Raw genomic sequence first — 49,387 nt, forward strand, 5'->3', positions numbered from 1 at the left:
CCATGGGGAGGGGACCCCCGTATCACTGATGAGGCGGGGTGGGCGGGCGTCGCCCGTGTCCCGCATACGGGCCGCTCAGAGACCCTCGGCGGGCCGCCCCCACGCGTCAGATCGCTACGCGCTCCCGTCGGCACGGCGTCCGACGACCGTCCGGGGCCGATCCCTGCACGAAATGTCGATCAGAGCCCCTTTCGGGACCGGTGAGCGCGTCAGATCGCTACGCGCTCCTCCCGGCTTGGCGTCCGGCGGCCGTCTGGGGCCGCTACCTGCACCAAACGTTGATCAGGGAGAGGCGGGAAGCCGACAGGCGCGTCAGATCGCTACGCGCTCCTCTGATCTCGGCGGCTGTCGGCCCTCCTGGGCTGGTCGTGGGCGGGTTCGACGTTGGCGACGGCGGTGGTGAACTCGCGGCCGGAGGCACCTCGGATGTAGGCCAGCTCCATCCAGCGCTCGATGCCGGTGTCGGAGACGTTCTCGTTGATCACGGCCATGAGCACGCCTTCAAAGCCCGAGGCGATGTCGCGGACGCGCTGGCGGAGGAGGCGGTGGGGGACGTACTCGTAGCACTCACTCATCCCCGTCCTCCTCCATCGAATCGACGAAGCGCTCCCAACCGGTGCGGGCCCGGGCGAGAAGGGCCGAGCTGGGTGCGGAAACGCCCTTCGGCTCCGACCAGTGGTCACCGAGGCGATTGCCGTGCGGAGGTTCTCCGCCGGTTGTGCTCTTCTCTGCCGCATTCAAGGCGGCCTCCATGTCGCTACGCTGAGTGGTCTGTTTGTCGCTGTGCACACGAGCGTAGGCACGTCTCCCTGCCGGTCGAAGTGACTGTCGGTACGGGTATTCCGCGAAGAATCCGAGGGTAGGGAGGTGCTGTGGTCGGCAAGGGATGCTCCACCCTGACCACGGGTCCGCGAGGCCGACGGCCGGGCCGCCCGGGAACGGTTTCCGGGTACGTCTTCCGGGTCATCCGGGAGCAGCTCGGCCACACGCAGGGCAGCCTCGCGGAGGCCTTTCGTCTGTCGACGGACGCCATCGCGGGATGGGAATCCGGCAGGCGGCCGCTCACGGCTCTCTCGGTCGGCCAGATGCTCGGACACCGCCATCGACTCATGCGCATGGGGACTCCGGCAGTCCTACTCGCCGCCTTGGAGAAGGCAATGGAGGCCAGTACCTGCGCGCGACAGCCGAAGAGGCCCGAGCCGCTGATCAGTTCTTGCTGCGCCGGCAAGCCCTCTATCTCGCGGGCTACGACCAGGCAACGGATACCGTCGACTGGCTGATGCACCAGCAGAAGGCAGAGCGGCCCGACGACTGGCTCACCCGTTGGCTCAAAGCCCGTTCCGTGGCCACTGTGGCGGCCCGTCGAGGTGACCGAGAGCGCATGGCGTACTTCATCTCCACCACGCTCGAAGGCGACGACTTGGGCGAAACCGCCAACCTCAACTACTGGGCGTACTGGATCGGAGAGGCAGCGCACATCCAGCTGTGCGACGACTTCATCGTGGAAACCGATGCCGTCTCTTGGCAAGGACACAAGCTCTTCCAGCACTTGGGGAAGGGACTCAGACCACAGCACGGCTACTTCGACCTGAACGTCCATACCCTCTGGGCACTCCTGGCTGCCCGTCCCAGCCTCCTGAAGACGGCCACTTCCACCGTCCGAGACCTGCGGGCCCGGATGCCCGTGCTGTTGGATGGCACCGAGCCCTCGACCAGAGCGCGTCGCGAGCTCGAAGGCATTCGGTACGCGATCCGCCTCGCTGGGGCGTGAGAAGGAGACAGACGTGGCTGACGACCTGTCCACGGTGGCCCACTTCCTCTATGAAACCGGCACGCTCAAGAACGCACGCCGTACGGGCTGGTGGATGGCCGGTGTCAACAATCCCGAGAGCGTGGCCGAGCACTCCTGGCGCACATCCTTGATCGCTTCCGTCATCGCGAAGCTGGAGGGAGCCGACCCAGCCCGCGCGGCCTTTCTCGCCGTGTGGCACGACACACAGGAATCCCGCAGCGGGGATGTGAACCACCTGGGCAAGAAGTACTCCCCGTCCGCCGATCCCACGGAGATCACAGCGGACCAGACGGCAGGCATGCCCGACCTCCTCGCCGCGACCATCCAGGATCTCGTCGCGGAATACGAGGCCAAAGAGACACCCGAATCGATCTGCGCCCGCGACGCGGACAAGCTTGAGTGCATGCTCCAGGGCATCGAGTACAAAGCCCAGGGCTACGCCAACGCACAACGCTGGATCGACAACAGCCGCAGTCGGCTGACCACCGAAACCGCCCAGCGCCTCGCCGACGAACTCCTCGCCCAAGGCGCCCTGGACTGGCTCCGCGCAGCCATGGGGGAACAGCCCTGACCCTCGCCAAGGCCCACATCAGGCCCGGACGGCCGGCAGCCGCCGAGATCAGAGGAGCGCGTAGCGATCTGACGCGCCTGTCGGCTTCCCGCCTCTCCCTGATCAACGTTTGGTGCAGGTAGCGGCCCCAGGCGGCCGCCGGACGCCAAGCCGGGAGGAGCGCGTAGCGATCTGGTGCGCTTTACCGGTCCCGAAAGGGGCTCTGCTCGTCATTTCGTGCAGGGATCGGCCCCGGACGGTCGTCGGACGCCGTGCCGGCGGGAGCGCGTAGCGATCTGACGCGTGGGGGTGGCCCGCCGAGGGTCTCTGAGCGGCCCGTATGCGGGACACGGGCGACGCCCGCCCACCCCGCCTCATCAGTGATACGGGGGTCCCCTCCCCATGGACCGTCCCGTTCCTTTGGGGGGTTCCCGGCAGTCCTTGTCTTTCCGGGGCGGGACGGTCGGTCAAGGGTCGCCGGAGGCGATCACGCAGTGACGCGACGAAGGAGCGCCCTTGACGGGCCGGCCCGACACGGAAGGACGATGGGACTGACGGGAAACCCCCAAACCAGCCCTGATGCCGCCCCGCCAAGACCCCGCCCCCGAAACCCCGCCCCCGCCCCCCGCCCCCTCAGAACGCCGGGCGTTCCGGGTCCAGGGTCGCGCGGCCCTGCGTCGGGGACGAGGGTTCGGCGAAGCGGCGTTGGGGGATGCGGCCCGCGCGGTGGGCCAGGCGGCCCGCCGAGACGGCGTCGCGCATCGCCGCCGCCATCAGGACCGGCTGCTGCGCACGCGTCACCGCCGAGGCGAGCATCACCCCCGCGCAGCCCAGCTCCATCGCCAGGGCCGCGTCGGAGGCGGTTCCCGCGCCCGCGTCGAGGATCACCGGGACCCCGGCGCGCTCGACGATCAGCTCGAAGTTGTGCGGGTTGCGGATGCCCATGCCCGAGCCGATCGGGGAGCCCAGCGGCATGATCGCCGCGCAGCCCGCGTCCTCCAGCTTCCGTGCCAGGACCGGGTCGTCGTTGGTGTACGGGAGGACCGTGAAGCCCTCGTCGACCAGGACCTCGGCGGCGTCCAGCAGCTCGATGCCGTCGGGCAGCAGGGTGCGCTCGTCCGCGACGACCTCCAGCTTGATCCAGTCCGTGCCCAGCGCCTCCCGCGCCAGCCTGGCCGTGAGCACGGCCTCGCCGGCGGTGAAGCAGCCCGCCGTGTTGGGCAGGACGGCGATGCCGAGCCGGTTCAGCACGGAGAGCACCGAGCCCTGCACGGTGGGGTCGAGGCGGCGCATGGCCACCGTGGTCAGCTCGGTGCCGGAGGCGGCCAGGGCGCGTTCCAGGACGTCCAGGCTCGGGGCCCCGCCCGTGCCCATGATCAGCCGGGAGGAGAAGGTCCGGCCGCCCAGGGTGAAGACGTCGTCAGCCATGGTGGTCAGCCTCCCTGGACCGCGGTGAGGATCTCGATCCGGTCGCCCTCGCCCACCGGCGTCGCCGGCCACTGCCCGCGCGGGACGACGGTCTCGTTGAGCGCGGCGGCCACGCCCGAGGGGGCGGTGGTGAGGGTGGCGACCACCGCGTCGAGGGTGGTGCCGGCCGCGACCTCGCGCGGCTCGCCGTTGACGGAGATGGTCATACGAGGGACTCCTGACGCGTGGAGGAGAAGCGGCGCGGGCTGAAGGGGCGGGCGATCTCCGGCACGGAGCCGGTGGTCAGCAGTTCCTCCATCACGTCGCCGGTCATCGGGGTCAGCAGCACCCCGTTCCGGTAGTGCCCGGTGGCCAGGTGCAGGCCGGGCAGCTCGGTCGGGCCGAGCAGCGGCGCGTTGTCCGGGGAGCCGGGGCGCAGCCCCGCCCGGGTCTCGACGAGCGGGAGCTCGGTGATGCCGGGCACCAGCTCGTGGGCGTCGCGCAGCAGCTCGTACACCCCGCCCGCGGTCACCGTGGTGTCCCAGCCGAGTTCCTCGCTGGTGGCCCCGATGACGAGTTCCCCGTTCTCGCGCGGCACGAGGTAGACGTGGCTGCCACGTACGACGGCCCGTACCGTCCGGGACAGGAACGGCGCGTACGCGGGCGGCACGGCCAGCCGCAGCACCTGCCCCTTGACCGGCCGTACGGGCGGGCACACCTCCGCCGGTACGCCGGCCAGCCGCCCGCTGAGCGAGCCCGCGGCCAGTACCACCTGGCCGGCGCGCAGCTCCGTACCGTCGTCGAGCAGTGCCCCGGCGGCCCGGTCGGCGGTGACGAGCAGCCGTTCCGCGCGGGCCCGGTGGACGGCGACGCCGGCCCGCTCGCAGGCGGCGAGCAGGGCGGCGGCGAGCCGGCGCGGGTCGACCTGGTGGTCCCCGTCGACGCGCAGGCCGCCGCGTACGCCGGGGGCGAGCATCGGTTCCAGGCGGCGGCACTCGCGGCCGGTGAGCCACTCCGGCTCCAGGCCGCAGCGGCGCTGGAGGGCGTGCAGTTCCCGCAGGTGGAGGCGGTCGTCGGCGTCGAGGGCCACGGCGAGGGTGCCGCAGGCGCGGTAGCCGAGGTCCATGCCGCCGCTGGCCTCGGTGAGCTCGGCGGCGAACCGCGGGTAGCGGGCGGCGGAGGCGAGGTTGAGCCCGAGCAGGGTCTCCTCGCCGTAGTGCAGCTCGGTGACGGCGGCCAGCATGCCGGCGGCGACCCGGGCGGCGCCGCCGCCAGGGTCCGGGTCGGCCAGTGCGGTGCGCAGTCCGCGCCGGGCCGCCCGCCAGGCCGTGACCAGGCCGATGATGCCGCCCCCGATGACGAGGACGTCGGATCCTGCGGCGGATCCCTTCCGAGATGAATGCATGGGCGTCCAGCCCCTCCCTTCGCCGGCATGACCCGGATCAGGTTCGTACGGTCGGAGGCCGGCCAGCCTCCCTCTCAGCCCGGTGCGCCCGGACTCCCGCGATAGGTACGGTGGCCAGACTAAACCCCGCGGCCGGAGCCGGGTAAGGCTGCCTCCCCGGCGTCCGCCCGCCGGGCCGCCTCCCCCTGTTCCTGATGGCCCGTCAGTTCACTAGGCTGGGCCGCGTGAGTGAGCAGACGGAACAGACGAACCCCGGCGTCGTGATCGTGGGTGCCGGAATGGCCGGCGTGCAGACCGCCGTGGCCCTGCGCGAACAGGGCTACGAGGGCCCCGTGACCCTGCTGGGCGCCGAGCCCCACCAGCCCTACGACCGCCCCCCGCTCTCCAAGGCGGTGCTCCTCGGCAAGGCCGAGGACTCCGCGTTCGAGGTCGACTTCGAGGACCTGCGCATCGGCCTGCGCCTCGGCACGGAGGTCACCGGGCTGCGGGCGGAGGCCCGCGAGGTCGACACCGAGGCCGGCCCGGTCCCGTACGGGGTCCTCGTGCTGGCCTGCGGCGCCCGCCCGCTGACCCTGCCCGGCACCGAGGGCGTCCCCGGCGTCCACCTGCTGCGCACCCTCGACGACGCCGCCCGGCTGCGCCCGGTGCTGGCCGCGGCCCCCGCGACCGTGGTGGTCGGGGCGGGCTGGATCGGCGCCGAGTTCGCCACCGCGGCCCGCGAGGCCGGCTGCGCCGTCACGGTGGTCGAGGCCGCCGGCCGGGTGCTGGCGGGGGCCCTGCCCGCCGAGGTCGCCGAGCCGATGGGCCGCTGGTACGCCGAGGCCGGTGCCGCCCTGATCACCGGCGCGAAGGTCGCGGGGATCGAGGAGGGCCGGGTCGTGCTGGCCGACGGCCGCGAGTTGCCCGCCGGAGCGGTGGTCGTCGGCATCGGTGCCCGCCCCGCCACCGACTGGCTCGCCGGCACCGGGATCGAGCTCGGCCCCGACGGATCCGTCACCGCGGACGCGTACCTGCGCACCTCCGTCCCCGGCGTGTACGCGGTCGGTGACTGCTCTTCCTTCCCGTCGGCCCGCTACGGGCGGCGGCTGCTGGTCCACCACTGGGACAACGCCCTCCAGGGCCCCCGGGCCGTCGCGGCGAACATCCTCGCCGCGGAGCCCGTCCAGGCCTACGACCCCGTGCCGTACTTCTGGTCCGAGCAGTTCGGCCGCTTCGTCCAGTACGCCGGACACCACGGCGACGCCGACACCCTGCTGTGGCGCGGCGACCCGGCCGGAGCGGCCTGGTCGGTGTGCTGGCTGCGCGCCGGCGCGCTGGTGGCCGTCCTGGCCGTGGGCCGGCCCCGGGACCTGGCGCAGGGCCGCAAGCTGATCGAGTCCGCCGCGCCCGTGGACCCGTCCAAAGTCGCGGACCCGGCCGTTCCGCTGAAATCGGCCCTGGTCTGACGGCTCCCGGGCCGCGCCGGGCCGCCCGCCGGCCCCCGGTCCGGCGGCCGCCCGGCCCCGGACGGACGGGGCCGGGTACCGGCGGCCCGTCCGAAGTGGCAGGCTTGTCCCCGTGACCGAGATTGACGCAAAGATCGATGCCCTCGTCCCCTCCTGGCTGTACCTCCCCGACATCGCGGAGATGCTCGACATCGAGGTGACCCGGGTCCGCCAGATGGTCAAGGAAGGGCAGCTGATCGCCGTACGCCGGGGCGAGAACCGCGCCCTGCAGGTTCCGGCGCAGTTCATCGACGGCGACAAGGTCGTCAAGGGCCTCGTCGGGCTGCTGACCGTACTGCGGGACGACCGCTTCTCCGACGAGGAGATGCTGGAGTGGCTCTTCACCGAGGATCCGACCCTGCCGGGCACCCCCGTACAGGCGCTGCGCGAGAATCGCGGCACGGAGGTCAAGCGCCGCGCCCAGGCGCTCGCCCTCTGACCGGCTGATCCACCGGTGTGCGGGCCGACCCGGTCGGCCCGCACACCTCACCACCACGGGGGAATCCCATGCAGCAGCTGTCCGACGCCCGGCTCTACCTGTGCACGGACGCGCGCAAGCGGCAGGGTGACCTCCCCGAGTTCCTCGACGCCGTCCTGGCCGGCGGCGTCGACGTCGTCCAGCTCCGCGACAAGGGCATGGAGGCGGGCGAGGAGCTCGAACACCTCCAGGTCTTCGCCGAGGCCGCCCGCCGCCACGGCAAGCTCCTCGCCGTCAACGACCGCGCCGACGTCGCGCACGCCATCGGCTCCGACGTCCTGCACCTGGGCCAGGGCGACATTCCCGTCCCCGCCGCCCGCGCCATCCTCGGCGACCGGGTCCTGATCGGCCGCTCCTGCCACGCCGTGTCCGAGGTGGACGCCGCCGTCGCCGAGCCCGGCGTGGACTACTTCTGCACCGGCCCCTGCTGGCCCACCCCCACCAAGCCCGGCCGCCACGCCCCCGGACTCGACCTCGTCCGGTACGCGGCCTCCCTCGCCCAGGACCGCCCCTGGTTCGCGATCGGCGGCATCGACGCCGGCAACCTGGACGAGGTCCTGGACGCCGGCGCCACCCGCGTCGTGGTCGTCCGGGCCCTCACCGAGGCCTCCGACCCCGGCGCCGCGGCCGCCGAACTCGCCAAGAGGGTTCGCGCCCGCCTCGGGTAGCGCTGGAGCGGCGTCCAAAAAGCTGTCCAGTTCGTGGACAGCGCTTCGGCGTCCGCCGGGCCCCGTCTAACCTGCCCGTATGGCCCTTGGTACCGCTTCCACCTGGTCGGACCGTGCACACACGGTCCGTGACCTCATCGCGTCCGGAGCCTCGTACTCCTTCGAGTTCTGGGCTCCCAAGACCGAGAAGGGCGAGCGCAACCTCTGGAACGCGCTCCGCCGGATCGAGGCGGTCTCCCCGAGCTTCGTCTCCGTCACGTACGGAGCCGGCGGCTCCACCCGCGGCGGCACCGTCCGCGCCACCCAGCAGATCGCCTCCGACACCACCCTGACGCCCGTCGCGCACCTGACCGCGGTGGACCACTCCGTCGCCGAGCTGCGCCACGTCATCGGCCAGTTCGCCGACGCCGGCATCCGCAACATGCTCGCCCTGCGCGGAGACCCGCCCGGCGACCCCATGGGCCCCTGGGTCAGGCACCCGGAGGGCGTGGACTACGCGGCCGACCTGGTGCGCCTCCTCAAGGAGTCCGGCGACTTCTGCGTCGGCGTCGCCGCCTTCCCCGAGATGCACCCGCGCTCCGAGGACTGGGACACGGACATCCGGCACTTCGTGGACAAGTGCCGTGCCGGTGCGGACTACGCCATCACCCAGATGTTCTTCGATCCGGAGAATTATCTGCGGCTGCGCGACAGCGTCGCCAAGGCGGGCTGCGAGACCCCGATCATCCCCGAGGTCATGCCCGTTGTCGGTATCAAGCAGCTCGACCGGCTGCCGCAGCTGAGCACCGCCGTCTTCCCCGACGCCGTGAAAGAGCGCATGCTCGCCGTCAAGGACGACCCGGCCGCTGTACGCTCCATTGGCATCGAGTTCGCCACGGAGTTCTGCGCGCGGCTGCTGTCCGAGGGTGTCCCGGGACTGCACTTCATCACGCTGAACAATTCCACGGCGACCCTCGAGATCTACGAGAACCTGGGCCTGCACCAGCGGGCCTGACCGGCCGTCTCCCTTCCCGCGCGGGCGGCCGTACCGAGAGGGGCCTTGCATGGGAATGACGGTCCTCTACATCGCGTTCGGCATCGTCGCGTTGTGGCTGCTTGCCGAGGTCCTGATGCAGTACAAGGCCCGGCTGCGCTGGCGCCTGCTGGCCTTCACCGGCTTCGCCGGAGTGGTGGCCGGAGTGGTACTGCCGTCGGTGCTCGTGATCGCCGTCGGCGCGACCGCCTTCGCGGTCGGCCAGACGCTGGTCACGCTCTCCTTCCGCAAGGGCTTCGTGGCCGGCTGGGCGCTGCGCCGGGGCGGGCGGCCCGCACCTGAGGCGGCGCCGGGCAGACGCCGCCGCTCCGGGAGCGGACCGCGGCCGGAGCCGGCACTGGAGGTCACCGGGCTGGAGTACGCCGGCCAGGGCCCGGGGCCGGGTGAGGACCCGGACGCCGAGGACGCGGTGTTCACCCCGCAGCCGGTGCCCGAGGAGACCGGCTCGTACGGGATACAGAGCTTCGTCCCCCAGCAGCCCCAGCAACCCGGCGCCGAGACCCCCTTCGCCTCGCCGTTCACCACGGCCGAGCAGGACGCGCACCAGTACGCGGCCTACTACGACCAGCAGCAGGGCCAGGGCGGCTACGACTACCCCGGCACCTACCCCCAGGGCGAGCAGCAGGTCTACGCCGCCTACTCGGACCCGTACATCGGCACCGGCGGCGAGGTCTCCCCGGCCCCGCCCTACGACGGCGCGGCCTACCCGCCCTACGGCGACCCCGCCCAGCAGCAGTACTCCATGGACACCCCGCCCGGCGGGGTCTGGGTCCCGCAGCAGCGCGGCACCGACGCCGCCCCGCAGCCCTACCCGGAGCAGGACCCGCAGCAGGAGTACCCGTACCCCGGCAACGGGGAGTACGGCCAGTACCGCCACTGACGGGGCCCCGGCCGGGCCCCGGCCCGGTCCCTGGCGGGCCGGGGCTCACTGCGAGCCCCGGAACCCGGCCCCCTCCACGATCAGCCCGGCCACCAGGGCCCCCGTCATCCCCGCGTGGGCGAGCCCGCCGCCGGGGTGCGCCCAGCCGCCCGCGAGGTACAGCCCGGGCAGCGCCGTCGTGTTGGCCGGGTACAGCAGCCGGCCCCCGTCCCCCGGAAGCGCGGGAGGCGGAACCGAGCCGCCGCGCGCGCCCGTGGCCGCCTCCACGTCCCGCGGGGTGCGCACCTCCTGCCACAGCAGCCGCTCGCGCAGCCCCGGCACGGCCCGGGCGGCGAGGTCCAGCAGCTGCTCCGGGTCCGGGACGGGCGCGCCGCCCGCAGGCCCGCATACGGCGCTCACGGTGACGGCCTCGTGGTCGGGGTCCGGCCGGGTGGCGGGGTCGTCCGGGCGCAGCACCGTGACCAGCCGTACGCCGGAGGAGCCCGGGGAGTGCACCAGGGTGCGGTGGACGGCGTCCGCCGGGCGGGCTCCCCGCAGCGCCAGCAGCAGGGTCAGCCGGCCGGGCACCTCCGCGCCCCGCGCCGGTACGCCGCCGGGCGGGCGGGGCACCGAGGCACTCGGCAGCTGTCTCGGGTCGATGCCGCAGACGACGTGGTCCGCGGCGGCCTCGGTGCCGTCGGCCAGTCCCACCCCGGCCGCCCGGCCGTCCCGGCTCAGCACGGAGCGGACGGCGGCGCCGAAGACGAACTCCACCTTCCGCTCCCGGCAGCGCTCGTAGACGGCGGTGGCCAGCTCGCGCATGCCGCCCCGGACGTACCAGCTGCCGAAGGTCTGCTCCATGTAGGGCAGCGCGGCCGCCGCGGCGGGCGCCGCGTCCGGGTCCAGCCCGTACGCCAGGACCCGGCCCGCCAGCAGCTCGCCGAGCGGGCCGCCCAGCTCGCGCCGCGCCACCTCGGCCAGCGTCGGCGGACGGCGGCGCAGCAGACCGCTGCGGCGCTGCGCCGGGTACGGGTCGCGGCCGAGCACCTCCCAGTCGGGGCGCAGCGGCTCCTCCAGCAGTGGGCGGCGGGTGGCGTCCCAGGTGTCGCGGGCCCGCCCCAGCAGGGCGTTCCAGCGCTCGCCCGCGCCCGCGCCGAAGGCGTCGTCGAGGGCGGCGGCGACCCCGCCCCGGGAGGCGCCGGGGAGGGTGACGGCGGTACCGTCCAGCACGTGCCGGACGGCGGGGTCCAGCTGCACCGTGCCGACGCGGTCCTCCAGGGGCCGCTTGCCGGTCTTCACGAACAGGTCGCGGTAGACGGCGGGCAGGTGCAGCAGCCCGGGGCCGGTGTCGAAGGCGAAGCCGTCGCGCTCGTACCGGCCGACGGAACCTCCGTAGGTGGACCCGCGCTCGTACACCGTCACCCGGTGCCCCGCCACGGCCAGCCGGGCCGCCGTCGCCATCGCGCCCATGCCGGCGCCGATCACCGCAATTCTCGCCATGACGCCGAGCCTATCGAGGCGGGCCCGCAGGTCAGCCGGGTGGTGCTCCGCCCGCGGCCCGGGCGGCGGCGGCCAGCCGCTTCTCCTCGCGGCGCTGGGCCCGCCGCCGTCGGAAGCGGCGGATCCGGCTCCAGAGGTAGACCAGCAGGACGAGGCCGGTGAGCAGCAGGACGGCGGCGATGACGGCCGCCGCCCGGGGGTTGAACATCGCGAAGGTGACGATGCCGCCCACGCCCAGGTCCTCGGCGGTGCTCAGCACGATGTTGCTGAACGGCTCGGGCGAGGTGTTGACCGCCATCCGGGTGCCGGCCTTGACGAAATGGCTGGCGAGGGCGGTGGAACCGCCGACGGCGCCGGCGGCGAGGTCGGAGAGCGAGCCGCTCTGTCCGGCCAGGAGGGCCCCGACGACCGCTCCGGAGACGGGCCGGATCACGGTGTGGACCGTGTCCCACAGGGAGTCCACGTACGGGATCTTGTCGGCCACGGCCTCGCACAGGAACAGCACGGCCGCGACGACGAGGACGTCGGTGCGCTGGAGCGAGGCGGGGATCTCGTCGGACAGGCCGGTCGCGCCGAAGACGCCGAGCAGGAGGACCACGGCGTAGGCGTTGATCCCGCTGGCCCAGCCGCTGGTGAAGACCAGGGGGAGCACACTCATCTGGTCAGCATGCCGCAGAGCGGCCGATCAGGGCGGGGGAAACGGCGAGGGGACGGCCGCGTGATCGCGGACGCCCCCTCACCGGCGGAGTCTGTGCGGGGCTACTGCCCCTGCTCGTCGCGGCGGCGCTGCCACCGCTCCTCGATACGGGTCATCATCGACCGACGCTGCCGGTTGCGGCCGTGGGCCGAACCGCCTGCAGTTCCGGAGACGGGCTGTTCGCCAGGCTTGGGGGCCTTGCGCCAACCGGTGACCACGAGGACCGTACAGGCCAGCATGACGAGGAATCCCACCACGCTGATCCAGAGCACTTCCTGCCAGATCACACCGGTCATGAGGAGCGCGATACCCACCACAATGCCTACGACTGCCTGGTAGACCCGTCGCCGGGTGTACGTGCGCAGTCCACTGCCCTCAAGCGCTGTCGCGAACTTGGGGTCTTCGGCGTACAGCGCTCGCTCCATCTGCTCGAGCATGCGCTGCTCGTGCTCCGAGAGCGGCACGGGAGTCCTCCTCATCCGTCGGTCGCGGGGGGTAGCGACCAGGGGTCCCCTTCAGGATAGGCGGGGAATCGCCCCCGTGATACCCGCCCTCTACGCCACATTCTGCAAACCACCGCCGGGCAGGTCCTCAGTGCCGGACCCGGAGCCGGACGGGTGCTTCGAACGTACCGGCGCCAAGGCAGGCGGCCATTGAGGCGCTTATTCCCCAATGGGCGGTCCGTCATGCCGACCGGTGCACCCGATCATACGGGGCGGCGGGCCGGTTGGGAGGGGATCCGCCGGAGCCCGCTCGAGCAAGCCCGCAGATCAGGCGGGCTTCTCGCCCAGGACGTGCAGCTGCGTGGCCACCGCGTGGAAGGCGGGCAGCTCGGCGGCGGCCTCCTCCAGACGCAGCAGCGCCTCGACCGCGCCGGGCTCGGTGTCCACGAGCACCCCGGGGACCAGGTCGGCGAAGATCCGGACGCCGTGGACCGCGCCGACCTCCAGACCGGCGTCGCCGACCAGCGCGCCGAGCTGTTCGGCGGTGAAGCGGCGCGGCACCGGGTCGCCGGAGCCCCAGCGCCCGGCCGGGTCGGTGAGGGCGGTGCGGGCCTCGGTGAAGTGCCCGGCCAGCGCCCGCGCCAGCACGGCCCCGCCGACGCCGGCACCGAGCAGGCTGAGGATGCCGCCGGGGCGCAGGGCGGCGACGGCGTTGGCCACGCCCTCGGCCGGGTCGTCCACGTACTCGAGCACGCCGTGGCAGAGCACCACGTCGTACGCGTCCCGCTCGACGACGTCCAGCAGGCCCTGGGCATCGCCCTGGACCCCGCGCACGAGATCGGCGACACCGGCCTCGGCGACCCGGCGCTCCAGCCCGAACAGCGCGTTCGGGCTGGGGTCGACCACGGTCACCCGGTGGCCCAGCCGGGCCACCGGCACGGCGAACTTGCCCGTACCGCCGCCGGTGTCCAGCACCTCGAGGACTTCCCGCCCGGTCGCCTTCACCCGGCGGTCGAGGGCCTCCTTGAGGACCTCCCACACCACGGCGGTGCGGAGGGAGGCACGGGGGCGGGAAGTGTCCGACACGGCTGATGACTCCTCGGCGCGTAAGGGTGGGGAGGTGCGTGCCCCACCCTATTGCCTCGGCCGACCGCGCAGCTCATCCGGCGTTCGGACGCTCCGGACGGGGCTGCGGCAGGGCCTGCGCCACGGGCCGCAGGGCGAGCATGCGCTCGACCAGCCGCAGGAACGTCCCCACCTCCCGTACGAGGTCGTCCGCGTCCCGGCCGCTGGCCGCGCCCCGTATCCCGGCCTCGGCCCGGGCCCGCCGGGCCGCGCCCGAGGCGAACAGCGCGCTCCACTCGGTCAGCTCCGGCGCTATCTCCGGCAGCACCTCCCACGCGCTGCGGATCCGCGGCCGCCGCCGGGCTCCGGCCGGCTCCGGCCGCCCGCGCGCGGCGAGGACGGCCGCGGCGGCGCGCAGCGCGGCCAGGTGCGCGGTGGCGTACCGCTCGTTGGGCCGGGGCAGCAGGGCCGCCTCGGCCAGGCCGTCACGGGCCTTGGCGAGCAGTTCGAGGGCGGCCGGCGGTGCGGACGCCCTGCGCGGGACGGGGTGGACAGGGGACGGGGACGGTGTGGCCATGACGAACCTCCTGTCGTTGCGTGGTGCTCAGCGGTGCTGCCTTGTTCCGTTCGTGGGTCCATCGTGACGGGCACCACTGACAATCGCCCTGACCTGCGCGTTCACCATGAAATCCGGACGGGGCGGGCATGGCGGGCCCTGTCGCGGGCACGACAGTGGGGAGGGTCGCGGGCGCGGGACGGACCGCCGGGTTCCCGCCAAAGGCCACACCCGCCGGGCCCCGGGGCCCGGCGCCTGCTAGCTTTTGAACTGACCGGTCAGTTCAAAAGGAGGGGGACGGGCGTGGACAGCCCGCACGGCGCCGCCGTCAAGGCCGAGGGCTTCGGACTCAAGGGCCCGCGCGGCTGGGTGTTCCGGGGCATGGGGATCGAAGCGGCCCCCGGATCGCTCGTCGCGCTCGAAGGACCCTCCGGCAGCGGCCGGACCTGCCTGCTCCTCGCCCTCACCGGACGGATGAAGGCCACCGAGGGTCACGCCGAGATCGGCCGCCACCGGCTCCCGAAGAAAATGGCCGCGGTCCGCCGGATCACCGCTCTCGGCCCCGTCCCCGGGGTCAACGACCTCGACCAGGCCCTCACCGTCGCCGAGCAGCTGCGCGAGGGGGCCATGCTCCAGCGGCGCTACGACGCCCCCCTGCGCTCCCTGCTGCGCCCGCGCGGCGACCGCCGGGCCTCCGCCAGGGCCCGGATCGACGAGGCCCTGACGGCCGTCGGGCTGGACCTCGCCGCCCTGCCGAAGGGCGAGCGGACCTCCGTACGCGACCTCGAGCGCCTGGAGGCGGTACGGCTGTCCCTGGCCATCGCCCTGCTGGGCGGCCCCCGGCTGCTGGCCCTCGACGACCTCGACCTCAAGCTCTCGGACGCCGAACGCACGCGGGCCTGGGCGCTGCTGCGCTCCCTCGCCGACCGCGGGACCACCGTCCTCGCGGTGTGCAGCGAGGCCCCCGAGGGCGTGACGGTGCTGCGCACGGGCGCGGAACCGGACGCGGCGGAGCCCCTCGGCGCGCGGCCGCGGGCGGGCGGGACCACCGGGAAGGCCGGGCCCGGTCCCGCGGGGGCGGCCGTGGCGCACGGCGACGGTCCGAAGATCACCTGGGGCCTGCCCGCCGGCACGGCCGCGGGCAACGACACGGACCCCGACGGGGACGGCGACGCCGAGGCCGACGCCCAGGAGCCCGGCACCAAGGCCGAGGCCGACCCGGAGTCCGAGGCCGAACCCGACGGGCCCGGCACCGAAGCCGACGGGCCCGGCACCGAGGCGGACACCGGCACCAGCACCGAAGCGGACACCGACACCCGCACCGACACCCGCACCGGCACCGACGAAGACACGAAGGGGGCGGACGATGCGCTCGCCGAAACTGGCCGCGCTTGAGCTGAAGCGGTTCGGGCGGGGGAAGCTGCCCCGGGCCGCCCTCGTCGCACTGCTCCTGCTGCCCCTGCTCTACGGGGCCCTGTACCTCTGGTCCTTCTGGGACCCGTACAGCCGGCTCGAGAGGGTGCCCGTCGCCCTCGTCAACGCCGACCAGGGCACCACCGTGGACGGCAAGCGCCTCGACGCCGGCGGCGAGATCACCCGCAAGCTGCGCGAGAGCAGGACCTTCGACTGGCGCGAGGTCAGCGCCGCCGAGGCGGCCGAGGGCCTGGAGGACGGGACGTACTACCTCTCCCTGACCATGCCCGCCGACTTCAGCAGGAAGATCGCCTCCAGCGGCGGCGACGACCCCACCACCGGGGCCCTCCAGGTCCGGACGAACGACGCGAACAACTACATCGTCGGCTCGATCTCGCGCACCGTCTTCGCCGAGGTCCGCTCGGCGGCGTCCACCAACGCCTCCCGCGGTTTCCTCGACAAGATCTTCATCTCGTTCTCCGACCTGCACGACAAGACCGCCGAGGCCGCCGACGGCGCCGACCAGCTCAAGGACGGCGCGGGCAAGGCCCAGCAGGGCGCGAAGGAACTCGCCGACGGCCTCGACACGGCCAAGGAGAAGTCCGGCGAGCTCACCGGCGGCCTGAAGAAGCTCAACGAGGCGGCCGGCAAGCTGGAGACCGGCTCCCGGCAGGTCGCGGACGGCACCCAGAAGGTCGCCGACGTGGTCAACGGCGCCGCCGACAAGGCCCGCCCCTTCGTCAAGGACCCCAAGAACCTGGCGGACACCGCCAAACTGGTCGCCGACAGCGCCAAGGTCGTCAACAACCACCTCGCCAAGGCCGTCGAGAAGGCGCCGGCCGCCGCCGCCCGGACCAAGGCGGTCGCCACCGGCCTGGACTCGTACTACACGAAGGTGTGCGCGACCCCCGGTGCCGCGCCCCTCGCGGCCTCCTGCGCGGAGCTGAAGCAGATCAAGGACAACGCGGCCGAGGCCGCCCTGCTCGCCGGTGACGTGAACACCGTCCTCGGGAACTCCGGCGGCGACATCACCAGGCTCCGCGCCCAGCTGACCGACCTGGAGAACAAGGCCCGCGAACTCGCCACCCGGGCCCCCGGCCTCGCGGGCGACCTCGACGCCGCCGTCACCAAGGCCAACGCCCTCAACGACGGCGCCCACAAGGTCGCCGCCGGCATGGTCGAGCTGCACAAGGGCATCGGCACCGCCGCGGGCGGCTCCGGCAAGCTGGGCGAAGGCGTCGGCAAGCTCGGCGACGGCGCCCACACCCTGGGCGGCGGCATGTTCAAGCTCGTCGACGGCAGCGGCCGGCTCGCCGACGGCCTGCACGAGGGCGTCGGCAAGATCCCGGACTACGACCAGCGGCAGCGCGACGCCCGCACGGAGGTCATGGCCGACCCGGTCCAGCTCGCCAACCAGGCCCTGCACAAGGCGCCCAACTACGGCACCGGCTTCGCCCCGTACTTCATCCCGCTGTCCCTGTGGGTCGGCGCGATGGTCGCCTACATGCTGATCGCGCCCATGAACAAGCGGGCCCTGGCCGCCGGCGCCTCGCCCTGGCGGATCGCCGTCGCGGGCTGGCTGCCCGTCGCTGGCCTCGGCGCCGCGCAGGTGGGCGCGCTGATGTCCGTACTGCACTGGGCCCCGGGCCTCGGGCTCAAGATGGCCCACCCGGCCCTGACCATCGGCTTCCTGGTCCTGGTCACCGCCTGCTTCGCGGCGATCATCCAGTGGCTCAACGCCAAGTTCGGCGCGGCCGGCCGCATCCTGGTCCTCGCCGTGCTGATGCTCCAGCTCACCTCGGCCGGCGGCACCTACCCCATCCAGACCAGCCCGGACTTCTTCAACGACGTCCACCCGTACCTGCCGATGTCGTACGTCGTCGAGGGCCTGCGCCGTCTCATCACCGGCGGCGACCTCACCCCGGTGTGGCAGGGCTGCGCGGTCCTGGCGGCCTTCACGGCCGGGGCGCTGGCCCTCACCGCGCTCGCCGCCCGCGGCAAGCAGGTGTGGACGATGGACCGGCTGCACCCCGAACTGAGCCTGTAAGGGGCTGTGACCTGTGAGAATCAGCGCCATGGAAAGCAGCAGCACCACCGCGGGCGGCGCCCGGCGGCAGGCCACGCGGCAGAAGTTGTACGAGGCGGCCGTCACGCTCATCGCCGAACAGGGCTTCTCCGCGACCACGGTCGACGAGATCGCCGAGCGGGCCGGCGTGGCCAAGGGCACCGTCTACTACAACTTCGCGAGCAAGACGGAACTCTTCGAGGAGCTGCTGCGGCACGGGGTGGGTCTGCTGACCGCCTCGCTGCGGGCGGCGGCGGACGGCACCGAGGCGCGCGGCGGCAGCCGGATCGAGGCCCTCGACGGGATGATCCGCGCGGGCCTGGTCTTCATCGACCGCTACCCGGCGTTCACCCAGCTGTACGTCGCCGAACTCTGGCGGACCAACCGCGCCTGGCAGTCCACCCTGATGGTGGTGCGGGGCGAAGCCGTCGCGGTCGTCGAGTCGGTCCTGCGGGAGGGCGTGGAGCGGGGGGAGCTCAGCGCCGAGATCGACGTGCCGCTGACGGCGGCCGCGCTGGTCGGGATGGTGCTGGTGGCCGCGCTGGACTGGCAGGCCTTCCAGAGCGAGCGTTCCCTGGACGACGTCCACTCGGCGCTGTCGCTGCTGCTCCGGGGACGGGTCAGCGGCAGCCGCTGACCCCCGGCGGCGGGAGCGCTGACCCCCGGTCGGCGGTGCCGCCCGGGGGCCGGACCGGCGTAGAACTGAGTATCCGTACCTAGGCGAACAGATGAGTACGCGTACGGATGGGCTCCCACCTGCGAAGACAGCAGACTGGAGGCACGGACGGGGCCTCGGCCCGCACCGCGGACACGGGGCCGCGGAGCGGACCGGGTCCCTGGCCGCGAGCGGTACGGCGAACGCCGGTGCGTCCGGACTCGGGGGGAACGGGTCCGGACGCACCGGCGTCCGTCTTCTCCCGCCGCGGGCTCCCGCTCAGCCGCGGCCGCGCAGCGGGATCCGCAGGCGGATCCGGGCCGTGAGGGCCGCCGCCCGCGCGGACAGCGCCGCCGCCCGGGCCGAGGCGGCGGCCGTCACGCGCGCCGCCGACCGGGGGAGCAGCAGCGCGCGCAGCCGGGCCCGGCGCCCCAGGGCGGCCAGCAGGGCCGTGCGGGCCAGGCGTACGTCGGCGGCCAGCCGCGGGTACGGGACGTCCGCACCGGGCGGGGCGTACAGCGTCCGCTCCACCGCGTCCGCGACCCGGTGCACCGCCTGCGCGGGCTCCCCGTCGAGCCGGCCCAGGACGACGACCCGGCTCGCGGCCTGACGCGGCGACAGCGCCCCGTCCGGCGGGATGCCCACGTCCCAGGCCGAGTCGCCCAGCTCCCGCCAGGCGGCCAGCACCCCGGGCGAGGACTCCGACGGGACCGCCGGGGCCCCGGGCGACGACGGCCCCCGCGCGGCCCCCCGCGGGGACGCCAGCCGCCGCTCGCGGACCCGCCGGCGCCACAGCAGCGGCAGCAGCGGCAGCCCGAGGAGCACCAGCGCGCCGGCGCTCCAGCCGAGGACCGCGCCGACCGGTACGCCGCCGGACCCCGTGCCGGTGCCCTGCTGGGCGGCCGGCACGCCGCACTCGCCGAGCTTCCTCAGCTCCGGCGGGCACGCCTCGGCCTGCGAGGGCAGGGGCGCCGGCGCCGACGCGGACGCCGAGGGCAGCGCCGACGGCGCGGACGGCTGCGGGGCCGGGGCCTCGGTGCGGCTGTAGTCCGGCAGCGAGATGCCGGCCCGGGGCGTCGGCTCGAACCGGGTCCAGCCCACGCCCTCGAAGTACAGCTCGGGCCACGCGTGGGCGTCCCGCATCGAGACGTTCACGCTGCCGTCGGCCTGCTTCTCGCCCGGGGTGAACCCGACCGCCACCCGCGCCGGGATGCCCAGCGAGCGGGACATCGCGGCCATCGAGAAGGCGAAGTGGACGCAGAAGCCCTCCTTGTCCGCCAGGAACCGGGCGATGGCCTGCGAGCCCGTTCCCGAGGACACCTTCGTGTCGTAGCGGAAGCCGCCGTTCACCGCGAAGAAGTCCTGGAGCCGCACGGCCCGCGTGTAGTCGTCCCGCGCGCCCTGGGTGACCCGCCGGGCCGTCTCCGCCACCACGGGCGGCAGGTTGTCCGGCAGCCTCGTGTACTCCTCCCGCACCGCCGGGTTCGGCGCGGGCGCGGCCTGGAGCTGCGCCGCCGTGGGCCGCAGCAGCAGGCTCCGTACGGTGTACTGCGCGCCCTGCACGTTCTGGAAGCGGTCCTTGGCCAGCTGGTCCCCGACCAGGGTCCGGCCGGCCGGTTCGTACCGCCACTTGCCGGCGATGTCGATCTGCGTCGCCGGGTACGGCATCGGCAGGTAGCGCTGGGCGTACGTCTGCGCCGCCGAGACGGAGGTGCGCACCTCGGACGCGCTCTCGCGCACCCGGTCGCTCAGCCCGGACGGGGTCGGCAGCCGCTCCGGCACGTCCGTGAGCGGGCGCCCGGAGGCCTCCCACTTGACGCCGTTGAACTCGTCCAGCGCCAGGATCCGCAGGTACTGCTCGCCGAGCTGCGGGCTGTCCGTGCGGTACTTCAGCACCACCCGGTTGTCCTGCGCGTTCAGGCTGCTCTGCAGCGAGACCAGCGGGTTCACCGCCGAGATCGTGCCGCCGCCCCGGCCCGCCGCGCCCGAGTCCTCGCCCGGGGCGCCCAGCAGCCCGCCGCCGAGCGAGGGCAGTACGGCCGGCACCGCCACGGCCACGCCGAGCGCGACCACGCCGATCCGGCGCCCGGTGCGCACGGGCGCCACGGCCCGGCCGCCGCCCGCGTACCCGGAGGCCGCCGAGACGCGGGTGCCGGGGGCGCCGCCGAAGACCCGGCCCCACTGGGCCAGCCGGTCGCGGCCCTCCGACAGCAGCAGCATCAGGTAACCCACCCCGGCCAGCAGGAAGGCGAACCAGGAGCCCCCCTGGCCGGTCGCCAGCCCGGCCGCCACCGAGTACAGCGCCAGCAGCGGCAGTCCGGCGGCCGCCGAGGTCCGCAGCGTCACCGCGAGCACGTCCACCAGCAGCCCGATGAGCAGCACCCCGGCCAGCAGCAGCAGCCGGATGCCGTCGGTGAGGGGGGCCGGTATGGCGAACTCGCTCACGTCCCGCACGCCCTGCTGGAACAGCGCCCCGAAGTCGGTGACCAGGAAGGACAGCGGCCCGCCCCCGGTGGTCTCGGCCTTCCCCGCGAAGAGGAGGGCGAGCACCAGCAGCGACACCAGCAGCTGCGCCGCCACGGTCAGCGACCGCGCCAGCGGCACCCGCCGGGCGCCGGCCCCCACGGCGGACTGCAGCCCGAGCAGCGCCGCCGCCTGGAGCAGCCAGCCCGTGGACTCCACCAGCGGTGCCAGCGACCAGGAGGTCAGCAGCGTCGCCAGCATCGCGAAGAGGGTCACCCGCGTGCGCCCGCTCATGTCCGGCCTCCGGGGTTCTCGGGGCCGAGGGGAGCGTTCCCGGCCTGCCGCCACAGTTCGGCGAAGGCGGCGCCGGGCGGGACGGCCAGCGCCGTCCAGCCCGCGTCCCGCAGCCTGCGCAGCCGCTCCTCCGCCCGCGAGGGCGCTCCGGTCCAGGCCGCGGAGTCCAGTACGAACGCCACCGCGCCCGCGCTGCGCTGCCGCATCCGGGCCGCCATCTCGGTCTGTTCGCCGTCGAGGTCGCCGAAGAAGGCGATGAGCAGGCCGTCGCCGCCGGAGGAGGCGGGGCCGGCTCCGGCGCTGCGGACCGCGTCGTAGGCACGGCCCAGCCCGCTGCCGTCGGAGTGCCCGACGACCGCGAGGGTGTCCATCATCAGACCCGCCGCCTCGGCGGACTCCGGGCCGCCCGAGGAGAAGCCCCCGCCGCCCCCGCCGCCCTCGCCGGGCACGCGGTCACCGGTGTCGGTGATCAGCCGCACCGAGAACCCCTGCTCCAGGACGTGCAGCAGGGTGGAGGCGGCGGCCGACACCGCCCACTCGAAGGCGGAGTCGGGGCCGGCGCCGGCGTACGCCGTGTCGCGGGTGTCCAGCAGGACGGTGGCCCGGCTGCGCTGGGGCTGCTCCTCGCGGCGCACCATCAGTTCGCCGTAGCGGGCGGTGGAGCGCCAGTGGACCCGGCGCAGGTCGTCGCCGCGCCGGTAGGTGCGCGGGATCACGTCGTCGTCCCCGGCCAGGGCGAGCGAACGGCGGCTGCCGTCGCCGTAGCCGCCCGCCTCGCCGGTCATCCGGACCGGGGGCAGGGAGTGGGTGCGCGGGACGACGGTGAGGGTGTCGTAGGAGGTGAAGGAGCGGGTCAGCTCGACCAGTCCGAAGGGGTCGGTCAGGCGCAGCTGGAGCGGGCCGAGCGGGTAGCGGCCGCGCAGGTCGGAACGGACCCGGTACGACACCTCGCGCCGCCCGCCGGACTCCACCCGGTCCAGGACGAAGCGGGGCCGCGGCCCCAGCACGTACGGCACCCGGTCCTGGAGCATCAGCAGTCCCGTGGGCACCCGGGAGACGTTCTCCAGCCGGAGCTGGACGCGGGCCTCCCCGCCGGCGGGCACCCGCGGCGGGGTCAGGCGCCGGCTCGCGGTGACCCGGTGGCGGGTGCGGTGCAGGGCGAGGACGCAGATCAGGGGCAGGGCGACGAGCAGCAGCCCGACGCGCAGGAGCTGGCCCTGGCCCAGGACGTACGCGCAGACGGCGGCGGCGGTCCCGGCGGCCAGGAACGAGCGGCCCCGGGTGGTCAGCCCCGCGAACGAGGCGCGCAGCCCCCCGGCTTCCCCCACCTGCCCGCCGGCGCCGTGCGGGGCACCGGCGCTCATCAGAAGCCCCGCAGGCCCGCGCCGGGCGGCACCTCGCCGCGCGCGTGCGCGGCGGGGACGGGGGTGCGCTGGAGGATGTCGTGGACGACGTGCTCGGCGGTGCGCCGGTTCAGCTGGGCCTGCGCGGTGGGCAGCAGCCGGTGCGCGAGGACCGGCGCGGCGAGCTGCTGCACGTCGTCGGGCAGGACGTAGTCCCGGCCGGACAGGGCGGCGGAGGCCTTGACGGCGCGCAGCAGGTGCAGGGTGGCGCGGGGCGAGGCGCCCAGCCGCAGCTCCGGGTGGCTGCGGGTCGCGGAGACCAGGTCCACCACGTAGCGGCGTACGGGCGCGGCGACGTACACCTCGCGGACGGCCTCGATCAGCTTGACCACGTCGTGGGCGTGCGCGACGGCGGTGAGGTCGTCGAGCGGGGAGAGCCCGCCGTGCACGTCGAGCATCTCGAGCTCGGCCTCGGGGCTGGGGTAGCCCACGGAGACGCGGGCCATGAAGCGGTCGCGCTGGGCCTCGGGGAGGGGGTAGGTGCCCTCCATCTCGACCGGGTTCTGGGTGGCGACGACCATGAACGGGCTGGGCAGGGCGTAGGTGGTGCCGTCGATGGTGACCTGGCGCTCCTCCATCGACTCCAGCAGCGCGGACTGGGTCTTGGGGGAGGCGCGGTTGATCTCGTCGCCGATGACGATCTGCGCGAAGATCGCGCCGGGCTTGAACTCGAACTCGCGGCGCTGCTGGTCGTAGATGCTGACGCCGGTGATGTCAGAGGGCAGCAGGTCCGGCGTGAACTGGATGCGCTGGACCGAGCAGTCGATGGACTTGGCGAGCGTCTTGGCCAGCATCGTCTTGCCGACGCCGGGGACGTCCTCGATCAGGAGGTGTCCCTCGGCCAGCAGCACGGTCAGCGCGATCCGTACGACCTCGGGCTTGCCCTCGATCACGCTCTCGACGGACCGGCGGACCCGTTCGGCCGTGCTGGTCAGATCAGCGAGGCTCGCTCGGTCGTCGTACGTGGTCACCTGGTTCTCCTCGGCCCTTTCTCAGGGCCGACGCTGTTTGGCGCATGAACCGGCCCACCCCGCAACACGGACGCCGCCCCGGACGGGTTCCGGGCGGTGTCTTCCCGCATTCTTGACGGCGTCCGCCGGGTCTGTCACTCAGGTGGCCGGATCGATCTCCCGCAGGAGCCCGGTGTGCACGTCGAAGACGAAGCCTCGCACATCGTCCTTGTGGAGCAGGAAGGGGTTGGTCCGGACCCGCTGCATGGACTGGCGGACGTCCTGGTCGACGTCGCGGAAGGCCTCCACCGCCCAGGCGGGGCGCTGGCCGACCTCGTCCTCCAGCTCGTGCCGGAAGTCCTCGGTCAGGCTTTCGAGACCGCAGCCGGTGTGGTGGATGAGTATCACCGAGCGGGTGCCCAGCGCGCGCTGGCTGATGGTGAGCGAGCGGATGGTGTCGTCGGTGACGACCCCTCCGGCGTTGCGGATGGTGTGGCAGTCGCCGAGCTCCAGGCCGAGGGCCTTGTGGAGGTCGAGACGGGCGTCCATGCAGGCCACGACGGCGACGTGGAGGACGGGGCGGGCGTCCATGCCGGGGTCGGTGAACCGGTCGGCGTAGCGCTGGTTCGCCGCGACGAGGCGGTCGGTGACGGTTTCGCCGCTCGATGCCTGGGGCGTGGGGTGTGCGGGCAGGGATGCGGAAGTCGTCATGGAGTCGACGGTAGTGGTCACAGCTCGGGTGGGCGTGGTGTGAGGGTGGACAAAGAAGGTCAACGGGTCTTGGTGTGAGCTAACCCACAAGGGTGAGGCGGGGGCGGCCGTTCGGGTGGTTCGCGGCTTTTGGGTCTTGTCCGGGGGGAGGGCGCACCGGGCACGGGGCGGTTCGTTGACCGCGGCGACCGTTGCACTAAAGTGACGCGAACCGGCCGGAGCCCGGCCCCCACCGGCCGCCCGGCCCCCTGGTAACACTCCGCGTGCGCGGCGCGGCGTATGCCTGCCGCGCCGTTATCTGAGAGGGCGCTTTGACTAGCGAGTCCCGACATGTCCCGGTGATGCTCCAGCGGTGCCTGGACCTGTTGGCCCCGGCGCTGGAGAGGCCGGGGGCCGTCGTCGTCGACTGCACCCTCGGCCTCGGCGGCCACAGCGAGGCCCTGCTGACCCGGTTCCCCGAGGTGCGCCTGATCGGCCTCGACCGCGACCGGGAGGCCCTGCGGCTCTCCGGGGAGCGGCTCGCTCCCTTCGGCGACCGGGCCACCCTCGTCCACGCGATCTACGCCGACCTGGCGGAGGTCCTCGACGACCTGGGGCTCCCGGCCGTCCAGGGCATCCTCTTCGACCTCGGTGTCTCCTCCATGCAGCTCGACGAGGCCGACCGCGGGTTCGCGTACGCGCAGGACGCCCCGCTGGACATGCGCATGGACCAGACGACCGGCATCAGCGCGGCCGAGGTCCTCAACACCTACGCCCCCGGCGAGCTGGTGCGGATCCTGCGCCAGTACGGCGAGGAGAAGCAGGCCAAGCGGATCGTGTCCGCGATCGTGCGGGAGCGGGAGAAGGAGCCCTTCTCCCACAGCGCCCGCCTCGTGGAGCTGATCCGCGACGCCCTGCCGCAGGCGGCCAAGCGCACCGGCGGCAACCCCGCCAAGCGGACCTTCCAGGCCCTGCGGATCGAGGTCAACGGCGAGCTCTCCGGGCTGGAGCGGGCCATCCCGGCGGCGGTCGACCGGATCGCGGTCGGCGGCCGGATCGCGGTGCTCTCCTACCACTCCCTGGAGGACCGCCTCGTGAAGCAGGTCTTCGCCGCCGGCGCCGCCTCCACGGCCCCGCCGGGCCTGCCGGTCGTCCCGGAGAAGTACCAGCCGAAGCTGAAGCTGCTGACACGCGGTGCCGAACTGCCGACCGAGGAGGAGATCGCCGAGAACCGGCGGGCCGCCCCGGCCCGGTTCCGGGGAGTCGAGCGCATCCGCGAGGCGCGGCTGTGACCAAGGCCCGCGCGGGCGCCCGGCCCCGGCCGCAGGGCGGCGGGGCGGCGCGGATGCCGTTCGTCCTGCTGGTGGTGGCGCTGCTCGCGGGCGGACTGATCAGCCTCCTGCTGCTGAACTCGGCGCTGAACGAGGGCTCCTTCCAGCTGAGCCGGCTGAAGAAGGAGACCACCGCGCTCACGGACGAGCAGCAGGCGCTCCAGCGGGACGTGGACGGGTACTCGGCGCCGGAGGCCCTCCAGCGGCGGGCCCGCGAACTGGGGCTGGTGCCCGGCGGCAGCCCCGTCTTCCTCCGCCCCGACGGCACGGTCGCGGGCAGCCCGGCGCCGGCCGAGGCCCCGGCCCCGCCGCCCGAGGCCGCGCCCGCGCCCGTGCCGCCGAGTGCGGCGCCGTCCGCCCCCGGGGCTTCCGTACCGCCCTCCGGGCCCCCCGCGCCCGCCCCGGGCCGGCCCGCGGCCCCGCAACCCCAGCCCCAGCTGAGCCAGACCCCTGGAAGGTGACGTCGTGACGCGGACCCCCGTGGGGCATCCCACCGCCCCGTCCTTCCCCCGTTCCGCGGACCCCGCCCGGCCGGCGTCCGGAGCGCACCGTCCGGAGCGCGGACCCCGGGCGGCCGGCCCCCACCGGTGCGGCGGCCGCCGCACCGCACGGCGGAGGAGCCACCGGTGAGCCCCGCGGAGCCGCCCCGGCGGCGGGTGACCGGGCCGCCGCGGCCGCGGCCCGGCGACCGGGCCCGGGTGACCGTCCGGCCCGCCGCGCGGCGCACCCCGCACACCATCCGCCTCGGCAACCCCCGACCGCGGCTGCGCCTGGTCGGCGTCGGCCTCACCCTGGTCATGCTCGCCTTCGTCGTGCGGCTCCTCCAGGTGCAGGCCGTCGACGCCTCCTCGTACTCCGCCAAGGCCAGCGAGAACCGCTTCGCCAGCCACACCCTGGCCGCCGAGCGCGGGGAGATCACCGACCGCAAGGGCGTCGCCCTGGCCACCAGCGTCGACGCGTACGACATCACCGCCGACCCGAAGATGTTCACCCCGCAGGAGAGCAAGGCCCCCGACGCCCCCCAGCAGGCCGCGGCGCTCCTCGCGCCCATCCTCGGAGCCGACGCCAAAGAGCTCGCCAAGCGCCTCCAGACCAAGAACAGCCGCTACGTGGTCCTGGCGCGCCGCCAGACCCCCCAGGTCTGGAACCAGATCAAGGACCTCAAGAAGCTCTTCGCCGACAAGGCGGCCGCCGACAAGAAGAACAACGGCCCCGGCGCCAACGTCATCGCCGGCGTCTTCAACGAGGTCAGCAGCAAGCGCGTGTACCCGGGCGGGGACCTCGCCGCCGGGATACTGGGTTACGTCAACGCCGACGGCAAGGGCGGCGGCGGCCTGGAGTCCGCCCTCGACAAGAAGCTGTCCGGCAAGGACGGCGAGCTGACCTACGCCCAGTCCGGCGGCCGCCGCGTGCCCACCGCGGGATCCAGCGAGAAGCCCGCCGTACCCGGCGACGACATCGAGCTGACCATCGACCGCGACATCCAGTGGGCCGCGCAGAGCGCCATCGCCGAGCAGGTCGAGAAGTCCGGCGCCGACCGCGGCTACGTCATCGTCCAGGACACCCGCACCGGCGAGGTACTGGCCATGGCCAACGCCCCCGGCTTCGACCCCAACGACCTGAGCCGGGCCAGCTCCGCCGCCATGGGCAACGCCGCGCTCCAGGACGTGTACGAGCCCGGCAGCACCGCCAAGGTGATGTCGATGGCCGCCGTCCTGGAGGAGAAGAAGGCGCGCCCCGACACCCACGTCGAGGTCCCCAACCGGCTCCACCGCGGCGACCGGCTCTTCAAGGACGACATCGACCACCCGACCTGGTACCTGACCCTCAACGGGGTCCTCGCCAAGTCCTCCAACATCGGCACCATCCTGGCCACCGGCCAGCTCGGCGCCACCCAGGCCGAGGCCAACCGGGTCCTGTACTCGTACCTGGACAAGTTCGGCATCGGACGCCCCACCGGCCTGAACTACCCCGGCGAGTCCCGAGGGATCCTCGCCAGGCCCGAGGCCTGGTCCACCTCCCAGCAGTACACGATCCCCTTCGGCCAGGGCCTGTCCGTCAACGCCATGCAGGCGGCCTCCGTGTACTCCACCATCGCCAACGGCGGGGTCCGCATCACCCCGACCCTGGTGCGCGGCACCAAGGGCCCCGACGGCCGCTTCACCCCGGCCCCCGCCCCCGAGCGGACCAACGTGATCAGCGCCGAAACGGCCCGGACCCTCGCCGAGATGCTGGAATCCGTGGTCGACGACCAGGAGGGGACCGGCACCAAGGCGAAGATCCCCGGCTACCGCGTCGGCGGCAAGACCGGCACGTCCAACCGGGTGGATCCGGCCACCGGCCGCTACAAGGGCTACACGGCCTCGTTCGCCGGCTTCGCCCCCGCCGACGCCCCCCGCGTCACCGTCTACTGCGCCATCCAGAACCCCACCAAGGGCAGCTACTTCGGCGGCCAGATCTGCGGCCCCATCTACAAGACGGTGATGGAGTTCGCCCTCAAGACCCTCCAGGTCGCACCCACCGGAACGGCCCCCGCGGGCCTGCCCGTGACCTACGAGGCGGCCCCGCCGCCCGCCGCCCCCGGCGGCACCCCGACCGGTCCGAAGCCCGGGCAGTGAACCGACCGTCCAGCCACCAGAGCGCGAGGCACGACCAGTGACAACGATCACCCCGGAACCGGGGAACCAGACGGCCGCCGGCGCGCAAGCGGGGCCCTCGCTTCGCGAGCGGCCCGCCGCGCCCGGTACGCTCACCGCCGTGCCTCACGCTGATCAGCCCAGAACCGCCCAGAAAGACGCCCCGGCAGCGCCGCCGGTGGCGCCCCGGCCCGTGACCGTCCGCCCGACCCCGCTGGGCGAGCTGGCCACCCTGCTGGGTCTGCCCGAGTCCGGCGCCGCTCAGATCACCGGCATCACGCACGACTCCCGTGCGGTACGCCCCGGAGACCTGTACGCGGCCCTGCCCGGCGCCCGGCTGCACGGCGCGGACTTCGCCGCCCAGGCCGCCGCCCTCGGCGCCGCCGCCGTGCTGACCGACCCGGAGGGCGCCGAACGCGCCGCCGCGACCGGACTGCCGGTCCTGGCCGTCGCCGACGTGCGCGCCCGGATGGGCGAGGTCGCCGCCGAGATCTACGGACGGCCCGGCGAGGCCCTGCTCCAGCTCGGCATCACCGGCACCTCCGGCAAGACCACCACCGCGTACCTCGTCGAAGGCGGGCTGCGCGCGGCGGGACGCACCACCGGACTCGTCGGCACCGTCGAGATGCGCGTCGGCGACGAGCGCATCAAGTCCGAGCGGACCACCCCCGAGGCCACCGACCTCCAGGCACTGTTCGCCGTCATGCGCGAACGCGGCGTCGACGCCGTGGCCATGGAGGTCTCCAGCCACGCCCTGGTCCTGGGCCGAGTCGACGGCTGCGTCTTCGACGTCGCCGTGTTCAACAACCTCAGCCCGGAACACATGGAGTTCCACACGGGCATGGAGGACTACTACCAGGCCAAGGCCCAGCTCTTCACCGAACGCCGGGCCCGCGTCGGCGTGGTGAACATCGACGACGAGTACGGCCGCCGCCTCGCCAAGGAGGCGCCGATCCCGGTCGTCACCTTCTCCGCCACCGGCGACCCGGCCGCCGACTGGCGCGCCGAGGACGTGGCCAGCGGCCACATGGACTCCACCCTGACCCTGGTCGGACCGGCGGGGCAGCGCGTACGGGCCAAGGCCCCGCTGCCCGGCCCGTTCAACGTCGCCAACACCGTCGCCGCGATCGTCACGCTCGCCACCGCCGGCCTCGACCCCCAGACCGCCGCCGACGGCGTCGCCGCGGTCCCGGGCGTCCCCGGCCGCCTGGAGCGGGTCGACGCGGGACAGCCGTACCTGGCCGTCGTCGACTACGCCCACAAGACGGACGCCGTCGAGTCGGTGCTGCGCGCCCTGCGCGAGGTCACCACCGGCAGGCTGCACATCGTCCTCGGCTGCGGCGGCGACCGCGACACCACCAAGCGCGGCCCGATGGGCGCCGCGGCGGCCCGGTACGCCGACACCGCCGTCCTGACCTCCGACAACCCGCGCTCCGAGGACCCCCTGAGGATCCTCGCCGCGATGTTCGAGGGCGCCGTCTCCGTGCCCGCCGAGGAGCGCGGCACGGTCCTCGTCGACGCCGACCGCGCCGCGGCCATCGCCGCGGCCGTCGCGCGCGCCGGGGCCGGCGACACCGTCCTCGTCGCCGGCAAGGGCCACGAGCAGGGCCAGGACACCGCGGGTGTCGTACGCCCCTTCGACGACCGCGCCGTGCTCCGCGCGGCCATCGAGAACCAGCAGCTCAGCGCCCGACAGGCCGAGGTGGACCAGTGATCGCCCTTTCCCTCGCCGAGATCGCCGACATCACCGGCGGGCGGCCCCACGACATACCGGATCCGGCGGTGCGGATCGGCGGACCCGTCGTCATCGACTCCCGCCAGGTGGAACCCGGCAGCCTCTTCGCCGCCTTCGCGGGCGAGCACGTCGACGGCCACGACTACGCCGAGCGCGCCGTCGCCGCCGGGGCCGCCGCGGTCCTCGCGACCCGGCCCGTCGGCGTACCGGCGATCGTGGTGCCCGACGTGGAGAAGGCGCTCGGCGCCCTCGCCCGCGCCGTCGTCGAACGTCTCGGCACCGACGTGGTCGCCCTGACCGGCTCCGCCGGCAAGACCTCCACCAAGGACCTCATCGCCCAGGTGCTCCAGCACCACGCGCCCACCGTGTGGACGCCCGGCTCCCTCAACAACGAGATCGGCCTGCCGCTCACGGCCCTGAAGGCCACCGCGGAGACCCGCCACCTGGTCCTGGAGATGGGCGCCCGCGGCATCGGCCACATCGCCTACCTGACCGGACTGACCCCGCCGCGCATCGGCCTCGTCCTGAACGTCGGCACCGCCCACATCGGCGAGTTCGGCGGCCGCGAGGCCATCGCGCAGGCCAAGGGCGAGCTGGTCGAGGCCCTGCCGTCCGAGGCCGAGGGCGGCGTCGCCGTACTCAACGCCGACGACCTGCTGGTGCGCGCCATGTCCGCCCGCACGAAGGCCCGTACGGTCCTCTTCGGCGAGGCCGAGGACGCCGACGTACGCGCCACCGACGTGCGGATGACGCCCGCGGGGCAGCCCTCCTTCACACTCCACACACCCACCGGGTGCAGCGATGTGACCTTGCGGCTGTACGGTGAGCACCACGTGTCGAACGCGCTCGCCGCGGCCGCCGTCGCCCATGTCCTGGGCATGCCGGCCGAGGAGATCGCCACAGCGCTCTCCGGAGCGGGCACGCTGTCCCGGTGGCGGATGGAGGTCACCGAGCGCGAGGACGGCGTGACGATCGTCAACGACGCCTACAACGCGAACCCGGAGTCCATGCGGGCCGCCCTGCGCGCACTCGTCGCGATGGGCGAGGCCGGCAAGGCGAACGGGGGACGTACGTGGGCGGTGCTCGGCCCCATGGCCGAGCTCGGCGACGCATCGCTGGCCGAGCACGACGCGGTGGGGCGGCTTGCCGTCCGGCTCAACGTGAGCAGGCTCGTGGCAGTCGGGGGCAGGGAAGCGTCCTGGCTGCAACTGGGCGCATACAACGAGGGTTCGTGGGGTGAGGAGTCGGTGCTCGTGTCCGACGCGCAGGCGGCGGTCGACCTGTTGCGCAGTGAACTGCGCCCGGGGGACGTCGTGCTGGTGAAGGCTTCCAGGTCGGTCGGCCTGGAGCGGGTCGCGCTGGCGTTGCTGGAGCGCGAGGGCGGGGTCGCCGACCGATGAGGCAGATCCTGTTCGCCGGTGTCATCGGCATGTTCCTCACCGTGATCGGCACCCCGCTGCTGATCAAGCTGCTGGCCCGCAAGGGCTACGGCCAGTTCATCCGCGACGACGGCCCGCGCGGCCACGCCGGGAAGAAGGGCACGCCCACCATGGGCGGCATCTCCTTCATCCTGGCCACGCTCATCGCGTACGCCCTGACGAAGGTCATCACCGGTGAGGAGCCGAGCTTCTCGGGTCTGCTGGTGCTGTTCCTGATGGCGGGCATGGGCCTGGTCGGCTACCTCGACGACTACATCAAGATCGTCAAGCGGCGTTCGCTCGGTCTGCGGGCCAAGGCCAAGATGGCCGGCCAGCTCATCGTCGGCATCGCCTTCGCGGTGCTCGCGCTCCAGTTCAAGGACTCGCGCGGGCTCACCCCGGCCTCGATGAAGCTCTCCTTCGTCACGGACTTCGGCTGGTCCATCGGCCCCGTCCTGTTCGTGGTCTGGGCCCTGTTCATGATCCTGGCCATGTCCAACGGCGTGAACCTGACCGACGGTCTGGACGGCCTCGCCACCGGCGCCGCCGTGATGGTCTTCGGCGCCTACACCTTCATCGGCGTCTGGCAGTTCCAGGAGTCCTGCGCCAACGCGGTGACCCTGACGAACCCGAACGCCTGCTTCGAGGTGCGTGATCCGCTGGACCTCGCGGTCGTCGCCTCCGCCCTGATGGGTGCCTGCTTCGGCTTCCTGTGGTGGAACACCTCGCCCGCCAAGATCTTCATGGGCGACACCGGTTCGCTCGCGCTCGGCGGCGCCCTCGCGGGCCTGGCCATCTGCTCCCGCACGGAGTTCCTGATGGCCCTCCTCGGCGGCCTCTTCGTGCTCATCACGATGTCGGTCGTCATCCAGGTCGGCTCCTTCAAGCTGACCGGCAAGCGCGTCTTCCGCATGGCCCCGCTCCAGCACCACTTCGAACTCAAGGGCTGGTCCGAAGTCCTCGTCGTGGTCCGCTTCTGGATCATCCAGGGCATGTGCGTGATCGTCGGCCTCGGTCTCTTCTACGCGGGATGGGCAGCAGAAAAGTGACCTCCTGGCAGGACAGGAACATCACCGTCGCCGGTCTCGGCGTGAGCGGCGTCAGCGCCGCCCGCGCCCTGGCCGGCCTCGGCGCGTCCGTCACCGTCGTCGACGGCGGCGACAGCGAGGCCCACCGGGCCCGGGCCGCGGAGCTGGAGGCGCTGGCCGAGGGCGTTTCCGTGCGCCTCGGCGACGCCGAGACCCTCCCCGAGGGCACCGACCTGGTCGTCACCTCGCCCGGCTGGAAGCCCGACAGCCCGCTCTTCCTGGCGGCCGCCAAGGCCGGCGTGGACGTCGTCGGCGACGTCGAGATCGCCTGGCAGCTGCGCGAGACCGGTGCGGAGCGGCGCGCCGCGGCCTCCGGCGAGCCGCGCAGGGAACCGGCGCCCTGGCTCGCGATCACCGGCACCAACGGCAAGACCACCACCACCCAGATGCTGGCGTCGATCCTGAGGGCGGCCGGTCTGAAGACCGCCGCCGTCGGCAACATCGGCACCCCCATCATCGACGTGGTGACCGGTGACGAGCACTACGACGTGCTCGCCGTCGAACTCTCCAGCTACCAGCTGCACTGGGCGCCCTCCGTACGCGCCCACTCGGCGGCCGTGCTCAACCTGGCCCCGGACCACCTCGACTGGCACGGCTCCATGGAGGCGTACGCCGCCGACAAGGGACGCGTCTACGAGGGCAACACCGTCGCCTGCGTCTACAACGTCGCCGACCCGGCCACCGAGAGGCTGGTCGAGGAGGCCGACGTCGAGGAGGGCTGCCGCGCCATCGGCTTCACGCTCGGCGCCCCAGGGCCCTCCATGCTCGGCGTGGTCGACGGGATCCTCGTGGACCGGGCGTTCGTGCAGAACCGGCAGAAGAACGCCCAGGAGCTGGCGCACGTCGACGACGTGAACCCGCCCGCCCCGCACAACATCGCCAACGCCCTCGCCGCCGCCGCCCTCGCCCGCGCCTTCGGCGTCGAGCCGCGCGCGGTCCGCGACGGGCTGCGCGACTTCCGCCCCGACGCGCACCGCGTCGCGTACGTGGACGAGGTCGACGGGGTCCGGTACGTCGACGACTCCAAGGCCACCAACACCCACGCGGCGGAGGCCTCCCTCGCGGCCTTCGAACCGGTCGTCTGGATCGCCGGGGGCCTCGCCAAGGGCGCGACCTTCGACGAGCTCGTCCGGAAGTCCGCGAAGCGGCTGCGCGCCGTCGTGCTGATGGGCGCCGACCGGGCGCTGATCGCCGAGGCGCTGGCGCGACACGCCCCCGAGGTCCCGGTGACCGACCTCGAACGGACCGACACTGGGGCGATGCTCGCAGCGGTCCGGGAAGCGGCCCGGCTCGCGGAGCCCGGAGACACGGTCCTGCTGGCGCCGGCGTGCGCCTCGATGGACATGTTCGCGAACTACAACACGCGTGGGGACGCGTTCGCCGACGCGGTGCGCGAACTGGCCTCCGGGAGTGCCGCGGACACGGTCTAGGCCGAGGCGCCGGGACAGGTTCCCTCCGGCCGGCTGCTCGCCCCGTACGAGTGGAGGGGAAGATCACAGATGCCGGCCAAGCAGATGCTGCCGGGGCGGCGGCCCGCAGCCGTCAAGGCGCAGGGCCGCAAACGCCCGGCGGGCGGCGCCAAGAGCCCCGCCGGGCGCGGGCCGCTGGCGGGACTGCGGCGTACGCAGCGGCAGTTGAGCAAGGCCTGGGACCGGCCGCTCACCGCGTATTACCTGATTTTCGGCAGCTCGTTGCTCATCACCGTGCTCGGGCTGGTGATGGTCTACTCGGCCTCCATGATCAAGGCGCTCCAGCTGGGCCTGGGGGACGCCTACTTCTTCAAGAAGCAGTTCGTGGCCGCCCTGATCGGCGGCGCCCTGCTCTTCGCCGCCTCCCGCATGCCGGTCAAACTCCACCGCGCGCTGTCGTATCCGGTGCTCGCCGGCACCCTGTTCCTGATGGTCCTGGTCCAGGTCCCCGGGATAGGGGTCTCGATCAACGGCAACCAGAACTGGATCTCCCTGGGCGGCCCGTTCATGCTCCAGCCCAGCGAGTTCGGAAAGCTCGCGCTGATCCTGTGGGGCGCCGACCTGCTGGCCCGCAAGGGCGACAAGGGGCTGCTGAGCCAGTGGAAGCACCTGCTGGTGCCGCTGGTCCCGGTGGCCTTCCTGCTGCTCGGTCTGATCATGCTCGGCGGGGACATGGGCACCGCGATGATCCTCGGCGCCGTCCTGTTCGGCCTGCTGTGGCTCGCCGGGGCGCCGACGCGGCTGTTCGTGGGCGTGCTCGCCTTCGCGGGTGTGATCGTCGCACTGCTCATCAAGACCAGTCCGCACCGCATGGACCGGCTCTCCTGCCTCGGGGCGACGGAACCGGGCAAGAACGACCTCTGCTGGCAAGCCGTACACGGGATCTACGCCCTGGCCTCCGGCGGATGGTTCGGTTCCGGTCTCGGGGCGAGTGTGGAAAAATGGGGGCAACTGCCCGAAGCCCACACCGACTTCATCTTTGCCATCACCGGTGAGGAACTGGGCCTGGCAGGGACGCTGTCGGTGCTCGCCCTCTTCGCGGCTCTAGGCTATGCGGGTATCCGCGTGGCCGGACGCACGGAGGACTCCTTCGTACGGTATGCCGCGGGAGGCGTGACCACCTGGATCACGGCCCAGGCCGTGATCAACATCGGTGCGGTGCTCGGTCTGCTGCCGATCGCCGGAGTCCCGCTCCCGCTGTTCTCCTACGGAGGGTCGGCCCTGCTGCCGACCATGTTCGCGGTCGGACTGCTGATCGCGTTCGCGCGGGAGGAACCGGCGGCGCGGGCGGCGCTCGCGATGCGACAGCCCCGAACGGGCTGGAAGCGGAGCGGGCCGATATGGAAGTCGATGAGACGGCGCGTCAAGAGGCGTCCGTCCGGAGAGCGGTGAATTTCGGTGCATGTCGTACTCGCCGGTGGGGGGACCGCCGGCCACATCGAGCCGGCGCTGGCCCTCGCGGACGCACTGCGCAGGCAGGACCCGACCGTGGGCATCACCGCCCTCGGCACGGAACGGGGCCTCGAGACCCGTCTGGTGCCCGAGCGCGGCTACGAGCTGGGGCTGATCCCCGCCGTGCCGCTGCCCCGCAGGCCCACCCCGGAGCTGATCACCGTTCCCGGGCGGCTGCGCGGCACCATCAAGGCCGCCGAGGAGATCCTCACGCGGACCAAGGCCGACGTGGTCGTCGGCTTCGGCGGTTACGTGGCCCTGCCCGGCTACCTCGCGGCCAAGCGCCTCGGGGTGCCCATCATCGTCCACGAGGCCAACGCCCGCCCCGGGCTGGCCAACAAGATCGGCTCCCGCTACGCGCACGCCGTCGCGGTCTCCACCCCCGACAGCAAGCTGCGCGGGGCCCGCTACGTGGGCATCCCGCTGCGCCGCTCGATCTCCACCCTCGACCGGGCCGCGGTCCGCCCCGAGGCGCGGGCCGCCTTCGGCCTGGACCCGAACCTGCCGACGCTGCTGGTCTCCGGGGGCTCCCAGGGCGCCCGCCGCCTCAACGAGACGATCCAGCAGGTCGCGTCGACCCTCCAGCGCTCCGGGATCCAGATCCTGCACGCGGTCGGCCCGAAGAACGAACTGCCGCGTGTCGACAACATGCCCGGGATGCCGCCCTATGTGCCGGTACCGTACGTGGACCGGATGGACCTCGCGTACGCCGCCGCCGACATGATGCTGTGCCGCGCGGGTGCGATGACCGTCGCCGAGCTCTCCGCCGTCGGACTGCCGGCCGCCTACGTACCGCTGCCCATCGGCAACGGCGAACAGCGGCTCAACGCCCAGCCGGTGGTCAAGGCCGGCGGCGGCCTGCTCGTCGACGACGCGGAACTGACGCCCGAGTGGGTGCTCGGCCAGGTCCTCCCGGTGCTGTCCGATCCGCACCGCCTGTACGAGATGTCCCGCGCCGCCGCCGAGTTCGGCCGCCGGGACGCCGACGACCTGCTCGTCGGCCTGGTCTACGAGGCGATCGCGGCCGCACGCGGGTAACCGCTGACCCAGGAGGCACAGGAGTGGCCGGAGCGACGACGGCAGAGCGCGGCCCTTCCGGCCGGGGTGGCAAGGGGGGCAAGGGTGCCAAGGGCACCAAGGGAGCCGAAGCGCCCAAAGCCCCCAAGCGCCCCAAGTCGCCGGAACCACCGCGGGGATCCGGCCCGCCCGGACCCGGCCGCGCACTGCCGCGCCGGGTCCGTCTGCTGGCCTCCCTCGCCGCCGCGGTGCTCCTCGCCGCCGGCGTCGTCTGGGCGCTCTACGGCTCCTCCTGGCTCCGCGTCGAGCGGGTCACGGCCTCCGGCACCGAGGTGCTCACCCCCGGGCAGGTCCTCGCCGCCGCGGCCGTGCCCGTCGGCGCCCCCCTGGTGAGCGTGGACACCGACGAGATCGCGGCCCGGGTGCGCGGCCGGCTGCCCCGCATCGACGCGGTCGACGTGGTGCGGTCCTGGCCGCACGGGATCGCGCTGAAAGTGACGGAACGCAAACCGGTCCTGCTCATCAAGAAGGACGGGCAGTTCGTCGAAGTGGACGCTTCCGGTGTGCGATTCGACACGGTCCGGCACGCACCCGCGCACGTTCCGGTCCTCGAACTGGCGGCGCAGGACTCGCCGAGCGCCCGCCGTTTCGACCGCGACCGGCTGCTGATGGAGGCGGTCGGGGTCGCCGGAAGCCTCCCCCGGCCCGTGGCCGAGGAGACGTTGCAGGTCACGGTCCGGTCGTACGATTCGGTCGTACTGCAACTCACGAAGGGCCGCACGGTCGTCTGGGGGAGCGGCGAACTGGGTGACGCGAAGGGCAAGGCGCTGACGGCTCTGCTGAAGGCCGCGCCCAAGGCTGACCACTTCGACGTGAGCGTCCCCACGGCGCCCGCGGCGTCCGGGAGTTGACGTCGGGTCGAACACCGACGCACCCTGGTTGGCCACCGATACGGGTGATCACATAGGGTGAAAAGAAAAACGGGAGGTTCGGCGTGTTCGTTGAACACGCGCTACTTGTCGACTTAGTGTCCTGTTCGGAAGAGTCCAGGGAACAGACACACCCCTAACCCTAAACTTAAGGGTGAGGGTTCGGGTCGGCGCGTACGGACCGTCCCACATTTCGGCATCAGTCGTCGCTACGCAGGCCCGCGAGGCGGCGACACGTAACTCGAGGCGAGAGGCCTTCGACGTGGCAGCACCGCAGAACTACCTCGCAGTCATCAAGGTCATCGGTGTCGGCGGCGGTGGTGTCAATGCCATCAACCGAATGATCGAGGTCGGTCTCAAGGGCGTCGAGTTCATCGCCATCAACACCGACGCCCAGGCGCTGTTGATGAGCGACGCCGACGTCAAGCTCGACGTCGGCCGCGAACTCACCCGGGGCCTCGGCGCCGGAGCCAACCCGGCCGTCGGCCGCAAGGCGGCAGAGGACCACCGCGAGGAGATCGAGGAGGTCCTCAAGGGGGCCGACATGGTCTTCGTCACCGCCGGCGAGGGCGGCGGCACCGGCACCGGCGGCGCACCCGTCGTCGCCAACATCGCGCGCTCGCTCGGCGCCCTGACGATCGGTGTGGTCACCCGCCCGTTCACCTTCGAGGGCCGGCGCCGCGCGAACCAGGCGGAGGACGGCATCGCCGAACTCCGCGAAGAGGTCGACACCCTCATCGTCATCCCCAACGACCGGCTGCTGTCCATCTCGGACCGCCAGGTCAGCGTGCTCGACGCCTTCAAGTCGGCCGACCAGGTCCTGCTCTCCGGCGTCCAGGGCATCACCGACCTCATCACCACCCCCGGCCTGATCAACCTCGACTTCGCCGACGTCAAGTCCGTGATGTCCGAGGCCGGCTCGGCCCTGATGGGCATCGGCTCCGCCCGCGGCGACGACCGCGCCGTGGCCGCCGCCGAGATGGCCATCTCCTCGCCGCTGCTGGAGGCGTCCATCGACGGCGCCCGCGGCGTGCTGCTCTCCATCTCCGGCGGTTCCGACCTCGGCCTGTTCGAGATCAACGAGGCCGCGCAGCTGGTGAGCGAGGCCGCCCACCCCGAGGCGAACATCATCTTCGGAGCCGTCATCGACGACGCGCTCGGCGACGAGGTGCGCGTCACCGTCATCGCGGCCGGCTTCGACGGCGGACAGCCCCCGGCCCGCCGGGACAACGTCATCGGCGCCGCGTCCACCAAGCGCGAGGAGCCGGCCCCCGCGCCGGTCCGCGCCGCCGAGCCGGTCCGCCCGGCCTTCGGCGGACTCGGCACGGTCACCCCCCGCGAGGAGCCCCCGGCCCCGGTGGAGATCCCGGTCGAGCCCGTGGCCCCCGCGCCGCAGGTCCCGACGGCCCGGCCCTACCAGGACAGCCCGGCCGAAGAGCTGGACGTACCGGACTTCTTGAAGTGACATCGGGGCAGCACAGCGAGAACGGCGCCCACTTCGCCTTCACCGACCGGTGGGGCGGGGTGAGCGCCGTTCCGTACGAGGAGCTCAATCTCGGCGGCGCGGTCGGAGACGACCCGGCCGCCGTTCGCGCGAACCGGGCGATCGCGGCCGAGGCCCTGGGCATCCGGCCGGACCGGGTCGTCTGGATGAACCAGGTGCACGGGCGGGACGTGGCCGTGGTCGATGCCCCTTGGGGCGAGGGGGAGCCGGTCCCGGACGTCGACGCGGTGGTGACCGCCCGCCGGGGGCTCGCCCTCGCGGTGCTCACCGCCGACTGCACGCCCGTACTGCTGGCCGACCCCGTCGCCGGGATCGCCGGCGCCGCCCACGCCGGGCGGCCGGGACTCGTCGCGGGGGTGGTGCCCGCCGCGGTCGAGGCGATGGTCGCCCTCGGCGCCGACCCCGCGCGGATGGTCGCCCGTACCGGCCCGGCCGTCTGCGGCCGCTGCTACGAGGTGCCCGCCGAGATGCGCGAGCAGGTCGCCGCGGTGGTGCCGGCCGCGTGGGCCGAGACCAGCTGGGGGACGCCGGCCGTCGACGTGGTCGCCGGGGTGCACGCGCAGCTGGCCGCGGCGGGGGTGGCGCACGCGCACCGTTCGCCGGTCTGCACACTGGAGTCGCGGGACCACTTCTCGTACCGCCGCGACCGGGTGACCGGCCGGCTCGCCGGATATGTCTGGTTGGACTGAGGAATGACGGATCGTAAGGCCGAGCTCGCCGCGAACCTGGCGCGGGTGGAGGAGCGCATCGCGTCCGCCTGCGCGGCGGCCGGGCGCGAGCGGGAGGAGGTGACCCTCATCGTGGTCACCAAGACCTACCCGGCGAGCGACGTACGACTGCTGGCGGACCTGGGTGTCCGTCATGTTGCGGAAAATCGCGACCAGGACGCCGCCCCCAAGGCCGCTGCCTGCGCGGATCTGCCGCTGACCTGGCACTTCGTGGGCCAGTTGCAGACGAACAAAGTCCGTTCCGTGGCGGAATACGCGCATGTGGTGCAGTCGGTCGACCGGCCGAAGCTCGTCACCGCGCTCTCGGCGGCCGCCGAGGCCCGGGGGCGCGAGCTCGGCTGCCTCGTGCAGATCGCCCTCGACGCCGAGTCGGGCGAGCGGGGTGCCCGGGGCGGTGCCGCGCCGGACCTGATGGCCGAGTTGGCGGACCTCGTCGCGGGTGCGCCGGGACTGCGGATCGACGGGCTCATGACGGTCGCCCCCCTGGCGGGCCCCTACGCGGGACGCGAACGGGCGGCCTTCGAGCGGATGATGGAATTGTCATCAGGCCTGCGCGCGGCCCATCCGGCTGCCACGATGGTGTCGGCCGGAATGAGCGCCGACCTGGAGCAGGCCGTGCTGGCGGGTGCGACACATGTACGCGTCGGCACTGCGGTACTCGGCGCGAGACCCCGGCTCGGGTAACGTCGCGAAGAAAGTCGGACCACAGCAGAAAATATGGTCATTTCCGCAGATGAGCGGACAGACCACGTGGATCGCGGGCAGTTGGTGACTTTGGTGACACAGCTACTTTGCTGACGGACACTCGACACCTGCGACAGGGCGATCCACCACAGAGCGGAGGACTCGGAGAATGGCCGGCGCGATGCGCAAGATGGCGGTCTACCTCGGCCTCGTGGAGGACGACCGGTACGACAACCCGGGGTACGACCCCGACGACGAGTTCGAGCCCGAACCGGAACCGGAACGGGCTCGGGATCGAGAGCGTAGGCAGCAGCCGGTGCACCAAACGCCCGTAACGGACGAACCGGTACGAGCCGTACAGCCGCCCGCTCCGCGCGAGCCCCTCCCAATTCCGTCAGAAAACGGACGTCCCGCGCGAATTGCCCCCGTGGCATCCATCACACCTGACCGCACCAACCTGGAGAAGAACGCACCCGTGATCATGCCCAAGGTCGTCTCCGAGCGGGAGCCGTACCGCATCACGACGCTGCACCCCCGGACCTACAACGAGGCCCGTACCATCGGGGAACACTTCCGTGAGGGCACCCCGGTGATCATGAATCTCACGGAGATGGACGACACGGACGCGAAGCGTCTCGTGGACTTCGCCGCCGGTCTCGTCTTCGGTCTGCACGGCAGCATTGAACGCGTGACACAGAAGGTGTTCCTGCTGTCTCCTGCTAACGTCGATGTCACGGCGGAGGACAAGGCCCGCATCGCGGAGGGCGGGTTCTTCAACCAAAGCTAGACCGATCCGTCAGAAACGGGACCGGGAACAGGGCGGAAGCAGGGGAGAGGGAAGCACGGGATGGGCGTCGCACTACAGGTGGTCTACATCGCGCTGATGTGCTTCCTCATCGTGTTGATCTTCCGACTGGTCATGGACTACGTGTTCCAGTTCGCACGTTCATGGACACCCGGCAAGGCGATGGTGGTCGTTCTGGAGGCCACCTACACTGTCACCGATCCACCGCTCAAGCTTCTTCGGCGGTTCATCCCGCCGTTGCGTCTCGGGGGCGTGGCACTCGACCTGTCCTTCTTCGTTCTGATGATCATCGTTTACATCCTCATCAGTTTCGTGAGCACCGCTGCGAGAAGCGTGTGAACGATGAGCTCCCCCGCAGGCGCGGGGACAGTCCCGATACGGTCCTGCCGACTGCCGACGACTACGTAGAGGTGAAGAAGACATGCCGCTGACTCCCGAGGACGTGCGGAACAAGCAGTTCACGACCGTCCGCCTGCGAGAAGGCTATGACGAGGACGAGGTCGACGCCTTCCTCGACGAGGTCGAGTCCGAGCTGACCCGTCTGCTGCGCGAGAACGAGGACCTGCGCGCCAAGCTGGCCGCCGCCACGCGTGCCGCCGCGCAGAACCAGCAGCAGCAGCAGAACATGCGCAAGCCGGAGCCCCAGGACCAGCGCGGCCCGGGCGCCCCCGTGCCCGCGGCCATATCCGGCCCGCCGCAGCAGCAGCAGCCGCAGATGGGCCCGCCGCAGCTCCCGGCCGGCCCCGGCGGACACGGACCGCAGGGCCAGGGCCCGATGGGCGGCCCCATGCAGCAGCAGTCCATGGGTGGACAGCACCCGATGGCGCCGCAGCAGCAGATGGGCCAGCAGCAGCAGATGCAGCAGCAGATGCAGCAGCAGTCCATGGGCGGCCAGAACCAGCTCGGCCAGCCCATGGGCCAGCAGATGCAGCCGATGGGGCAGCAGATGCAGCCCATGGGTCAGCAGATGCAGCCGATGGGTCAGCCGCAGCTCCCGCAGCAGGGCCCCGGTGGCGACAGCGCCGCCCGCGTCCTGTCGCTCGCGCAGCAGACCGCAGACCAGGCGATCGCGGAGGCCCGCTCCGAGGCCAACAAGATCGTCGGCGAGGCGCGCAGCCGCGCCGAGGGCCTGGAGCGGGACGCCCGCGCCAAGGCCGACGCGCTGGAGCGGGACGCGCAGGAGAAGCACCGCGTCGCGATGGGCTCCCTGGAGTCCGCGCGCGCCACGCTGGAGCGCAAGGTCGAGGACCTGCGGGGCTTCGAGCGTGAGTACCGTACGCGTCTGAAGTCCTACCTGGAGTCGCAGCTGCGCCAGCTGGAGACCCAGGCCGACGACTCCCTCGCGCCGCCGCGCACCCCGGCCGGTCCGGCCCTGCCGCCGTCGCCGTCGCCTTCGATGGCTCCGGCCGGTGCCATGGGGATGGGTGGCCCGTCCCCGATGGGCGGCCCGTCGCCGATGGGTGGTCCCTCGCCGATGTCCGGCGGTCCGTCCTACGGCGGGCAGCAGCAGATGTCCCCGGCGATGACGCAGCCGATGGCCCCGGTGCGGCCGGCCGCGCCGCAGCCGATGCAGGCGCCGTCCCCCATGCGGGGCTTCCTGATCGACGAGGACGACAACTAGGCGCCGCCGCGTCCGTCGGCAGTCGATCCGCGGGCCGGGCCCGGTTCCCCTTCGGGGGCACCGGGCCCGGCCCGTTCCGCGTGCGCCCCCGGCCTCCGGGCGCCGTACCGCTCCCCGGCCGCCGGGGGCGGAGACGGCCGTGGCCCGGCCCCCGCGACGGGGGGCCGGGCCACGGCTCGTGCGCCGGGAGGCGTTACGCCTTGCGGAGGCGGAACGTCAGCGACAGGGACTCGTCCGTGAACGGTTCACCGTACGAGGCGTCGGCCTCGCCGGACGCGAAGTCCGTCGCCAGGACCTCGTCCGCGATCAGCGCCGCGTGGTCCGTCAGGGCCGTCTCGACCTCCGGGGAGGGGGAGGACCAGCGCAGGGCGATGCGGTCCGCCACGTCCAGGCCGGAGTTCTTCCGGGCCTCCTGGATCAGGCGGATGGCGTCCCGCGCCAGGCCCGCGAGGCGCAGATCCGGGGTGATCTCCAGGTCGAGGGCGACCGTGGCACCGGAGTCGGAGGCCACCGACCAGCCCTCGCGCGGGGTCTCCGTGATGATGACCTCCTCCGGGGTGAGGGTGATCGTCTCACCGTTCACCTCGACCTCCGCCGAGCCGGAGCGCAGGGCCAGGGACAGCGCGGCGGCGTCGGCGGCGGCCACGGCCTTCGCCACGTCCTGCACGCCCTTGCCGAAGCGCTTGCCCAGCGCCCGGAAGTTGGCCTTGGCCGTGGTGTCCACCAGCGAGCCGCCGACCTCGGACAGGGAGGCCAGGGAGGAGACGTTCAGCTCCTCCGTGATCTGCGCCTGGAGCTCCGGGGACAGGGCGTCGAAGCCCACCGCCCCGACCAGCGCGCGCGACAGCGGCTGGCGGGTCTTGACCCCCGACTCCGCGCGCGTCGCACGGCCCAGCTCCACGAGGCGGCGTACCAGCAGCATCTGCTGCGACAGCACCGGGTCGATGGCGGAGGCGTCGGCCGCCGGCCAGGCCGACAGGTGCACCGACTCCGGCGCGTCCGGGGTGACGGGGACGATCATGTCCTGCCAGACCCGCTCCGTGATGAAGGGGGTGAGGGGGGCCATGAGGCGGGTGACCGTCTCGACCACGTCGTGCAGGGTGCGCAGCGCGGCCGCGTCGCCCTGCCAGAACCGGCGGCGCGAGCGGCGCACGTACCAGTTGGACAGGTCGTCCACGAAGGCGGAGAGCAGCTTGCCCGCGCGCTGGGTGTCGTAGGCCTCCATCGCGTCCGTGACCTCGGTGACGAGGGTGTGGAGCTCGGAGAGCAGCCAGCGGTCGAGGACCGTGCGGTCGGCCGGCGCCGGGTCGGCGGCGGACGGCGCCCAGTTCGACGTACGGGCGTACAGCGCCTGGAAGGCGACCGTGTTCCAGTACGTGAGGAGCGTCTTGCGGACGACCTCCTGGATCGTGCCGTGGCCGACGCGCCGCGCCGCCCACGGGGAGCCGCCGGCCGCCATGAACCAGCGCACGGCGTCGGCGCCGTGCTGGTCCATGAGCGGGATCGGCTGGAGGATGTTGCCCAGGTGCTTGGACATCTTGCGGCCGTCCTCGGCGAGGATGTGGCCGAGGCAGACCACGTTCTCGTACGAGGACTTGTCGAAGACGAGGGTGCCGACCGCCATGAGGGTGTAGAACCACCCGCGGGTCTGGTCGATGGCCTCCGAGATGAACTGCGCCGGGTAGCGCTTCTCGAAGACCTCCTTGTTCTTGTACGGGTAGCCCCACTGCGCGAACGGCATGGAACCCGAGTCGTACCAGGCGTCGATGACCTCGGGCACGCGGACCGCTTCGAGGGAGCAGCCCTCGTGCGTGCAGGTGAAGGTGACGTCGTCGATGTACGGGCGGTGCGGGTCCAGGTTCGAGTGGTCCTGGCCGGACAGCTCGCTCAGCTCGGCGCGGGAGCCGACGCAGGTGAGGTGGTTCTCCTCGCAGCGCCAGATCGGCAGCGGGGTGCCCCAGTAGCGGTTGCGGGAGAGCGCCCAGTCGATGTTGTTGTTCAGCCAGTCGCCGAAGCGGCCCTGCTTGACCGACTCCGGGAACCAGTTGGTCTTCTCGTTCTCCCGCAGCATCGCCTCCTTGACGGCGGTGGTGCGGATGTACCAGGACGGCTGCGCGTAGTAGAGCAGCGCGGTGTGGCAGCGCCAGCAGTGCGGGTAGCTGTGCTCGTAGGCGATGTGCTTGAAGAGCAGGCCGCGCGCGTCGAGGTCGGCGGTCAGCTTCTCGTCGGCCTTCTTGAAGAAGACGCCGCCGACGAGCGGGACCTCCTCCTCGAAGGTGCCGTCGGGGCGGACCGGGTTCACGACGGGCAGGCCGTACGCGCGGCAGACCGCGAGGTCGTCGGCGCCGAAGGCGGGGGACTGGTGGACCAGACCGGTGCCGTCCTCGGTGGTGACGTAGTCGGCGTTGACGACGTAGTGCGCCGGCTCCGGGAACTCCACGAGCGCGAAGGGGCGCTCGTACGTCCAGCGCTCCATCTCCTTGCCGGTGAAGGTCCGGCCGGTGGCCTCCCAGCCCTCGCCGAGCGCCTTCTCCAGCAGCGGCTGGGCGACGACGAGGTTCTCCTCGCCGTTGGTCGCGACGACGTACGTGACCTCGGGGTGGGCGGCGACGGCGGTGTTCGAGACGAGGGTCCAGGGGGTGGTGGTCCACACGACCAGGGACGCCTCGCCGGCGAGCGGGCCGGAGGTCAGCGGGAAGCGGACGTAGACGGAGGGGTCGACGACCGTCTCGTAGCCCTGGGCCAGCTCGTGGTCGGACAGGCCGGTGCCGCAGCGCGGGCACCAGGGGGCCACGCGGTGGTCCTGGGTCAGCAGGCCCTTGTTGAAGATCTCCTTCAGCGACCACCACACGGACTCGACGTACTCGGGGTCCATGGTCCGGTAGGCGTCGTCCAGGTCGACCCAGTAGCCCATGCGGGTCGTGAGCTCGGTGAACGCGTCGGTGTGGCGGGTGACGGACTCGCGGCACTTGGCGTTGAACTCGGCGATGCCGTACGCCTCGATGTCCTGCTTGCCGTTGAAGCCCAGTTCCTTCTCGACGGCCAGCTCCACGGGCAGGCCGTGGCAGTCCCAGCCCGCCTTGCGGGCCACGTGGTAGCCGCGCATGGTGCGGAAGCGGGGGAAGACGTCCTTGAAGACGCGGGCCTCGATGTGGTGCGCGCCGGGCATGCCGTTCGCGGTGGGCGGGCCCTCGTAGAAGACCCATTCGGGGCGGCCCTCGGACTGCTCGAGCGTCTTGGCGAAGGTCTTGCTCTCGCGCCAGAAGTCGAGGACGGCGTGCTCGAGGGCGGGCAGGTCGACCTGGGCGGGTACCGGGCGGTACTGCGGCGGTGTGGTCATGAGGCTGAACTCTTCCTCCGGCGGTGTGTCGCTTCCGTCCGGAGGGACGAGAGCGTCTGCTGCTCCCGCGGTACCACCCTCCTTGGCCTCCGGACAGGTCCGGCGGCCCCCTCATTGGGGTGCGAAGCCGGTTCTACTCGCCGTACGGGGATCCGTGCGGGCTTTCTTCCGGCGGCTCCGGGGTGATCCTTCACGTCGCGCTCGCCCCCGGGCTCTCACCGTCCCCGGGTCGCTCCTGGCTGCGTCCGACGCTACTCGTCCCCATCCATGCCTTTCGCTGCGCCCAGTGTACGGGCCGGGGCGCCGGTGGGCGGACCGGTTTACGGCGGCCGGCGGCGTGGCGCGGGCGGGGCCGCGGTGCCCCGGATGGCCCGACGGGCCGGTTCGGGATCCACTGGGGTGGGCGGGGCGGATTACGGGGCTCCGCGCTGGGCACAACGGATGCAGGTTGACCTCGACGGACGCGTGCCCCGTTGCCGTGGGGTCGGAGGCGATTTATCGTTCCGGCACGATCTGCGAACAAGATCACAGTATGTGAAAAGGGGCCGCGGCCATGGTGGCGAAGAAGACGGGGACGCAGGAGGTGGCCGAGGCCGCGGTCAAGAAGACCCCGGCGAAGAAGGCCCCGGCGAAGAAGGCCGTGGCCGAGAAGGCTGCGGCGAAGAAGACCGCTGCCGAGAAAGCCCCGGCCAAGAAGGCCCCGGCGAAGAAGACCGCTGCCGAGGAGGCTCCGGCGAAGAAGGCCGCGGCCGAGAAGGCCGCGACCAAGAAGGCCGCGGCCGAGAAGGCCGCAGCCGAGGAGGCCGCGACCAAGAAGGCCGCAGCCGAGGAGGCTCCGGCCAAGAAGGCTCCGGCGAAGAAGACCGCTGCCGAGAAGGCTCCGGCGAAGAAGGCCGCGACCAAGAAGGCCGCGGCCGAGAAGGCTCCGGCGAAGAAGGCCGCCGCCGAGAAGGCTCCGGCCGAGAAGGCGGCGGCCGGGCGCACCACGAGCAAGGACGCGGCCAAGGCGGACGTGTCCGAGGGGGCGGCCCCGGCCGCGCGGAAGACGGGAGCTCGGAAAGTGGTTGCCAAGAAGACTGTGGGTACGGCCAGGAAGACGGCCGGGACCGCCACCAGCGGGCTTCCCAAGGTGAAGGCCACCGCGGCCACGGCGCGCGGCGCTCTCGCCGTGCGCGCGGGGGAGGACCCCTGGACCCCCGAGGAGGTCGCCGGGGCGCGTGCGGAGCTGGAGGGCGAGGTGGTGCGGCTGCGGGCCGAGCTGGACGCCTCCGAGGTGGCCATCTCGGGCCTGATGCGGGACTCCGGCGACGGCGCGGGGGACGACCAGGCCGACACCGGCACCAAGAACATCACCCGGGAGTCCGAGCTGGCCCTCGCCGCGAACGCCACCTCGATGCTGGAGCAGACCGAGCGGGCCCTGGAACGGCTGGAGGCGGGCACGTACGGGCTCTGCGAGAACTGCGGCCAGCCCATCGGGAAGGCCAGGATGCAGGCCTTCCCGAGGGCCACGCTGTGCGTGGACTGCAAGCAGAAGCAGGAGCGGAGGCACTAGCCAGGACCTGCGGGCACTGACGTACTCTCGTGTCTCGTCGGGATGAAGGTTCCCGTACCCGGTTCGAGCTAGTTCGAGGGACTCACGTGGCAGAGGCGGAGCGCATCATCGGTATGCCGGAAGTCGGGGACGACGCCGAACCGCAGTCGGAGCCCGCGGCGCCCCGGGGGCGCAGGCGGATCACGGCGCTGCTGGTCGTCGCGGTGCTCGCGTACCTGCTCGACCTCGGCAGCAAGATGCTGGTCGTGGCCAAACTGGAACACCAGCCGCCGATCGAGATCATCGGTGACGTGCTGAAGTTCTCCGCCATCCGCAACGCCGGCGCCGCCTTCGGCATCGGCGAGGCCTTCACGTTCATCTTCACCGCCATCGCGGCGACCGTGATCGTGGTGATCGTGCGGCTGGCCCGCAAGCTGTGCAGCCTTCCGTGGGCCATCGCCCTCGGCCTGCTGCTGGGCGGCGCGCTGGGCAACCTCACCGACCGGATCTTCCGTTCGCCGGGCGTGTTCCGCGGCGCGGTCGTCGACTTCATCGCGCCGGCCCACTTCGCCGTGTTCAACCTCGCGGACTCGGCGATCGTGTGCGGCGGCATCCTGATCGTCCTGCTGTCCTTCAAGGGCCTGGACCCGGACGGCACCGTCCACAAGGACTGATCGGGGAGCTCGGGCGGGAATGCTCCGCTGCCGAGTCCTGCATACTCGACAGGTGAGTACGATTCCCGAGATCCGCACCCTGCCCGTTCCCGATGGCCTCGAGGGCGAGCGCGTCGACGCCGCCATCGCCCGTATGTTCGGTTTCTCCCGGACGAAGGCGGCCGAGCTGGCGGCGGAGGGGAAGGTCTCGGTCGACGGCAGTGTCGTCGGCAAGTCCGAGCGCGTCCACGGCGGCGCCTGGCTCGAGGTCGAGATGCCCGCCCCGCCGCGGCCCGTCGAGCTCGTGGCCGAGCCGGTCCCCGGCATGGAGATCATCCACGACGACGACGACGTCGTGGTCATCATGAAGCCGGTCGGGGTCGCCGCACACCCCAGCCCCGGCTGGACCGGCACCACCGTCATCGGCGGCCTCGCCGCCGCCGGCTACCGGATCTCCACCTCCGGCGCGTCCGAGCGCCAGGGCATCGTGCACCGCCTCGACGTCGGCACCTCCGGCCTGATGGCCGTGGCCAAGTCCGAGCGGGCCTACACCTCGCTGAAGAACCAGTTCCGCGAGCGGGTCGTCGACAAGCGCTACCACGCGCTGGTGCAGGGCCACCCGGACCCGATGAGCGGCACGATCGACGCGCCGATCGGACGCCACCCGAGCGCCGACTACAAGTGGGCGGTCACCCAGGACGGCAAGGCCTCCGTCACCCACTACGACCTGATCGAGGCGTTCCGGGCGGCGTCGCTGCTGGACATCAAGCTGGAGACGGGACGCACGCACCAGATCCGCGTGCACATGTCCGCGCACCGCCACCCCTGCGTCGGTGACCTCACCTACGGGGCCGACCCCACCGTCGCCAAGCGGCTGGGCCTGACCCGGCAGTGGCTGCACGCGGTGCGGCTCGGCTTCGAGCACCCCGCCGACGGGCAGTGGGTGGAGTTCGAGAGCGGTTACCCGGCGGACCTGCAGCACGCGCTGGATGTGATCCGGGCCGAGAGCCAGTGAACCCCGCCCCGCCCGTCACGGTGAGGGTGGCCTCCTCCGGGGCCGACCTGGCGGCCTGCCACGCCGTGCGGACCGAGGTGTTCGTGGTGGAGCAGTCCGTGCCGGAGTCGGTCGAGTACGACGCCTACGACGCGGTCGCGCTGCACGTGCTGGCCGTCGGCCCGGACGGGGAGCCCCTGGGCACCGGCCGGCTGCTGCACGGGCCCGGGGCCCTGGGCAAGACCGGGTCCCCGGAGGTCGGTTCCCTCGGGCGGCTGGCCGTACGCGCGTCCGCGCGCGGGCTGGGCGTCGGGGTGGCACTGGTCCGCGCGATCGAGGCGGAGGCCGTCCGGCTGGGGCTGGCGGCCGTGGACCTCGGCGCTCAGACCCACGCGCTGGGCTTCTACGAGCGGCTGGGGTACGAGGCGTACGGCCCGGAGTTCGAGGACGCGGGCATCCCGCACCGGTCGATGCGCCGGACCCTGACCTAGTGACCTGAGTCGGAGATTCACTGTTAGTCGGGCATGAGTCGTCCAGGTCCGAAGATTCCGCCGTTGTTGGTTACGGATGCCCAGCGTGCGG

44 protein-coding genes, 1 pseudogene and 1 riboswitch are annotated in these 49,387 nt (G+C 72.8%); of the genes and pseudogenes, 30 read left to right on the plus strand and 15 right to left on the minus strand.

From position 1 onward, the window contains the following. Nucleotides 1-320: 320 nt before the first annotated feature. Together ACZ514_RS30415 and ACZ514_RS30420 are read right to left on the minus strand one after the other, a co-directional pair. Nucleotides 321-575 (minus strand): hypothetical protein, encoded by a 255-nt coding sequence (locus ACZ514_RS30415; protein WP_468166850.1) that lies wholly within the window; start codon nt 573-575, stop codon nt 321-323. Further along, nucleotides 568-789 (minus strand): hypothetical protein, encoded by a 222-nt coding sequence (locus ACZ514_RS30420; protein WP_468166852.1) that lies wholly within the window; start codon nt 787-789, stop codon nt 568-570. Before ACZ514_RS30420 ends, ACZ514_RS30415 begins: the two co-directional genes overlap by 8 nt. Nucleotides 790-872: 83 nt before the next feature. On the opposite strand from ACZ514_RS30420, the pseudogene ACZ514_RS30425 reads away from it, so the two are divergent. After that, nucleotides 873-1,771 (plus strand): annotated as a pseudogene (locus tag ACZ514_RS30425) (transcriptional regulator). A 13-nt stretch (nt 1,772-1,784) separates the two neighbouring features. Next, on the plus strand, nt 1,785-2,363 hold the full coding sequence (locus ACZ514_RS30430; protein WP_468167362.1) for an HD domain-containing protein: 579 nt from the start codon (nt 1,785-1,787) through the stop codon (nt 2,361-2,363). A gap of 612 nt (nt 2,364-2,975) precedes the next feature. Here ACZ514_RS30430 and ACZ514_RS30435 read toward each other — a convergent pair. From ACZ514_RS30435 to thiO, 3 genes are all read right to left on the minus strand, one after another. Next, on the minus strand, nt 2,976-3,770 hold the full coding sequence (locus tag ACZ514_RS30435; protein ID WP_468697844.1) for a thiazole synthase: 795 nt from the start codon (nt 3,768-3,770) through the stop codon (nt 2,976-2,978). 5 nt (nt 3,771-3,775) lie between these two features. Further along, complete coding sequence (gene thiS / locus ACZ514_RS30440; protein ID WP_468166856.1) at nt 3,776-3,976, minus strand: sulfur carrier protein ThiS; 201 nt, start codon at nt 3,974-3,976, stop codon at nt 3,776-3,778. After that, nucleotides 3,973-5,154, minus strand: a complete 1,182-nt coding sequence (gene thiO / locus ACZ514_RS30445) for a glycine oxidase ThiO (RefSeq protein WP_469126175.1) — start codon at nt 5,152-5,154, stop codon at nt 3,973-3,975. The genes thiS and thiO overlap by 4 nt, the downstream gene beginning before the upstream one ends. Further along, a riboswitch (TPP riboswitch) is annotated at nt 5,152-5,264 on the minus strand. Its footprint overlaps the gene before it by 3 nt. A 114-nt stretch (nt 5,265-5,378) precedes the next feature. Here thiO and ACZ514_RS30450 point away from each other — a divergent pair. The 5 genes from ACZ514_RS30450 (at nt 5,379) to ACZ514_RS30470 (ending at nt 9,697) form a co-directional block, all read left to right on the plus strand. Further along, nucleotides 5,379-6,599: an NAD(P)/FAD-dependent oxidoreductase gene (locus ACZ514_RS30450; protein ID WP_468166860.1), complete on the plus strand. Its 1,221-nt coding sequence runs from the start codon at nt 5,379-5,381 to the stop codon at nt 6,597-6,599. Between the two features lie 112 nt (nt 6,600-6,711). Continuing rightward, nucleotides 6,712-7,077 (plus strand): Rv2175c family DNA-binding protein, encoded by a 366-nt coding sequence (locus ACZ514_RS30455; protein ID WP_267035306.1) that lies wholly within the window; start codon nt 6,712-6,714, stop codon nt 7,075-7,077. A gap of 68 nt (nt 7,078-7,145) precedes the next feature. Next, complete coding sequence (gene thiE, locus ACZ514_RS30460) at nt 7,146-7,784, plus strand: thiamine phosphate synthase (protein WP_468166862.1); 639 nt, start codon at nt 7,146-7,148, stop codon at nt 7,782-7,784. 79 nt (nt 7,785-7,863) lie between these two features. Then, nucleotides 7,864-8,778 carry a methylenetetrahydrofolate reductase [NAD(P)H] gene (metF, locus tag ACZ514_RS30465; protein ID WP_388935510.1) on the plus strand — a complete coding sequence of 305 codons (915 nt, stop codon included), beginning with the start codon at nt 7,864-7,866 and terminating at the stop codon, nt 8,776-8,778. A gap of 49 nt (nt 8,779-8,827) precedes the next feature. Beyond that, on the plus strand, nt 8,828-9,697 hold the full coding sequence (locus tag ACZ514_RS30470) for a hypothetical protein (RefSeq protein WP_469126176.1): 870 nt from the start codon (nt 8,828-8,830) through the stop codon (nt 9,695-9,697). Between the two features lie 45 nt (nt 9,698-9,742). Here ACZ514_RS30470 and ACZ514_RS30475 read toward each other — a convergent pair whose 3' ends face one another. From ACZ514_RS30475 to ACZ514_RS30495, 5 genes are all read right to left on the minus strand, one after another. After that, nucleotides 9,743-11,176, minus strand: coding sequence for a phytoene desaturase family protein (locus tag ACZ514_RS30475; RefSeq protein WP_469126177.1), 1,434 nt, complete (start codon nt 11,174-11,176; stop codon nt 9,743-9,745). Nucleotides 11,177-11,207: 31 nt separating this feature from the next. Next, entirely contained in the window at nt 11,208-11,834 is a 627-nt protein-coding gene (locus ACZ514_RS30480) for a DUF4126 domain-containing protein (protein ID WP_468697832.1), read from the minus strand. Nucleotides 11,835-11,935: 101 nt separating this feature from the next. Further along, on the minus strand, nt 11,936-12,337 hold the full coding sequence (locus ACZ514_RS30485; protein ID WP_468166870.1) for a DUF3040 domain-containing protein: 402 nt from the start codon (nt 12,335-12,337) through the stop codon (nt 11,936-11,938). A gap of 306 nt (nt 12,338-12,643) precedes the next feature. Then, complete coding sequence (locus ACZ514_RS30490) at nt 12,644-13,402, minus strand: methyltransferase (RefSeq protein WP_468166872.1); 759 nt, start codon at nt 13,400-13,402, stop codon at nt 12,644-12,646. A gap of 73 nt (nt 13,403-13,475) precedes the next feature. Beyond that, nucleotides 13,476-13,958, minus strand: coding sequence for an SAV_6107 family HEPN domain-containing protein (locus ACZ514_RS30495; RefSeq protein WP_468166874.1), 483 nt, complete (start codon nt 13,956-13,958; stop codon nt 13,476-13,478). A 282-nt stretch (nt 13,959-14,240) separates the two neighbouring features. Between ACZ514_RS30495 and ACZ514_RS30500 the strand changes: the two genes are divergently transcribed. Genes ACZ514_RS30500 through ACZ514_RS30510 form a run of 3 tightly spaced genes read left to right on the plus strand, consistent with a single transcriptional unit; the run spans nt 14,241 to nt 18,052 of the window. Beyond that, nucleotides 14,241-15,332, plus strand: coding sequence for an ATP-binding cassette domain-containing protein (locus ACZ514_RS30500; protein ID WP_469126178.1), 1,092 nt, complete (start codon nt 14,241-14,243; stop codon nt 15,330-15,332). Next, nucleotides 15,304-17,397: a YhgE/Pip family protein gene (locus ACZ514_RS30505; protein WP_468166878.1), complete on the plus strand. Its 2,094-nt coding sequence runs from the start codon at nt 15,304-15,306 to the stop codon at nt 17,395-17,397. The genes ACZ514_RS30500 and ACZ514_RS30505 overlap by 29 nt, the downstream gene beginning before the upstream one ends. A gap of 28 nt (nt 17,398-17,425) precedes the next feature. Continuing rightward, complete coding sequence (locus ACZ514_RS30510) at nt 17,426-18,052, plus strand: TetR/AcrR family transcriptional regulator (RefSeq protein WP_468166880.1); 627 nt, start codon at nt 17,426-17,428, stop codon at nt 18,050-18,052. 297 nt (nt 18,053-18,349) lie between these two features. Here ACZ514_RS30510 and ACZ514_RS30515 read toward each other — a convergent pair whose 3' ends face one another. The 4 genes from ACZ514_RS30515 to ACZ514_RS30530 all read right to left on the minus strand — a co-directional run bounded on the left by ACZ514_RS30515 (nt 18,350) and on the right by ACZ514_RS30530 (nt 23,891). Continuing rightward, a complete protein-coding gene (locus ACZ514_RS30515; RefSeq protein WP_469126179.1) occupies nt 18,350-20,827 on the minus strand; it encodes a transglutaminase TgpA family protein in 2,478 nt (825 codons plus the stop codon). Then, nucleotides 20,824-22,191: a DUF58 domain-containing protein gene (locus ACZ514_RS30520; RefSeq protein ID WP_468166884.1), complete on the minus strand. Its 1,368-nt coding sequence runs from the start codon at nt 22,189-22,191 to the stop codon at nt 20,824-20,826. The genes ACZ514_RS30515 and ACZ514_RS30520 overlap by 4 nt, the downstream gene beginning before the upstream one ends. Beyond that, nucleotides 22,191-23,201, minus strand: a complete 1,011-nt coding sequence (locus tag ACZ514_RS30525) for an AAA family ATPase (RefSeq protein WP_468166886.1) — start codon at nt 23,199-23,201, stop codon at nt 22,191-22,193. The genes ACZ514_RS30520 and ACZ514_RS30525 overlap by 1 nt, the downstream gene beginning before the upstream one ends. Nucleotides 23,202-23,339: 138 nt before the next feature. Next, complete coding sequence (locus ACZ514_RS30530; protein WP_468166888.1) at nt 23,340-23,891, minus strand: beta-class carbonic anhydrase; 552 nt, start codon at nt 23,889-23,891, stop codon at nt 23,340-23,342. 341 nt (nt 23,892-24,232) lie between these two features. Between ACZ514_RS30530 and rsmH the strand changes: the two genes are divergently transcribed. The 16 genes from rsmH (at nt 24,233) to ACZ514_RS30610 (ending at nt 42,287) form a co-directional block, all read left to right on the plus strand. Then, nucleotides 24,233-25,162 carry a 16S rRNA (cytosine(1402)-N(4))-methyltransferase RsmH gene (rsmH, locus tag ACZ514_RS30535; protein ID WP_388936198.1) on the plus strand — a complete coding sequence of 310 codons (930 nt, stop codon included), beginning with the start codon at nt 24,233-24,235 and terminating at the stop codon, nt 25,160-25,162. Beyond that, on the plus strand, nt 25,159-25,662 hold the full coding sequence (gene ftsL / locus ACZ514_RS30540) for a cell division protein FtsL (RefSeq protein ID WP_468166890.1): 504 nt from the start codon (nt 25,159-25,161) through the stop codon (nt 25,660-25,662). The genes rsmH and ftsL overlap by 4 nt, the downstream gene beginning before the upstream one ends. Before the next feature lie 165 nt (nt 25,663-25,827). Beyond that, nucleotides 25,828-27,819, plus strand: coding sequence for a peptidoglycan D,D-transpeptidase FtsI family protein (locus ACZ514_RS30545; RefSeq protein ID WP_469126180.1), 1,992 nt, complete (start codon nt 25,828-25,830; stop codon nt 27,817-27,819). Nucleotides 27,820-27,856: 37 nt separating this feature from the next. Then, complete coding sequence (locus ACZ514_RS30550; RefSeq protein ID WP_468166895.1) at nt 27,857-29,551, plus strand: UDP-N-acetylmuramoyl-L-alanyl-D-glutamate--2,6-diaminopimelate ligase; 1,695 nt, start codon at nt 27,857-27,859, stop codon at nt 29,549-29,551. Then, nucleotides 29,548-30,972: a UDP-N-acetylmuramoyl-tripeptide--D-alanyl-D-alanine ligase gene (locus ACZ514_RS30555; protein WP_468166897.1), complete on the plus strand. Its 1,425-nt coding sequence runs from the start codon at nt 29,548-29,550 to the stop codon at nt 30,970-30,972. The genes ACZ514_RS30550 and ACZ514_RS30555 overlap by 4 nt, the downstream gene beginning before the upstream one ends. Then, nucleotides 30,969-32,039, plus strand: a complete 1,071-nt coding sequence (gene mraY / locus ACZ514_RS30560; RefSeq protein WP_468166899.1) for a phospho-N-acetylmuramoyl-pentapeptide-transferase — start codon at nt 30,969-30,971, stop codon at nt 32,037-32,039. The genes ACZ514_RS30555 and mraY overlap by 4 nt, the downstream gene beginning before the upstream one ends. Then, nucleotides 32,021-33,508, plus strand: coding sequence for a UDP-N-acetylmuramoyl-L-alanine--D-glutamate ligase (murD, locus tag ACZ514_RS30565; RefSeq protein ID WP_469126181.1), 1,488 nt, complete (start codon nt 32,021-32,023; stop codon nt 33,506-33,508). Before mraY ends, murD begins: the two co-directional genes overlap by 19 nt. Nucleotides 33,509-33,577: 69 nt before the next feature. After that, on the plus strand, nt 33,578-34,939 hold the full coding sequence (ftsW, locus tag ACZ514_RS30570; protein ID WP_468166903.1) for a putative lipid II flippase FtsW: 1,362 nt from the start codon (nt 33,578-33,580) through the stop codon (nt 34,937-34,939). A gap of 6 nt (nt 34,940-34,945) precedes the next feature. Then, complete coding sequence (gene murG / locus ACZ514_RS30575; protein WP_467896347.1) at nt 34,946-36,037, plus strand: undecaprenyldiphospho-muramoylpentapeptide beta-N-acetylglucosaminyltransferase; 1,092 nt, start codon at nt 34,946-34,948, stop codon at nt 36,035-36,037. A 23-nt stretch (nt 36,038-36,060) separates the two neighbouring features. Further along, nucleotides 36,061-36,927: a cell division protein FtsQ/DivIB gene (locus ACZ514_RS30580; protein WP_468697806.1), complete on the plus strand. Its 867-nt coding sequence runs from the start codon at nt 36,061-36,063 to the stop codon at nt 36,925-36,927. A gap of 280 nt (nt 36,928-37,207) precedes the next feature. Next, nucleotides 37,208-38,410 carry a cell division protein FtsZ gene (gene ftsZ, locus ACZ514_RS30585; protein ID WP_468166909.1) on the plus strand — a complete coding sequence of 401 codons (1,203 nt, stop codon included), beginning with the start codon at nt 37,208-37,210 and terminating at the stop codon, nt 38,408-38,410. Beyond that, nucleotides 38,407-39,138, plus strand: a complete 732-nt coding sequence (gene pgeF, locus ACZ514_RS30590; RefSeq protein ID WP_468166911.1) for a peptidoglycan editing factor PgeF — start codon at nt 38,407-38,409, stop codon at nt 39,136-39,138. The genes ftsZ and pgeF overlap by 4 nt, the downstream gene beginning before the upstream one ends. 3 nt (nt 39,139-39,141) lie before the next feature. Next, a complete protein-coding gene (locus ACZ514_RS30595) occupies nt 39,142-39,861 on the plus strand; it encodes a YggS family pyridoxal phosphate-dependent enzyme (RefSeq protein WP_468166913.1) in 720 nt (239 codons plus the stop codon). A gap of 169 nt (nt 39,862-40,030) precedes the next feature. Further along, complete coding sequence (locus ACZ514_RS30600; protein ID WP_388935436.1) at nt 40,031-40,648, plus strand: cell division protein SepF; 618 nt, start codon at nt 40,031-40,033, stop codon at nt 40,646-40,648. A gap of 60 nt (nt 40,649-40,708) precedes the next feature. Next, complete coding sequence (locus tag ACZ514_RS30605; RefSeq protein WP_030155988.1) at nt 40,709-41,005, plus strand: YggT family protein; 297 nt, start codon at nt 40,709-40,711, stop codon at nt 41,003-41,005. A gap of 82 nt (nt 41,006-41,087) precedes the next feature. Further along, nucleotides 41,088-42,287: a DivIVA domain-containing protein gene (locus tag ACZ514_RS30610; protein WP_468166915.1), complete on the plus strand. Its 1,200-nt coding sequence runs from the start codon at nt 41,088-41,090 to the stop codon at nt 42,285-42,287. Nucleotides 42,288-42,480: 193 nt separating this feature from the next. Here the strand turns inward: ACZ514_RS30610 and ileS are convergent, their stop codons facing one another. Then, nucleotides 42,481-45,627 carry an isoleucine--tRNA ligase gene (ileS, locus tag ACZ514_RS30615; RefSeq protein ID WP_469126182.1) on the minus strand — a complete coding sequence of 1,049 codons (3,147 nt, stop codon included), beginning with the start codon at nt 45,625-45,627 and terminating at the stop codon, nt 42,481-42,483. Between the two features lie 553 nt (nt 45,628-46,180). Between ileS and ACZ514_RS30620 the strand changes: the two genes are divergently transcribed. The 4 genes from ACZ514_RS30620 to ACZ514_RS30635 all read left to right on the plus strand — a co-directional run bounded on the left by ACZ514_RS30620 (nt 46,181) and on the right by ACZ514_RS30635 (nt 49,296). Continuing rightward, the gene (locus ACZ514_RS30620; protein WP_469126183.1) at nt 46,181-47,179 is read left to right on the plus strand and encodes a TraR/DksA family transcriptional regulator; all 999 of its coding nucleotides are present in this window, start codon (nt 46,181-46,183) and stop codon (nt 47,177-47,179) included. 86 nt (nt 47,180-47,265) lie between these two features. Next, on the plus strand, nt 47,266-47,832 hold the full coding sequence (gene lspA / locus ACZ514_RS30625) for a signal peptidase II (RefSeq protein ID WP_469126184.1): 567 nt from the start codon (nt 47,266-47,268) through the stop codon (nt 47,830-47,832). A 52-nt stretch (nt 47,833-47,884) separates the two neighbouring features. Further along, nucleotides 47,885-48,826 (plus strand): RluA family pseudouridine synthase, encoded by a 942-nt coding sequence (locus tag ACZ514_RS30630; RefSeq protein WP_007263598.1) that lies wholly within the window; start codon nt 47,885-47,887, stop codon nt 48,824-48,826. Beyond that, on the plus strand, nt 48,823-49,296 hold the full coding sequence (locus ACZ514_RS30635) for a GNAT family N-acetyltransferase (RefSeq protein WP_468166923.1): 474 nt from the start codon (nt 48,823-48,825) through the stop codon (nt 49,294-49,296). The genes ACZ514_RS30630 and ACZ514_RS30635 overlap by 4 nt, the downstream gene beginning before the upstream one ends. The last annotated feature ends 91 nt before the right edge of the window (nt 49,297-49,387 follow it).

It is taken from the genome of Streptomyces sp. NPDC034086 (assembly GCF_055575515.1).

Excerpts from the sequence above, each read along its gene's own strand:
- ACZ514_RS30620 (WP_469126183.1), top strand. The coding sequence starts at position 46,181 with ATGGTGGCGAAGAAGACGGGGACGCAGGAGGTGGCCGAGGCCGCGGTC.
- ACZ514_RS30605 (WP_030155988.1), top strand. The coding sequence starts at position 40,709 with ATGGGCGTCGCACTACAGGTGGTCTACATCGCGCTGATGTGCTTCCTC.
- murD (WP_469126181.1), top strand. The coding sequence starts at position 32,021 with ATGGGCAGCAGAAAAGTGACCTCCTGGCAGGACAGGAACATCACCGTC.
- ACZ514_RS30475 (WP_469126177.1), bottom strand. The coding sequence starts at position 11,176 with ATGGCGAGAATTGCGGTGATCGGCGCCGGCATGGGCGCGATGGCGACG.
- ACZ514_RS30600 (WP_388935436.1), top strand. The coding sequence starts at position 40,031 with ATGGCCGGCGCGATGCGCAAGATGGCGGTCTACCTCGGCCTCGTGGAG.
- ACZ514_RS30480 (WP_468697832.1), bottom strand. The coding sequence starts at position 11,834 with ATGAGTGTGCTCCCCCTGGTCTTCACCAGCGGCTGGGCCAGCGGGATC.
- ACZ514_RS30470 (WP_469126176.1), top strand. The coding sequence starts at position 8,828 with ATGGGAATGACGGTCCTCTACATCGCGTTCGGCATCGTCGCGTTGTGG.
- ftsW (WP_468166903.1), top strand. The coding sequence starts at position 33,578 with ATGCCGGCCAAGCAGATGCTGCCGGGGCGGCGGCCCGCAGCCGTCAAG.
- thiE (WP_468166862.1), top strand. The coding sequence starts at position 7,146 with ATGCAGCAGCTGTCCGACGCCCGGCTCTACCTGTGCACGGACGCGCGC.
- ileS (WP_469126182.1), bottom strand. The coding sequence starts at position 45,627 with ATGACCACACCGCCGCAGTACCGCCCGGTACCCGCCCAGGTCGACCTG.
- metF (WP_388935510.1), top strand. The coding sequence starts at position 7,864 with ATGGCCCTTGGTACCGCTTCCACCTGGTCGGACCGTGCACACACGGTC.
- ACZ514_RS30610 (WP_468166915.1), top strand. The coding sequence starts at position 41,088 with ATGCCGCTGACTCCCGAGGACGTGCGGAACAAGCAGTTCACGACCGTC.
- rsmH (WP_388936198.1), top strand. The coding sequence starts at position 24,233 with ATGCTCCAGCGGTGCCTGGACCTGTTGGCCCCGGCGCTGGAGAGGCCG.
- ACZ514_RS30515 (WP_469126179.1), bottom strand. The coding sequence starts at position 20,827 with ATGAGCGGGCGCACGCGGGTGACCCTCTTCGCGATGCTGGCGACGCTG.
- ACZ514_RS30595 (WP_468166913.1), top strand. The coding sequence starts at position 39,142 with ATGACGGATCGTAAGGCCGAGCTCGCCGCGAACCTGGCGCGGGTGGAG.
- ACZ514_RS30530 (WP_468166888.1), bottom strand. The coding sequence starts at position 23,891 with ATGACGACTTCCGCATCCCTGCCCGCACACCCCACGCCCCAGGCATCG.
- mraY (WP_468166899.1), top strand. The coding sequence starts at position 30,969 with ATGAGGCAGATCCTGTTCGCCGGTGTCATCGGCATGTTCCTCACCGTG.
- ACZ514_RS30415 (WP_468166850.1), bottom strand. The coding sequence starts at position 575 with ATGAGTGAGTGCTACGAGTACGTCCCCCACCGCCTCCTCCGCCAGCGC.
- ACZ514_RS30520 (WP_468166884.1), bottom strand. The coding sequence starts at position 22,191 with ATGAGCGCCGGTGCCCCGCACGGCGCCGGCGGGCAGGTGGGGGAAGCC.
- ACZ514_RS30435 (WP_468697844.1), bottom strand. The coding sequence starts at position 3,770 with ATGGCTGACGACGTCTTCACCCTGGGCGGCCGGACCTTCTCCTCCCGG.
- ACZ514_RS30505 (WP_468166878.1), top strand. The coding sequence starts at position 15,304 with ATGCGCTCGCCGAAACTGGCCGCGCTTGAGCTGAAGCGGTTCGGGCGG.
- ACZ514_RS30495 (WP_468166874.1), bottom strand. The coding sequence starts at position 13,958 with ATGGCCACACCGTCCCCGTCCCCTGTCCACCCCGTCCCGCGCAGGGCG.
- thiS (WP_468166856.1), bottom strand. The coding sequence starts at position 3,976 with ATGACCATCTCCGTCAACGGCGAGCCGCGCGAGGTCGCGGCCGGCACC.
- thiO (WP_469126175.1), bottom strand. The coding sequence starts at position 5,154 with ATGCATTCATCTCGGAAGGGATCCGCCGCAGGATCCGACGTCCTCGTC.
- ACZ514_RS30510 (WP_468166880.1), top strand. The coding sequence starts at position 17,426 with ATGGAAAGCAGCAGCACCACCGCGGGCGGCGCCCGGCGGCAGGCCACG.